Source organism: Brevibacillus jepli (assembly GCF_047229145.1).
GTDB lineage: Bacteria > Bacillota > Bacilli > Brevibacillales > Brevibacillaceae > Brevibacillus.
This window is the reverse complement of record NZ_JBFEFW010000017.1, coordinates 1-56,439: the sequence shown is the minus strand read 5'-3', so window position 1 is coordinate 56,439 and position 56,439 is coordinate 1. Positions and strand designations below refer to the sequence as shown.

General features: G+C 48.9%; 59 protein-coding genes, 1 other RNA gene and 3 riboswitches. Of the genes, 46 read left to right on the top strand and 14 right to left on the bottom strand.

The annotated features are described in order from the left end of the window. The first annotated feature begins 40 nt into the window (after positions 1-40). The 9 genes from AB1L17_RS18895 (at position 41) to pyrE (ending at position 11,809) form a co-directional block, all read left to right on the top strand. A complete protein-coding gene (locus AB1L17_RS18895; protein WP_412846633.1) occupies positions 41-1,402 on the top strand; it encodes a TolB family protein in 1,362 nt (453 codons plus the stop codon). 221 nt (positions 1,403-1,623) lie between these two features. Then, the gene (pyrR, locus tag AB1L17_RS18890; RefSeq protein ID WP_412846632.1) at positions 1,624-2,163 is read left to right on the top strand and encodes a bifunctional pyr operon transcriptional regulator/uracil phosphoribosyltransferase PyrR; all 540 of its coding nucleotides are present in this window, start codon (positions 1,624-1,626) and stop codon (positions 2,161-2,163) included. A gap of 146 nt (positions 2,164-2,309) precedes the next feature. Further along, entirely contained in the window at positions 2,310-3,668 is a 1,359-nt protein-coding gene (locus AB1L17_RS18885; protein ID WP_412846631.1) for a solute carrier family 23 protein, read from the top strand. Positions 3,669-3,834: 166 nt separating this feature from the next. Then, positions 3,835-4,776: an aspartate carbamoyltransferase catalytic subunit gene (locus AB1L17_RS18880; RefSeq protein WP_412846704.1), complete on the top strand. Its 942-nt coding sequence runs from the start codon at positions 3,835-3,837 to the stop codon at positions 4,774-4,776. Then, positions 4,743-6,023 (top strand): dihydroorotase, encoded by a 1,281-nt coding sequence (gene pyrC / locus AB1L17_RS18875; RefSeq protein WP_412846630.1) that lies wholly within the window; start codon positions 4,743-4,745, stop codon positions 6,021-6,023. The genes AB1L17_RS18880 and pyrC overlap by 34 nt, the downstream gene beginning before the upstream one ends. 55 nt (positions 6,024-6,078) lie before the next feature. After that, entirely contained in the window at positions 6,079-7,176 is a 1,098-nt protein-coding gene (locus tag AB1L17_RS18870; RefSeq protein ID WP_412846629.1) for a carbamoyl phosphate synthase small subunit, read from the top strand. Continuing rightward, the gene (carB, locus tag AB1L17_RS18865; protein ID WP_412846628.1) at positions 7,160-10,372 is read left to right on the top strand and encodes a carbamoyl-phosphate synthase large subunit; all 3,213 of its coding nucleotides are present in this window, start codon (positions 7,160-7,162) and stop codon (positions 10,370-10,372) included. The genes AB1L17_RS18870 and carB overlap by 17 nt, the downstream gene beginning before the upstream one ends. A 32-nt stretch (positions 10,373-10,404) precedes the next feature. Next, positions 10,405-11,142 (top strand): orotidine-5'-phosphate decarboxylase, encoded by a 738-nt coding sequence (gene pyrF, locus AB1L17_RS18860; protein ID WP_412846627.1) that lies wholly within the window; start codon positions 10,405-10,407, stop codon positions 11,140-11,142. Between the two features lie 28 nt (positions 11,143-11,170). Next, positions 11,171-11,809, top strand: a complete 639-nt coding sequence (gene pyrE / locus AB1L17_RS18855) for an orotate phosphoribosyltransferase (protein ID WP_412846626.1) — start codon at positions 11,171-11,173, stop codon at positions 11,807-11,809. Positions 11,810-11,851: 42 nt separating this feature from the next. On the opposite strand, the gene AB1L17_RS18850 is transcribed toward pyrE, so the two are convergent. Then, the gene (locus AB1L17_RS18850; protein WP_412846624.1) at positions 11,852-12,292 is read right to left on the bottom strand and encodes a saccharopine dehydrogenase family protein; all 441 of its coding nucleotides are present in this window, start codon (positions 12,290-12,292) and stop codon (positions 11,852-11,854) included. Positions 12,293-12,490: 198 nt separating this feature from the next. Between AB1L17_RS18850 and AB1L17_RS18845 the strand changes: the two genes are divergently transcribed. From AB1L17_RS18845 to AB1L17_RS18820, 6 genes are all read left to right on the top strand, one after another. Next, positions 12,491-13,543, top strand: a complete 1,053-nt coding sequence (locus AB1L17_RS18845) for a peptidoglycan-binding domain-containing protein (protein WP_412846623.1) — start codon at positions 12,491-12,493, stop codon at positions 13,541-13,543. 208 nt (positions 13,544-13,751) lie between these two features. Further along, positions 13,752-14,945: an ATP-binding protein gene (locus AB1L17_RS18840; RefSeq protein WP_412846621.1), complete on the top strand. Its 1,194-nt coding sequence runs from the start codon at positions 13,752-13,754 to the stop codon at positions 14,943-14,945. A gap of 146 nt (positions 14,946-15,091) precedes the next feature. After that, a complete protein-coding gene (gene kynB / locus AB1L17_RS18835) occupies positions 15,092-15,712 on the top strand; it encodes an arylformamidase (RefSeq protein WP_412846620.1) in 621 nt (206 codons plus the stop codon). Positions 15,713-15,810: 98 nt separating this feature from the next. Further along, positions 15,811-17,310: a glucose-6-phosphate dehydrogenase gene (zwf, locus tag AB1L17_RS18830; RefSeq protein WP_412846619.1), complete on the top strand. Its 1,500-nt coding sequence runs from the start codon at positions 15,811-15,813 to the stop codon at positions 17,308-17,310. 27 nt (positions 17,311-17,337) lie between these two features. Further along, the gene (locus AB1L17_RS18825) at positions 17,338-18,324 is read left to right on the top strand and encodes a Gfo/Idh/MocA family protein (protein WP_412846618.1); all 987 of its coding nucleotides are present in this window, start codon (positions 17,338-17,340) and stop codon (positions 18,322-18,324) included. Between the two features lie 20 nt (positions 18,325-18,344). Next, positions 18,345-18,965, top strand: a complete 621-nt coding sequence (locus AB1L17_RS18820; protein WP_412846616.1) for a cyclase family protein — start codon at positions 18,345-18,347, stop codon at positions 18,963-18,965. A gap of 20 nt (positions 18,966-18,985) precedes the next feature. Here AB1L17_RS18820 and AB1L17_RS18815 read toward each other — a convergent pair whose 3' ends face one another. Genes AB1L17_RS18815 through AB1L17_RS18800 form a run of 4 tightly spaced genes read right to left on the bottom strand, consistent with a single transcriptional unit; the run spans position 18,986 to position 23,062 of the window. Continuing rightward, complete coding sequence (locus AB1L17_RS18815; protein WP_412846615.1) at positions 18,986-20,083, bottom strand: GerAB/ArcD/ProY family transporter; 1,098 nt, start codon at positions 20,081-20,083, stop codon at positions 18,986-18,988. A gap of 11 nt (positions 20,084-20,094) precedes the next feature. Next, on the bottom strand, positions 20,095-20,310 hold the full coding sequence (locus AB1L17_RS18810; RefSeq protein WP_412846614.1) for a hypothetical protein: 216 nt from the start codon (positions 20,308-20,310) through the stop codon (positions 20,095-20,097). Further along, a complete protein-coding gene (locus AB1L17_RS18805; protein WP_412846703.1) occupies positions 20,307-21,497 on the bottom strand; it encodes a Ger(x)C family spore germination protein in 1,191 nt (396 codons plus the stop codon). The genes AB1L17_RS18810 and AB1L17_RS18805 overlap by 4 nt, the downstream gene beginning before the upstream one ends. 5 nt (positions 21,498-21,502) lie before the next feature. Continuing rightward, positions 21,503-23,062: a spore germination protein gene (locus tag AB1L17_RS18800; RefSeq protein WP_412846613.1), complete on the bottom strand. Its 1,560-nt coding sequence runs from the start codon at positions 23,060-23,062 to the stop codon at positions 21,503-21,505. Between the two features lie 158 nt (positions 23,063-23,220). On the opposite strand from AB1L17_RS18800, the gene AB1L17_RS18795 reads away from it, so the two are divergent. The 4 genes from AB1L17_RS18795 to AB1L17_RS18780 all read left to right on the top strand — a co-directional run bounded on the left by AB1L17_RS18795 (position 23,221) and on the right by AB1L17_RS18780 (position 26,529). Then, entirely contained in the window at positions 23,221-23,736 is a 516-nt protein-coding gene (locus tag AB1L17_RS18795; RefSeq protein WP_412846612.1) for a DinB family protein, read from the top strand. Between the two features lie 28 nt (positions 23,737-23,764). Continuing rightward, positions 23,765-24,262 carry a methylated-DNA--[protein]-cysteine S-methyltransferase gene (locus AB1L17_RS18790; protein ID WP_412846611.1) on the top strand — a complete coding sequence of 166 codons (498 nt, stop codon included), beginning with the start codon at positions 23,765-23,767 and terminating at the stop codon, positions 24,260-24,262. Positions 24,263-24,271: 9 nt separating this feature from the next. Beyond that, a riboswitch (cobalamin riboswitch) is annotated at positions 24,272-24,472 on the top strand. Between the two features lie 31 nt (positions 24,473-24,503). Further along, a complete protein-coding gene (locus tag AB1L17_RS18785) occupies positions 24,504-24,842 on the top strand; it encodes a hypothetical protein (protein WP_412846610.1) in 339 nt (112 codons plus the stop codon). Positions 24,843-24,859: 17 nt separating this feature from the next. Then, a riboswitch (SAM riboswitch) is annotated at positions 24,860-24,966 on the top strand. Positions 24,967-25,038: 72 nt separating this feature from the next. After that, positions 25,039-25,151: riboswitch (SAM riboswitch) on the top strand. Between the two features lie 109 nt (positions 25,152-25,260). Then, the gene (locus tag AB1L17_RS18780; RefSeq protein ID WP_412846609.1) at positions 25,261-26,529 is read left to right on the top strand and encodes a homoserine dehydrogenase family protein; all 1,269 of its coding nucleotides are present in this window, start codon (positions 25,261-25,263) and stop codon (positions 26,527-26,529) included. Positions 26,530-26,629: 100 nt separating this feature from the next. On the opposite strand, the gene AB1L17_RS18775 is transcribed toward AB1L17_RS18780, so the two are convergent. After that, positions 26,630-27,784, bottom strand: a complete 1,155-nt coding sequence (locus AB1L17_RS18775) for a CapA family protein (RefSeq protein ID WP_412846608.1) — start codon at positions 27,782-27,784, stop codon at positions 26,630-26,632. 77 nt (positions 27,785-27,861) lie between these two features. On the opposite strand from AB1L17_RS18775, the gene AB1L17_RS18770 reads away from it, so the two are divergent. Genes AB1L17_RS18770 through AB1L17_RS18760 form a run of 3 tightly spaced genes read left to right on the top strand, consistent with a single transcriptional unit; the run spans position 27,862 to position 29,764 of the window. Continuing rightward, complete coding sequence (locus AB1L17_RS18770) at positions 27,862-28,677, top strand: VOC family protein (protein ID WP_412846607.1); 816 nt, start codon at positions 27,862-27,864, stop codon at positions 28,675-28,677. 27 nt (positions 28,678-28,704) lie between these two features. Further along, positions 28,705-29,112 (top strand): NUDIX hydrolase, encoded by a 408-nt coding sequence (locus tag AB1L17_RS18765; protein ID WP_412846606.1) that lies wholly within the window; start codon positions 28,705-28,707, stop codon positions 29,110-29,112. Positions 29,113-29,137: 25 nt separating this feature from the next. Beyond that, entirely contained in the window at positions 29,138-29,764 is a 627-nt protein-coding gene (locus AB1L17_RS18760; RefSeq protein ID WP_412846605.1) for a hypothetical protein, read from the top strand. 61 nt (positions 29,765-29,825) lie between these two features. Here the strand turns inward: AB1L17_RS18760 and AB1L17_RS18755 are convergent, their stop codons facing one another. Together AB1L17_RS18755 and AB1L17_RS18750 are read right to left on the bottom strand one after the other, a co-directional pair. Further along, on the bottom strand, positions 29,826-30,308 hold the full coding sequence (locus AB1L17_RS18755) for a CcdC family protein (RefSeq protein WP_412846604.1): 483 nt from the start codon (positions 30,306-30,308) through the stop codon (positions 29,826-29,828). 97 nt (positions 30,309-30,405) lie between these two features. Further along, positions 30,406-31,605, bottom strand: a complete 1,200-nt coding sequence (locus AB1L17_RS18750) for an MFS transporter (RefSeq protein WP_412846603.1) — start codon at positions 31,603-31,605, stop codon at positions 30,406-30,408. Between the two features lie 192 nt (positions 31,606-31,797). On the opposite strand from AB1L17_RS18750, the gene AB1L17_RS18745 reads away from it, so the two are divergent. After that, a complete protein-coding gene (locus AB1L17_RS18745; protein ID WP_412846602.1) occupies positions 31,798-32,478 on the top strand; it encodes a CPBP family glutamic-type intramembrane protease in 681 nt (226 codons plus the stop codon). A gap of 22 nt (positions 32,479-32,500) precedes the next feature. Then, entirely contained in the window at positions 32,501-33,052 is a 552-nt protein-coding gene (locus AB1L17_RS18740) for an RNA 2'-phosphotransferase (protein WP_412846601.1), read from the top strand. Here the strand turns inward: AB1L17_RS18740 and AB1L17_RS18735 are convergent. Then, positions 33,049-33,585 carry a DUF309 domain-containing protein gene (locus tag AB1L17_RS18735; RefSeq protein WP_412846600.1) on the bottom strand — a complete coding sequence of 179 codons (537 nt, stop codon included), beginning with the start codon at positions 33,583-33,585 and terminating at the stop codon, positions 33,049-33,051. The two genes, AB1L17_RS18740 and AB1L17_RS18735, sit on opposite strands and share 4 nt — an antisense overlap. Positions 33,586-33,675: 90 nt before the next feature. On the opposite strand from AB1L17_RS18735, the gene AB1L17_RS18730 reads away from it, so the two are divergent. Next, positions 33,676-33,936, top strand: a complete 261-nt coding sequence (locus tag AB1L17_RS18730; protein WP_412846599.1) for a hypothetical protein — start codon at positions 33,676-33,678, stop codon at positions 33,934-33,936. 47 nt (positions 33,937-33,983) lie between these two features. On the opposite strand, the gene AB1L17_RS18725 is transcribed toward AB1L17_RS18730, so the two are convergent. Further along, on the bottom strand, positions 33,984-34,154 hold the full coding sequence (locus AB1L17_RS18725) for a YjzC family protein (protein ID WP_017249478.1): 171 nt from the start codon (positions 34,152-34,154) through the stop codon (positions 33,984-33,986). A gap of 136 nt (positions 34,155-34,290) precedes the next feature. Here AB1L17_RS18725 and AB1L17_RS18720 point away from each other — a divergent pair, with 136 nt between their 5' ends. From AB1L17_RS18720 to AB1L17_RS18695, 6 genes are all read left to right on the top strand, one after another. After that, positions 34,291-35,235: a GntR family transcriptional regulator gene (locus AB1L17_RS18720; protein ID WP_412846598.1), complete on the top strand. Its 945-nt coding sequence runs from the start codon at positions 34,291-34,293 to the stop codon at positions 35,233-35,235. Positions 35,236-35,350: 115 nt separating this feature from the next. Continuing rightward, positions 35,351-35,701, top strand: coding sequence for an EamA family transporter (locus tag AB1L17_RS18715; protein WP_412846597.1), 351 nt, complete (start codon positions 35,351-35,353; stop codon positions 35,699-35,701). A gap of 107 nt (positions 35,702-35,808) precedes the next feature. After that, the gene (locus AB1L17_RS18710) at positions 35,809-36,021 is read left to right on the top strand and encodes a hypothetical protein (RefSeq protein ID WP_412846596.1); all 213 of its coding nucleotides are present in this window, start codon (positions 35,809-35,811) and stop codon (positions 36,019-36,021) included. Positions 36,022-36,118: 97 nt separating this feature from the next. Further along, complete coding sequence (locus tag AB1L17_RS18705; RefSeq protein ID WP_412846595.1) at positions 36,119-36,469, top strand: DUF4870 domain-containing protein; 351 nt, start codon at positions 36,119-36,121, stop codon at positions 36,467-36,469. A gap of 129 nt (positions 36,470-36,598) precedes the next feature. Beyond that, positions 36,599-37,774, top strand: coding sequence for a CaiB/BaiF CoA transferase family protein (locus AB1L17_RS18700; protein WP_412846594.1), 1,176 nt, complete (start codon positions 36,599-36,601; stop codon positions 37,772-37,774). Positions 37,775-37,789: 15 nt separating this feature from the next. After that, a complete protein-coding gene (locus tag AB1L17_RS18695; protein WP_412846593.1) occupies positions 37,790-38,563 on the top strand; it encodes an enoyl-CoA hydratase/isomerase family protein in 774 nt (257 codons plus the stop codon). Between the two features lie 5 nt (positions 38,564-38,568). Here AB1L17_RS18695 and AB1L17_RS18690 read toward each other — a convergent pair whose 3' ends face one another. Further along, positions 38,569-38,994: a Gmad2 immunoglobulin-like domain-containing protein gene (locus tag AB1L17_RS18690; RefSeq protein ID WP_412846592.1), complete on the bottom strand. Its 426-nt coding sequence runs from the start codon at positions 38,992-38,994 to the stop codon at positions 38,569-38,571. A 131-nt stretch (positions 38,995-39,125) separates the two neighbouring features. Between AB1L17_RS18690 and ssrS the strand changes: the two genes are divergently transcribed. Continuing rightward, positions 39,126-39,315: non-coding RNA, 6S RNA (gene ssrS / locus AB1L17_RS18685), on the top strand. A gap of 85 nt (positions 39,316-39,400) precedes the next feature. On the opposite strand, the gene AB1L17_RS18680 is transcribed toward ssrS, so the two are convergent. The 3 genes from AB1L17_RS18680 to AB1L17_RS18670 are packed head-to-tail and all read right to left on the bottom strand — an operon-like array spanning position 39,401 to position 41,979. Beyond that, a complete protein-coding gene (locus AB1L17_RS18680) occupies positions 39,401-39,829 on the bottom strand; it encodes a hypothetical protein (protein WP_412846591.1) in 429 nt (142 codons plus the stop codon). 32 nt (positions 39,830-39,861) lie between these two features. Then, positions 39,862-40,203 (bottom strand): DUF2512 family protein, encoded by a 342-nt coding sequence (locus AB1L17_RS18675; RefSeq protein ID WP_412846590.1) that lies wholly within the window; start codon positions 40,201-40,203, stop codon positions 39,862-39,864. A gap of 36 nt (positions 40,204-40,239) precedes the next feature. Next, positions 40,240-41,979: an Rqc2 family fibronectin-binding protein gene (locus tag AB1L17_RS18670; RefSeq protein ID WP_412846588.1), complete on the bottom strand. Its 1,740-nt coding sequence runs from the start codon at positions 41,977-41,979 to the stop codon at positions 40,240-40,242. 190 nt (positions 41,980-42,169) lie between these two features. On the opposite strand from AB1L17_RS18670, the gene AB1L17_RS18665 reads away from it, so the two are divergent. From AB1L17_RS18665 to rpe, 14 genes are all read left to right on the top strand, one after another. Continuing rightward, a complete protein-coding gene (locus AB1L17_RS18665; RefSeq protein ID WP_412846587.1) occupies positions 42,170-43,054 on the top strand; it encodes a YicC/YloC family endoribonuclease in 885 nt (294 codons plus the stop codon). Positions 43,055-43,078: 24 nt separating this feature from the next. Further along, positions 43,079-43,339: an extracellular matrix/biofilm regulator RemA gene (remA, locus tag AB1L17_RS18660; RefSeq protein WP_015891999.1), complete on the top strand. Its 261-nt coding sequence runs from the start codon at positions 43,079-43,081 to the stop codon at positions 43,337-43,339. Between the two features lie 16 nt (positions 43,340-43,355). Then, on the top strand, positions 43,356-43,976 hold the full coding sequence (gmk, locus tag AB1L17_RS18655; protein ID WP_173604713.1) for a guanylate kinase: 621 nt from the start codon (positions 43,356-43,358) through the stop codon (positions 43,974-43,976). 4 nt (positions 43,977-43,980) lie between these two features. Next, complete coding sequence (rpoZ, locus tag AB1L17_RS18650; protein ID WP_016742004.1) at positions 43,981-44,187, top strand: DNA-directed RNA polymerase subunit omega; 207 nt, start codon at positions 43,981-43,983, stop codon at positions 44,185-44,187. Positions 44,188-44,262: 75 nt separating this feature from the next. Beyond that, entirely contained in the window at positions 44,263-45,510 is a 1,248-nt protein-coding gene (coaBC, locus tag AB1L17_RS18645; protein WP_412846586.1) for a bifunctional phosphopantothenoylcysteine decarboxylase/phosphopantothenate--cysteine ligase CoaBC, read from the top strand. Beyond that, positions 45,507-47,942 (top strand): primosomal protein N', encoded by a 2,436-nt coding sequence (priA, locus tag AB1L17_RS18640; protein WP_412846585.1) that lies wholly within the window; start codon positions 45,507-45,509, stop codon positions 47,940-47,942. The genes coaBC and priA overlap by 4 nt, the downstream gene beginning before the upstream one ends. 16 nt (positions 47,943-47,958) lie before the next feature. Then, positions 47,959-48,435, top strand: a complete 477-nt coding sequence (gene def / locus AB1L17_RS18635) for a peptide deformylase (protein WP_412846584.1) — start codon at positions 47,959-47,961, stop codon at positions 48,433-48,435. A gap of 4 nt (positions 48,436-48,439) precedes the next feature. Beyond that, complete coding sequence (gene fmt, locus AB1L17_RS18630) at positions 48,440-49,390, top strand: methionyl-tRNA formyltransferase (RefSeq protein ID WP_412846583.1); 951 nt, start codon at positions 48,440-48,442, stop codon at positions 49,388-49,390. 3 nt (positions 49,391-49,393) lie between these two features. Next, positions 49,394-50,740, top strand: coding sequence for a 16S rRNA (cytosine(967)-C(5))-methyltransferase RsmB (rsmB, locus tag AB1L17_RS18625; protein ID WP_412846582.1), 1,347 nt, complete (start codon positions 49,394-49,396; stop codon positions 50,738-50,740). Between the two features lie 211 nt (positions 50,741-50,951). Further along, positions 50,952-52,022: a dual-specificity RNA methyltransferase RlmN gene (gene rlmN, locus AB1L17_RS18620; protein ID WP_412846581.1), complete on the top strand. Its 1,071-nt coding sequence runs from the start codon at positions 50,952-50,954 to the stop codon at positions 52,020-52,022. Positions 52,023-52,026: 4 nt separating this feature from the next. Further along, positions 52,027-52,782: a Stp1/IreP family PP2C-type Ser/Thr phosphatase gene (locus AB1L17_RS18615; protein ID WP_412846580.1), complete on the top strand. Its 756-nt coding sequence runs from the start codon at positions 52,027-52,029 to the stop codon at positions 52,780-52,782. 5 nt (positions 52,783-52,787) lie between these two features. Then, the gene (gene pknB / locus AB1L17_RS18610; protein ID WP_412846578.1) at positions 52,788-54,773 is read left to right on the top strand and encodes a Stk1 family PASTA domain-containing Ser/Thr kinase; all 1,986 of its coding nucleotides are present in this window, start codon (positions 52,788-52,790) and stop codon (positions 54,771-54,773) included. A gap of 18 nt (positions 54,774-54,791) precedes the next feature. Beyond that, positions 54,792-55,682: a ribosome small subunit-dependent GTPase A gene (gene rsgA / locus AB1L17_RS18605; RefSeq protein WP_412846577.1), complete on the top strand. Its 891-nt coding sequence runs from the start codon at positions 54,792-54,794 to the stop codon at positions 55,680-55,682. After that, positions 55,676-56,326, top strand: coding sequence for a ribulose-phosphate 3-epimerase (gene rpe, locus AB1L17_RS18600; protein ID WP_412846576.1), 651 nt, complete (start codon positions 55,676-55,678; stop codon positions 56,324-56,326). The genes rsgA and rpe overlap by 7 nt, the downstream gene beginning before the upstream one ends. Positions 56,327-56,439: the final 113 nt, after the last annotated feature.

Sequence of the window (56,439 nt, the reverse complement as noted above, 5' to 3'; positions counted from 1 at the left end):
TGGCGTTTTTTTATAACTCGACAAGAAGGGTAAGGAGTGTATGCCTGTGAACGGAAGATGGAGGAAGCTGATCAGTTGTTTCGTACTTTTGGTTGTACTCGTCACAGCAAACGGACAAACAGGAGCGGCAGCCCAAAGCCAAGCGCCAGAGCGTGTGAACAAGGAAATAAGCGTGCCAGCGAAAATTGCCTTTACGAGTAACCAGCATTTGTTTGTGGTAGATGGACAGGATACATCCGGAAAGGTAAAGCAAATCACCAATGATGGCTTGGCGGAGATCGTTGGCTGGTCACCAGATGGCAAATGGCTGCTTTTTATCAAATATAAAGGCAACAACAATTACTCGACGCCGGGTTATTTGTGGTTGATGCGTGCGGATGGCGGCAAAGTCATGCAGGTCGACCAGAGACCTGTTTATGAAAAGCCAAAATGGTCGCCGAAAGCAAACAAGTTCGTGTACACCGTGAATATCGGCAGCAATGAAGAGCCGAGATTGCGCATGATTGTCAAAGACATCCATGATGATGGGACACTAGCTTTGCAAAGCACAACCAAAGCAGATTTCGCAGATTTTGCCTGGATGCCAAATGGTGAGAATATGCTAGTCTCGCTTCCTGCTGAAAAAAATAAGCCGATGACCTTGGCCTTGCGCACACTTGCTGGAAAGCCGCTCGCTGCCTACCCGATTGCAGAACCGCCAAAGGTCGAAGAAGGCATCTACCCGTGGGCAGCGACAGGCTTGAAGGTATCCCCGGATGGTAAATCTGTCGCCTATTTCGTACGGTATAACTCCGCTTCCTTGTCCGCAGACGGTGTACCGATTCAACTGTTTGATTTGACGCAGCCTGATCAAAAGCCAAAAGATCTCGGTACGGGCCTGGCGTACCCTGACTGGCTAGCTTGGACGCCAGATAGTGAACAGCTAGCTTTTATCGACGGCACTGACCGGATAGCAACGACGAACAAGCAGTTGAAGCTGGCAGATCGAGAAGGAAAGGTCCAGACGATAAGTCCAGGTCCTGTCGTGGTAGATACCAATCCGGTCTGGATTCCAAAAGCCCCGTACACGCTGCTTTTCACCAGGGGAGAGGCTAAGCCATATTCATACGACCCCAAAAAGGTCATGGTGCCGGGGCAGGGCATTTGGCAGCGCTTTGCAGATGGAGCTGAGCAGCAGGTGACAAAAGGAGAGGAGAATACGGCAGACTACTATCCTGCGCCATCACCGGATGGGAAACAGCTCCTTTTCTTGCGTTTGGACCGAGCAGAGCATGGCTCCCTGAACATCCAAGGGATTGGACAGAATGCGGACACACAAATAGAGCTGATTACAGGCATCACGGGAGACATCGGTTACTACGCCAATTATTTGCCACCGTGGGTTAGCGTCTATTGGGAATAGTTAGACTTTTTCAGCCTGCATTGACACCCGTCCTGAATCGTGACATAATTCTACATGACGAATGGAACCTTTAAATCCAGTCCAGTGAGGCTGGCAAGGGCACGGAATGATAAACAGGCGGGACTCTTGGTCCGGTCAGTTTATCCGAGGGCTTCTTGTCTCCTGACAAGGAGCCTTTTTTCGTAAGGTCCACTGTTCCCGTCGAGAAGGGGGATATTGAGATGATCAACAAAAGCGTTATTATGGATGAAGCGGCGATCCGCCGCGCGCTCACTCGAATCGCACATGAAATTATCGAGCGAAACAAAGGCGTCGAGGATCTCATTATCGTGGGCATCAAGACCAGAGGGATTTACCTCGCGCAACGACTCGTGGAAAGAATTGAAATGATTGAGAATGTGAAAGTCCCAGTCGGTGAGCTGGACATTACGTTCTATCGTGACGATCTTCAGCACAAGTCAGAAGATGCGATTCTGCAAGGCTCTCAGCTTCCAGATCAAATCACTGGCAAGACGGTGATTCTGGTGGACGATGTGCTCTACACAGGAAGAACAGTGCGCGCAGCTCTGGATGCACTGATCGATAACGGACGCCCACGCATGATCCAGCTGGCTGTCCTGGTAGACCGCGGTCATCGCGAGCTGCCAATTCGCCCTGATTTTGTCGGAAAGAACCTCCCAACTGCCCGAACGGAAATTGTCGATGTACAATTGGCAGAAGTGGACGTGATGGACATCGTGTCTATCCGACAGTTACTGTAAATCAAATACTCCTCTTTAAAAACGATCCCGTGAGGTCGGCAAGAGGCAACAGACTTCCCATGCCTATGGAGAAGCCAGCCTCTTTGTGTCCACACAAAGAGGCTTTTTGTTTGGAAGTAAGGCAAAAAACAGGGGGAAATAAGGGCATGAGCCAAAAAAATTATATCGACGTACACGAAACACCACATATTTCAAAACTGCTGCCACTGAGTATTCAACACTTGTTCGCGATGTTTGGCTCGACAGTGCTGGTACCGATTCTGACTGGGTTGGACGTTGCAACAGCTCTCTTGGCGAGCGGGATCGGAACGCTCTTGTTCCTGTGGATCACGAAAGGCAAGCTACCGAACTACCTCGGCTCTTCCTTCGCCTTCATCGGTCCGATTATCGTCGTGAGTCAGTCGCACGGTGTAGGCACGGCGCTCTTGGGTTGCTTCCTCTCGGGGATCGTGTACATTATCGTCGCCGGGATCGTGAAGAAAGCAGGGGTTAGATGGCTGGATCGGGTACTGCCGCCAGTGGTCATCGCATCCGTTATCGTCGTGATTGGACTTAGCCTCGCGGGTGTTGCGGTAGACATGGCAACTAAAGTAACGGTGGATGGTCAATCGCAAATGTCACTGACCTCCATTGAAATCTCACTCGTCACCATGGTTGTAACAGTTATTGCAGCAGTCATGCTGCGCGGATTCTTTGGTCTTATCCCGATCTTGATTGGTATGATTTCCGGTTATGTATACACGCTGCTGCGTCACCCTGATCTGATTCATTTTGAAACGGTAACAAAAGCACCTTGGATCGTAAGCTTCCAAGAAATGTTCACTACTCACTTCAAGTTCGCAGAAGTAACGAGCGCCATGGCTGATCCGAGCGCGTGGATTGCAGCACTTGTTATCGCACCAGTTGCATTCGTCACACTGGCAGAGCATCTTGGTCACTTATTGGTAACGAGCAAGGTCATGGATCGTGATCTGATGAAAGACCCAGGTCTGCATCGTAGCTTGTTTGGAGACGGGGTTGCGACCTCATTGGCTGCCATCATGGGTGGTCCGCCAGCAACAACTTACGGGGAAAACATCGGGGTCCTTGCAATTACAAAGGTGTACAGCCGAGTCGTAATCGGATTGGCAGCAGTTCTCGCGATCGTCTTCTCCTTCGCGGGCAAGATCAGCGCTTTCTTGATGACAATCCCTACTCCAGTGCTTGGCGGCGTGTCCATCATCCTGTTCGGTATCATTGCAGCACAAGGCTTGCGGATGTACGTGGAGCACAAAGTAAATTTCGCAGACAAACGCAACATGATTCTCGCTGCTGTGATCCTTGTTACGGGAATCGGCGGTTACAAAATCAGCTTTGCTGGTACAGGCATCCCCTTCCTGAGCGATATAACAATCGACAACATCGCACTCTCTACCTTCCTGGGAATCATTCTTCACTTGATCCTGCCAGGCAAAGCATCTGCGATGGGGGAAGCGCATCTCGAAGAACAAAAACAAATAGCCTAAACGTTCCCAATCCTTTAAATCCAGTCCCGAGAGGCTGGCAAGGCATAGAACGCTGTTTTGGCTGCCCGAAAAGGCAACATCTCAGCTTCTTGTCTCGCTTGCTTCCTTCCATGCAAAGCGATGCCAAGAAGCTTTTTTAATGAAAAAAGAACCGGAGGGATTCATGATGAACAACCTAGCGCACCTGATTGGCCTAAAAGATTTATCGAAAGAACAGATCATTCGGCTCCTCGAGCGTGCAGAGTACTGGGCAGCAAGACCAACTGAGCAAGCCGATATCCTGCGCGGTCGGTTTGTCGCGAATCTGTTCTTCGAGGCCAGCACCAGAACCCGCTTCTCATTCGAAGTAGCACAGAAGAGATTAGGTGCACATGTCTTGAACTTCATTCCGGAAACCTCCTCCACAGTAAAAGGCGAGACCGTCTATGACACGATCCGCACCTTGGAAGCCATGGGCGTGGAAGCAGCGGTCATTCGCACCAAAAAAGAAGGGCTGCTGCAGGAGCTGGCAGAGAGTGTAGACCTGAAGCTGATCAATGCGGGAGACGGAACGAATGAACATCCGACCCAGTGCCTGCTCGATCTACTTACTATGAAAAAACAGTTTGGCAAGCTCTCCGGTCTCACGGTAGCGATCATCGGAGACTTGCGCCACAGTCGCGTGCTTGGTTCTCACCTTCATGCACTGCCAAAGCTCGGCGTGAATCTCCTGCTCGCAGGCCCGGCAACGATGATGCCAACGGATATCCCGCAAGGTGTCAAAATCGTGGGGATGGAAGAAGCCGTTCAAACAGCAGATGTGGTGATGATGCTTCGGGTTCAACTGGAGCGTCACGCGGAATCCCTCTATTTATCGAAGGAAGAGTTCCACAAAGCTTACGGACTCACGCTGGACCGAGCCAAAATGATGAAGGCAGGCGCAGTCATCATGCATCCGGCTCCCGTCAATCGTGGAGTAGAGATTCATACGGATCTGGTAGAATGCGAAACATCCTTAATTCAAACCCAGGTGACCAACGGAGTCGCAGCAAGAATGGCAGTTCTAGAAACTCTTTTGAAAGGGAGCGAAATGACATGGGAATCATCCTTGGCAACGGCAACGTACTAAATCAGGTGGGGGAACTCACCCCGATGGAAATATTGGTGGAAAAGGGAAGAATCACAGCGATGGGGGAAACACTCGATCGCGAGGGACATGATTGGATCGATTGCCACGGCGGCATGATTAGCGCGGGTCTCATCGATGTCCACGTACATCTGCGCGAGCCAGGCTTTGAACATAAAGAAACGATTGAAACAGGAGCAAAAGCAGCCGTACAAGGCGGATTTACAACAGTAGCATGCATGCCAAACACACGCCCATCCATCGACAGTGTCGAGACAGTGACCTACATTTTAGACAAAGCGAGCGAGGCTGGAATGGCGCGCGTGATTCCGTATGGAGCGATTACGGTTCGCCAATTAGGAAAAGAGCTGACGGATTTCGCTGGGTTAAAAGAAGCGGGGATCTTTGCTCTGACAGATGACGGTGTGGGTGTACAATCAACAGCGATGATGAAGAAGGCTATGCAAAAAGCAGCAGAGCTCGGCATCTCCATCGTAGCTCATTGCGAGGACGAGGACCTGTTGATCCCGGGAGCGGCGTTACATGACGGGGTTGTAGCAGCAAGGCACGGACTCCCAGGAATTCCTTCTGAATCAGAGTCCATCCACGTAGGCCGCGACATTTTGCTGGCTGAACAGACGGGTGTACACTATCACGTATGCCATATTAGCGCGAAAGAGTCGGTACGTCTGGTACGTGACGGTAAAAGAGCGGGCGTAAACGTAACATGCGAAGTCAGCCCGCATCACCTGCTCTTGTGTGACGAGGATATCCCGGACAATCTGGATACGAACTGGAAAATGAACCCACCGCTTCGCTCCCGCGAGGATCGCGCAGCACTGATTGCGGGTTTGAAAGACGGCACGATTGATATGATCGCGACAGACCATGCACCTCACACGCAAGAGGAAAAAGCAAACGGGATTAACCGTGCACCATTCGGAATCGTCGGACTGGAAACAGCATTCCCGCTACTCTATACAAACCTCGTGCAAACCGGAGAACTGACTTTGAAAAAACTGGTTGAGCTGTTGACCGTGAAGCCGGCAGAAGCATTCAAGCTGCCATACGGACGTCTGGAAGTAGGCGCACCTGCAGACCTGACTGTGATTGATCTGGAAACGGAAAAAACAATTGATCCGAGCACATTCGCAAGTAAAGGAATCAACACACCGTTTACTGGTTGGGCGTGCAAAGGCTGGCCGACCCTGACGTTAGTAGATGGCAAGATCGTATATCAAAACGTGTAAAAACACCCTACAGATAAGAGATAAGCTTTTACACGACCATGGAGGAGGAGCATAAATGCGTGCAAGATTGATCTTGGAAGACGGAACAGAATTTATCGGGACGGCATTTGGAGCGACAAAGGAGTCTTATGGGGAAGTGGTTTTCAACACAGGACTGACTGGCTATCAGGAGGTTCTGTCCGACCCATCCTACTGCGGACAGATCGTCACCATGACATACCCGCTGATCGGAAATTACGGGATCAATCGAGACGACTTTGAAGCGGTTCGTCCATACATTCACGGCTTCGTTGTTCGTGAGCATTGTGAGGCACCGAGCAACTGGCGCAACACGAATACACTTGATGAATTGCTGAAAACATACGACATCCCGGGTATTGCGGGAATCGACACGCGGATGCTGACGAGAAAAATCCGCTATCATGGCACCCTGAAGGGCATGATTACGACCAGTGAAGCCCCGTTGGCTGAATTGGTTGCAGCTCTGAACGGCACGACTTTGATGACAGATCAAGTATCCCGCGTCTCTACGAAAAGCGTATTCAGCTGCCCTGGTACAGGTCATCGGGTAGTTCTGGTAGACTTTGGCGCCAAGCATGGAATTTTGCGCGAGCTTACTAAACGTAATTGCGACGTAGTCGTGGTACCTTACAACGTGACGGCAGAAGAAATTCGCCGCATTCAACCGGACGGCATTCTCTTGTCCAACGGCCCTGGGGACCCGAAGGATGTACCGCAAGCCGTAGAGATGATTCGCGAAATCTTGGGTGAATATCCGCTGTTCGGAATTTGCCTCGGTCACCAGCTGTTCGCACTCGCATCTGGCGCTGACACGACGAAAATGAAATTCGGACACCGCGGCGGCAACCATCCGGTAAAAGAGCTGCCAACCGGCCGCACATATATCACATCCCAGAACCACAGCTATGCAGTCAAGGAAGACTCACTGGCAGGAACGGAACTGGAAATTACACATATTGCACTCAATGACGGCACAGTCGAAGGCGTACGTCATACAGCGAAGAACGCATTCTCAGTACAGTACCATCCAGAAGCAGCTCCAGGTCCGTATGATTCCGGCTACCTGTTCGACCAATTTCTTGCGATGATGGAAACCGCTAAGGAGGAAAAAACTCATGCCAAAACACGCTAATCTGAAAAAAATCCTCGTAATAGGCTCTGGACCAATCGTCATCGGGCAGGCTGCAGAATTTGACTATGCGGGCACGCAAGCATGCGAAGCGTTAAAAGAAGAGGGCATGGAGGTAGTGCTGATCAACTCCAACCCGGCAACCATCATGACTGATACAAACATGGCTGATAAAGTGTATATCGAGCCAATCACACCTGAATTCGTAGCGCGTGTTATTCGCCAAGAGAAGCCGGATGGCCTTCTGCCTACACTCGGAGGTCAAACAGGCTTGAACATGGCTGTTGCCCTCGCAGAAGCGGGCGTTCTGGAACAAGAAAATGTGAAGCTGCTCGGCACCAAGCTGGAATCGATCAAGCAAGCAGAAGACCGCGACCTGTTCCGCTCTCTCATGAACGAGCTGGGCGAGCCGGTTCCAGAATCCGTCATCGTGAGCACGGTAGAAGAAGCAGTTGATTTTGCAAATGAAATCGGCTACCCAATCATCGTTCGTCCTGCCTACACCTTGGGTGGTACAGGCGGCGGAATTTGTGATGATGAAGAAACCCTCCGCGAGATCGTCGCAAGCGGATTGAAATACTCCCCCATTACCCAATGCTTGATCGAGAAAAGCATTGCCGGAATGAAAGAAATTGAGTACGAAGTCATGCGCGATGCCAACGACAACTGCATCGTGGTCTGCAACATGGAAAACATCGACCCAGTCGGCGTGCATACGGGTGACTCCATCGTAGTGGCACCTAGCCAAACATTGGCTGATCGCGAATATCAAATGCTGCGCACGTCCGCACTAAACATCATCCGTGCGCTCGGTATCGAGGGTGGCTGCAACGTACAATACGCACTCGACCCGCATAGCTTCCAATACTACGTGATTGAAGTGAACCCGCGTGTGAGCCGTTCTTCCGCACTGGCTTCCAAGGCGACAGGCTATCCAATCGCAAAAATGGCAGCCAAAATCGCAATTGGCTACACACTCGATGAGCTGAAAAACCCGGTGACAGGCCAAACGTACGCATGCTTTGAGCCTACACTCGATTACATCGTCAGCAAAATCCCACGCTGGCCGTTCGACAAGTTCCAATCCGCCAACCGCAAGCTCGGTACGCAAATGAAAGCGACAGGCGAAGTCATGGCGATCGGGCGGACTTTTGAAGAATCGATCATGAAAGCGATCCGTTCCCTCGAAATCGGCAGCTACCATATCGAGATCAAAGATGCAGATCAAATTAACGACGAAGAGCTGCGTACACGTTTGGTACATGCAGATGACGAACGCCTCTTCCTTTTGGCAGAAGCACTGCGTCGCGGTTGGACGATTGCGCAACTGCACGACCTGACCAAGATCGATCTGTTCTTCCTGCACAAGTTCCATAAAATGATTGCCTTTGAAGCGGAACTGGCAAAAGGCTTGACGAGCGAAAAGCTGTACGAAGCAAAACGCATGGGCTTCACGGACCGCAAAATTGCCGAGCTGTGCGGTGAGACAGAAGAAGCGGTACACGCAATGCGCAAGGAAAAAGGCTTTGTACCTGTATATAAAATGGTAGATACTTGCGCGGCAGAATTCGAAGCGCAAACACCGTACTACTACTCCGCGTATGAAGTGGAAGACGAGCGCATCGAGACGGGCAAAAAACGTGTGGTTGTGCTGGGCTCCGGACCAATCCGTATCGGTCAAGGTATCGAGTTTGACTATGCGACTGTCCATGCAGTATGGGCACTGAGAGAAGCTGGATATGAGGCTGTCATTATCAACAACAACCCGGAGACCGTTTCTACAGACTTCAATACTTCTGATCGCCTGTACTTCGAACCGCTGTACATCGAAGACGTCATGAACATTCTCGATGTGGAAAAACCAGAAGGTGTCATCGTACAATTCGGTGGGCAAACCGCGATCAACCTGGCTGACAAGCTGGCTGCACGTGGAATCAAAATCTTGGGTACGAGTCTGGAAAATATCGATGCAGCGGAAAACCGCGAGAAGTTCGAAGCATTGCTGCGCGAGCTGGACATCGCTCAACCACCAGGCAAAACAGTTACTTCTGTCGAGCAGGCAGTTGTAGCAGCAGAGGGGCTTGGCTTCCCTGTCCTGGTTCGCCCATCCTACGTACTTGGCGGACGTGCGATGGAAATCGTCTACAATCAATCCGAACTGTTGGAGTACATGGAAAAAGCGGTGAAGGTAAACCCTGATCACCCTGTACTGGTAGACCGTTACATGGTCGGGGTAGAAGCAGAAGTGGATGCAATCTGCGATGGCGAAAACGTCCTGATCCCGGGAATCATGGAGCACATCGAACGCGCAGGGGTTCACTCCGGTGACTCTATCGCGGTATATCCGCCGCAATCCTTGTCCCAAGCGATCAAGGACGAGCTGATCGACATGACCACGAAGCTCGCGCGTGCTCTGCAAATCAAAGGCTTGCTCAACATCCAGTTCGTCATCTACAAAGATCGCCCATACGTCATCGAGGTCAATCCGCGTTCGTCCCGTACGGTGCCGTTTCTCTCCAAAGTAACGGGTATTCCAATGGCGAACATCGCAACGAAAGCGATTCTGGGTCACTCGATCATCGAACAAGGCTTTACACCAGGCTACCATCCAGAAGAGTCGATGGTTTCCGTCAAAGTACCAGTCTTCTCCTTTGCGAAGCTGCGTCGCGTGGATATTACACTCGGCCCTGAAATGAAATCGACCGGAGAAGTCATGGGACGCGAGAGCACGCTGGCAAAAGCGTTGTACAAAGGCTTGGTCGCTGCGGGCATGAATATCCCGACACAAGGCACCTTGCTCGTAACTGTGGCTGATAAAGACAAGGAAGAAGCGCTGGACATCGTAAAACGCTTCCGCCACCTCGGCTTCAAGCTGATGGCGACCGCAGGCACAGCCGATTATCTGGAACAAGCGGGACTGCAAGTGACTCGGGTAAGCAAGCTGTCCGAGGGCACACCAAATCTGTTGGATGTCATCCATACAGGAGAAGCGAACATCGTACTCAATACACTGACAAAAGGCAAAACGCCACAACGCGACGGCTTCCGCATCCGTCGGGAAGCAGTAGAAAACGGAGCAGTCTGCCTGACATCTCTGGATACAGCTTCGGCTCTCCTGCACGTACTGGAGACGATCACATTCTCTACGGAAGCGATGCCAGCCCAGCGTGCTGGTGCAAAAGTGGCAGTAACCGTATAAATAAACCTGAGTAAAGAATAGGGGAGAGCAGTGTGCAACAACAACTAACCGATATTCGCGAACGCATGATTGTTGCGCTCGACTTTTCCACACTGGATGAAGTCAAGAAGTGCATCGAGCCCCTGCAAGGACATATTCGCTACGTAAAAGTAGGGATGGAGCTAGCTTACGCAGAAGGGCCAGCAATCGTTTCCTTCTTGAAGGAAAAGGGACTCAAGGTGTTTCTGGATTTGAAGGTGCACGATATTCCCAATACGGCCAAAGGCGCAATGAAAAGCCTGGCACGTCTCGGAGCTGACATGGTAAACGTCCATGCAGCTGGTGGCGTAGCGATGATGGCAGCAGCGAGAGAAGGCTTGGAGCAAGGGACAGCGGCAGGTGCTGCTCGTCCCCTCCTGATTGGCGTTACGATGCTGACATCTACTGGTTTGCAAACGATGAATCAAGAATTGGCGATTCCAGGTGCGGTAGAAGATGTTGTCGTACATTATGCAATGATGACCAAGCAAGCTGGCTTGGACGGGGTAGTTGCTTCTCCACTAGAAGTACCGATGATCAAAAAGGCCGCTGGAGATGCATTCGTAACGGTGACTCCGGGGATTCGACCACTGGGAGCGGATCAAGGCGATCAGACGCGTATCACCACACCGGAACAGGCTTTCCGCTTGGGCAGTGACTACCTCGTGATTGGACGTGCGATCACAGGAGCCAAAGATCCGGTAGGTATCTGGCAAAGCATCGTCGCAGCAGTGGAAGCAGATCGTTCATAAAGAATCCAGCTGGAGGGAATGAAGAGAAATGACGACAGAGACAACGGCTAAAAATATAGCAGCAAATCTTCTCGAAATCGGAGCAGTCCATCTGCGACCGGAGCAACCTTTTACATGGACGTCCGGGATCAAATCACCGATCTACTGCGACAACCGGATCACGATGTCCTATCCGCATGTGCGTCGTGCCATTGCAAGAGCATTTGCTGATTTGATCAAGAAGCAGTACCCAGATGCTCAAGTCGTGGCTGGAACAGCGACTGCTGGTATTCCCCACGCTGCCTGGGTAGCAGAGCTGCTTGATCTGCCTATGATTTACGTACGGGATAAGGCAAAAGGCCACGGTCGCCAAAATCAGATCGAAGGCGCACTAGCTGCTGGTCAAAAGGTAGTCGTGATTGAAGACCTGATTTCCACAGGAGGCAGCTCCTTGAAAGCAGCGCAAGCGGTGCTGGCTGAGGGTGGAGAGGTGCTCGGGGTAGCAGCTATTTTCAGCTATCAATTCCCGGATGCCCAAGCCCTGTTCGAGGAGGCTGGCATTCCTTGCTCCACGATTTCGAATTACACGGCACTTTTGGAAGCGGCAGCTGAGCAAGGTGTGATCACCGCAGATCAGGAAAAAGTACTGGGCGAATGGCGGAAGTCACCGCGTACATTTTTTGAATAATAAGCGATAAAGGTAGGAGAGTAGGGCGGCGTTTGTGCCATCCTACTCTTTTTTCGTTTCTTCGCGAATCACAATCTTGACCCCTTCGGATTGATAGAACTGAAATATTTCTTCGGCGCTCATTTTGAATGGAACCAAATCCTCTGGAAAATGAATACCCGGCGTTATTGTTGCATCTTCGTTTTGAGCAATGATTTTTTGTGCCTGAATAGCAGCACCTAGTGCCGTCAAGTGTGTCTGTCCGTTTGGATCGGTTATCTCAATTTGACGATTTACGATTGTCCCTTGTTGATCACGGCCTTGGATTTGAATGACAACATGGTGAGGAGATCCTGTGCCAGGATTGTACAATATTTTTTGCCGTGTACCCTTGCCCAGCAGGTTCCATATCCGGCTTTTTACCAATGAAACGAGTGCAAAAGTAGACAGCTTACTATCGAATGCGATGCGAAAATCAGCGGCTATGACATTTGGCGCTTTCACAACGTCATTACACACTCCGTTAATAAACTTAATCATTTAAACCGAAGTATTTTTGTTTTTCCTTATTTATGCAAGTCATAAAAATGTTGATCTATTAGGGTGCAAAAGAGAGAAAAAGCGAATGGACAGATGCAATGGAAAAGAAAAGTAGGGAATAGTAAGTGGGGTTACAAAAAAATCAAAGGAAGGTGCGTATACATGATCCAGGGAAATGGGAGCTTGAGCTCCCTCTTGAAAACAGGGAAAGTAAAGAAATTCATAGGTGCTGCATTTTTATCTGTCACACTCATGTTTGCTATTCCAAATGCGGGACTGGCAGTGGGCAAAGGTGCACACGGGCCAGACATTTATGTAATTCAGGGGATGCTGAAATCATTAGGCAGTTATTCGGGTCAAATCAACGGATACTACGATGATGTAACCGTGCGCGGTGTAAAGCATTATCAGAAAAAACACGGCTTGCCAGTTACAGGCTCTGTAGATAATCGCACATTCCAAAGCATTGTGTATTCTTATGATAGCATCAAAACAGGGAAAGGCGGCCACAGAGGCGGAAAAGGTCACGGAGGCGGAGCGGGTCAAGGTGGCGGAGCGGGTCAAGGTGGCGGCAAAGGCTTCGGTGGCGGCCAAGGAGGCGGAGCAGGCCAAGGCGGAGGCAAAGGCTTCGGTGGCGGCCAAGGAGGCGGAGCAGGCCAGGGTGGTGGCTTCGGCGGCGGAGCAGGTCAAGGCGGTGGAAAAGGCTTCGGCGGTGGAACTGGTGAAGGCCAAGGCGGAGGCAAAGGCTTCGATGGCAGAGCTGGTGAAGGCGAAGGCAGAGGCAAAGGCTTCGACGGCAGGGCTGGTGAAGGCGAAGGCAGAGGCAAAGGCTTCGATGGCAGAGCTGGTGAAGGCGAAGGCAGAGGCAAAGGCTTCGACGGCAGAGCTGGTGAAGGCGAAGGCAGAGGCAAAGGCTTCGACGGCAGAGCTGGTGAAGGTGAAGGCAGAGGCAAAGGCTTCGACGGCAGAGCTGGTGAAGGCAAAGGCAAAGGCTTCGATGGCAGAAATGGTGAAGGCGAAGGCAGAGGTAACGGAGGCGATAAAGGCAACGGTGGAGGAAATGGTAACGGAGCTGGAATTGGAAACGGCAACGGAAACGGCGGCAATGGCAACGGCAACGGCAATGGCAACGGCAATGGCAATGGCAACGGCAACGGAGGCGGAACGGGTAATGGTAAGAACATAGGTGACAACGAAGGCACTGGAAAAGATTAATGCTACACGAAAAAGAGCAAAGGCTTCGTCTCTTCAGGGGACGAAGCTTTTTTGTAGCATGGGCGTCTTTTTCACAATGATGATCATAGCCATTCTTCCATCTTTTCCTACTTTTCGTATTCTTCTTGCGAGACGTATGCATTATAATGGATTTGTCCGTGATACTAATCGATCGCTTGATGCAGGACGATCGCAGAGGATGAAGCAGATGACGAAGATTGAGATATTGAAAAGTATGTTGACCAGCGATCAGCGCAATGCGCCAGTGTGGCTACTATTAGGGTTAGAGCATGCTGAGCAGGGGGAACGTACGGAGGCACTACAGGCATTTACGCAAGCCCTTGCCTATGGAAATGAAGATATGAAGGAAAAAATAGTGACTGAGCTCAATAAGCTACAAAAGGAACCCCCATTTTCACGGACAATGAAAGGAATCAACCAACCGGATTCCTCAGCATATAGTACGATGTTTCCATCTAAGATACGTGTCATTGAAGGGGGAAAAGGAAAGACCACCACGAAGCCAGTTCAAGTCGTCGAAAGGGCCATGGGGTTTCGTATGGTTGGCGGGCTTGGGCGAGTAAAAGAGGCAATTTTACATAGACTCATTCAGCCCATTTCACAACGACTTTATCAGAAAAAGTTTCAGGCGGGAAAGGAGGGTACCGTTTTACTATACGGCCCATCTGGGTGCGGAAAATCTTTGCTCGCAAAAGCAACAGCAGAAGAATGCCAAGCGCATTTTTTATCGTATTCTTTCACAGGCGGACGAGATATTTATTCATCAAATAGCCAGCCGAACATCCATGATTTACTGGCAGCAGCTCCGGCCAACAAACCATTTTTATTTTTGCTGGATGAACTTGAAGCTTCCAGCCATTACGAAGAGCAGGCTACCTCTCCCAACAGACAGGGCTATCAGGCCCGTTGGCTTCAACAAGTAACGGAGGCAGGCGCGTACGACGAACGCTTTGTCTTAATGGGCGCAACCAATGTTCCATGGGAACTGGAGCCTGCGTTGCTCCGAGCTGCCGGTTTTGATCATTGGATTTTTGTGGGACCGCCAGATCGGCAAGCGAGGGAAGATATTTTTCGCTTGAAGCTGGAGGGACGTCCTTGCGATGTGCTTGATTTTGATCAATTGGCAGGATGGACAGAGTTTTATTCTGGAGCGGACATCGAATACGTGGTAGAGCTGGCAACTGAGCAGGTATGGCACGATATTATTACAAAAGGGGTCGAGCGTCCGATTCAGATGAGCGATCTGCGGGAAGCCATTGCAGCTACCTATCCAACGACCATTGAGTGGTTGAGGACATTGAAGGAACATTTGAAGCATACGAGTCATCATGGCATTTACGATGAAGTGTGGGACTACTTGTCTCTCCATAGTAGAATCTGAAAGCGTTCCAAAACCGAAAGACTGTCTGCTCGCCAGGGCTGCAGTCTTCTTTTTTTGGCATAAATGTTCGAATATTGACTCAATATAGTCTTTTTTGTACGCTTGAGTATAGGCACGGAACAGTTGCGAGAAGGTGAGGATACGCAATGAAAATCTATGATATATCACGTCCGTTATCAGCAGGCATGCCGACCTGGCCAGGGGACACGCCCTTTCACTATGTGGTAAACTGGCCGAAGTCAGAGAGTGGCTCTGTCAATGTTGGGAAAGTAACGATGAGTGTACACACAGGTACACACGTGGATGCTCCGTTTCATTTCGATGATGATGGCCGAAAAATGGCAGCATTGCCATTGGACCTGTATGTGGGAGCGGCAAGAGTGGTAGAGCTGTCCGGGCGTACCAGCATTGGCCCGGAAGATATTGAACAGATTGAACTGGAGGGTGTAGAACGCTTGCTGTTAAAGACGTTATCCTGGAACGAGCCCGAACATTTTCCGTCAACGATTTGCTATCTGCGACCCGAATTGCCAGCGTTTCTCGCAGAAAAGGGAGTTCGTTTGATCGGTGTAGATGTTCCTTCAGTCGATCCATTGGATAGCAAGGAACTGGCTGCCCATCATGCGCTTCACCAGCACGATATTCATATTTTGGAGGGGCTTTTGCTCGATGAAGTGGAACCAGGTGATTACGAACTGATTGCATTGCCGCTGCCGCTAGTGGAAGCAGATGGCAGTCCGGTGCGAGCTGTATTGCGTCGTTCGTGAAGCTGCATGTTGATAATGTGACGATTTTCTCGAATAATAACGGTGTAAACCCAAAAAAACATCATCACGGCTTGCGTATGAAGGGAATGAAAAAGTAGATGGAAGCGATGACCTTTGTCCTTTTTGGCGCGACAGGAGATTTAGCAAAACGCAAAATTTTTCCTGCGCTGTTTACCTTATATGTAGATCAAAAGCTACCTGCCGCATTTTCGATTATTGGTGTCGGGAGAAGGGCGTGGTCTGATCACGAATTTCAGGGATCTATTCACCAGTCTATCCAAGCGTTTTCCCGTCGAGTCGAGATTGATTCACAGAAGCTCGATGCTTTCTTGGCGGCTTGTCGCTATGCGGCAGTAGATGTAATGGAACCGGAGGATTATTTGCCGCTACATGATCTGGTACTCCAAAGAGAACAGGAGCTACAGATCCCGCAAAACCGGATGTTTTACTTGTCAGTGGCCCCTCAATATTTCGAGGGAATTGCTGCCAACATCAAGGCAAGCGGACTCGGTTCAACTACAGGCTGGAAGCGATTGATCATCGAAAAACCGTTTGGACATGATTTGCAATCCGCACAAGAATTGAACGACAAGCTGGGGAGGGCATTTACCGAAGAAGAGATTTATCGGATTGACCATTACTTGGGAAAGCCGATGGTCCAAAACCTCGAGGCACTCGAATTCGCCAACCCGATCTTCCAGGCGCTCTGGAACAATCAGTACATCGCCAACGTGCAAATTACGGCTAACGAAGCGGTCGGCGTCGAGGATCGGGCTGGATACTACGAGCATGCTGGGGCACTGCGCGACATGCTGCAAAATCACATGCTGCAAATGCTCATGATGATCGCCATGCAACTCCCGAAGCGGATCACGTCCACACATATTCGCGAAGAAAAGCGCAAGGCGATGGCAGCCGTTCGTCCGATGAAGAAAGAAGAGGTCAGCAATCATGTAGTTCGCGGACAGTATCATGCAGGACATATTCACGGTACACCCGTTGTTGGATACAGGGACGAGCCTGGTGTCGATCCGGTTTCCATGACGGAAACGTATGTTGCTACGCGTGTCTGGATCGATGACCCGTTTTGGCAGGGGGTACCCTTTTATATTCGCACAGGAAAAAGACTGCAAGAAAAATCAACCAAAATCGTCATTGAGTTCAAAAATCCGCACGAGAAGCTGTACCAGGAGCAAAATGAAACGACATCTCCTAATCTGTTGATCATCAGCGTAAACCCGTACGAAGGTATCGCCTTGCAAGTGAATAGAAAGAATCCGACAAATAGCGGTAAAATTGAGCCGGTGACAGTAGATTTTAGTGTGGGGACAAAAGACGTGCCAGAAGCGTACGAGCTGCTTTTGTCTGATGCTTTGCGGGGAGACCCCACCTACTTTGCGCATTGGGACGAGGTTCGGCTTTCTTGGGAGTGGGTTACACCGATCTTGGAAGCATTTGCTGAAAATCTCGTACCGCTCTTTACGTACGAAGCTGGTTCATATGGACCGAAGGCCGCAGAGCGATTGCTGGAAGCAGACGGATTCCAATGGTGGCTGGATAAAGTGGAGGAACGAGTGCCAGTATCTGCAACGAGATAGACCAAAAAATAAGAGGGAGCGAATCAGATGCGATTTGGCGTAATCGGAACGAACTGGATTACAGAAGAGTTTATCCAGGCAGGTCAAGAGGTTGAAGGTTTTTCTCTTCAGGCTGTTTATTCACGTACCATCGAACGCGCCAAGGAATTCGCGGATAAGTACAATGCTCCATACTTCTACCACAGCATAGAAGAAATGGCGTCCAGTCAGCTAATCGATGCCGTCTATATAGCCAGCCCCAACTCATGCCACGCTGAGCAAGCGATCCAGTGCATGAATGCGGGGCTGCACGTATTGTGTGAAAAGCCACTGGCTTCCAATACAAATGAGGTAGAAGCCATGATCGAAGCTTCGAGGAAAAATGACGTACTGCTCATGGAGGCTGTCAAATCTACACTGATACCGAACTTTTTTGCGATTCAAGATAACCTGCACAAACTGGGGAAAATACGTCGCTTCATTGCTAGCAATTGTCAATATTCTTCGCGTTATGATGCTTACCGGGAAGGGGAGGTCCTTCGTGCTTTTGATCCTGCCTTTTCAAACGGAGCCTTGATGGACATTGGTATCTATTGCTTGTACCCGTTACTCATCCTTTTTGGGAAGCCAAACGAAATCAAGGCAGAAGGAATCGTGCTTGATTCGGGAGTAGACGGCGAAGGCAGCATTCTTTTGAAATATACGGAGATGGATGCGATCATCAGCTTCTCAAAAATTACGACCTCCTATCAGCCTGCAGAAATCCAAGGGGAGGACGCTACGATGGTGATCGATCGCATCAACCATCTGAAGGAAGTGGACATTCGTTACAGGGACGGACGTATCGAGCAAGTGACAAGGCCTCAGACTCCTAAGACGATGCACTATGAAATCAGAGAATTTCTTCAGCTAGCAAGTTCAGGGGCCAGACAATCGTCAACTAACTCGCATGAAATTTCGAAATGGACCATGCAAGTCATGGACGAAGTGAGAAGACAGATGGGCGTTATTTTTCCAGCTGATCGTAAACAGTAGACATAGGGGAGGCGTTTGGGATGAAAATGTATGACGTAACTGCCACAGTGTACGAAGGAATGACTGTCTATAAGAACAAGCCGGAAAAACAACCGAAAATACAGACGGTTACCAATGGATATGTAACGGAATCGCGAATCGATATGGACCTGCATACAGGTACACATGTCGATGCTCCGCTTCACATGGTGAATGCTGGCAATACGTTTGAAAGCATTTCATTAGAGAAGCTGGTAGGCAGCTGCAAGGTTCTCGATCTGACTGCGGTAGAGGACAGGATTACGCGTGCTGACTTGGAGAGCTTCGACCTTGCACAAGGAGATTTCGTGCTGTTTAAAACGAAGAACTCTTTCGAAGAGGCGTTTTCCTTTGAATTCATCTTTCTGTCTGAGGAAGGAGCAGAGTATTTGAGTGAGCTTGGGGTGCGAGGAATTGGTACCGATGCACTCGGTATCGAACGCAGTCAGGAAGGACACCCAACGCACAAGAAGCTGTTTGCAGCGGGAGTGATTGTGGTGGAGGGATTGCGGCTTGCAGAGGTCCCGGCAGGCGAGTATTTTATGGTTGCAGCCCCACTCAAGCTGACCGGCACCGATGCAGCCCCGGCAAGGGTCCTTTTGTTTGAAGGCTTACATAGCTGATCAAGAGAGCAAGGACAGCATCAAGTCTTGGAGAAAGCGGAACGTATCCAATCCACTAGCAAATAAATGACCGGGATCAATTCCGCAATCATGATAAAGTTAACGAGTCCAGAGTACCGCATTTTAGCGAAGCTTGTGCCGGATTTGTCCATGAACAGTGCCAAGCCAACGATTATAGCCGTCATGGACAAGGAAAACGGTTTGTGATCCTTCAAGGAAAAGGTTTGGGTAAGAACGATAACGGCCAAGTACAAGAGCAAGCTAATTTTTATAAAGAGACTGGATAGCCATACGGCAATGAGAACGGGGTCCAGGTTTTCTAAGAAACTACCAGCCCGAATAAAACGGATGAGCTCTAGCTCGGGGTAAATTAACGAACCTGCCAGTTGAGGGCCAAAAATAAGAATTGCCGGGATCATGTTCGCCAAGACGATGATAATGGACGTGAGGGTTGCATAGGCTAGTGATCTCATGGTTCGCTCAGGATGTGAAAAGTACGGAAACAGATACAGAACGAATGCCATTTCTCCATAGAGAGCGGTAACCAAATAACTGGCTTTCCAAATCTTTCTGGTCTCAAAGTGATTGAATAGGGCGACGGACATCTCGACATTCATGTCTCTTACTACGAACAAAGGGATGACAATGCTGCCAATTATACTGAGAAAAAAGATTCCTTGGGCGCATTTGAAAATGGTCTGAACGCCCGAACGAACAGCGTATGCGACACATATCGCGAACAAAGAAGTCACTGCCCACTCCGGAGTATCTGGCAAATAAACTTCAATAATGAAATCCTGCAAATTTCGCAGGCCGAAGGCTGCGGAAAACAAGAAGGAGAATATCATAAAAAAAATCAAAGGATAATGAAGCCAGCTCCCAACGATGCTTTTACCATAATTCCCAAAGAATTGTGTCGGTCTTTTCATTGCCAATCGACAGGATAAATAAGTGATGACATAGCCGCCGAAGGAGCCTATCAATAAAGGAAGCCATGCAGAAAACTGGGCTTCTTCGATCAATAAGCTCAAACGGAATCCGAGTATCGTTGTAAAAAGAAATTGAGTAAACAGCATGTAAATCTGGGATGGGGAGATTTGTCCGAGAGGGCTCGTCAATTTATTCACCTCTATTCAGGCAGCTTGTCAAAGGGATAGAAAAAACTTTCTATGAACGCCGACATGGAAAAGGTATCTCTGAAGAAAAACAAGGCTTCAAAACAAAGAAAAAGAAAGGCATTTGTGCTCATCACGATAAAAATGGTGCGGGCATTGCGGTTTTTTTGTTTCAAGTACCGCCATTCCACATAAAAAATGGAGAAAAACAGGAGCGCGATGATGATCATTCGACTGCCTCCCATTTGCCTGGCGAATAAACGCGGGTAGGCTTCTTCACTGTACCCAGTCTTTTAATTGTAATATCGACCTTAGGGTTGAAATTAACCTGATCGCGGTAGTACTCCCTCCAATTAGAAGCAATAGCCTTCCACTGCTTTGGGTAATACCAATCGAGATAAGCAGCAAATTGAAATGGATCTGCACCTACCTTCCTTGTTTTCGCAATCGCCCTGCTCATTCGTTCCTCAACTACTGCCTCCAGTTTTTGCTCCAGCTTCAACCGCTCCTTTTGGTCTTGCAGATTCACATTTGATTCAGATGAGATCAGCGATGCTTCTGCGCTGGTCTGAATCTCTATGGTTATTTGTGAACCAGAGATGACCGGTTTTATTCGGGTTTGGATTCGATTGACGATGTAATTGAGATACTTGTGATCTGTTGGGGAGGGCACCGAAATCTGCGCGGTTTTCATTTGATTAAGAATCCACATGACTCCTCGCATGTCGTCCATGCTGAGTACCGTCACCAATTTCCCTTGTTTGAAAATAGCTGCACCGTCATTTCCCATCCACTTTTGTTCTTGCTTTTTTTCACTGGGAATTCTTTTTTCTTCAAATTTCAGCATGGGCAGGACTATGTCGCCTCCATAGTAGGTGGACATGAGGACATCATTAATCGTTGTACTGATTGCTACGTTATCTCTTTCATAGGCTAGTAAAATGTCCGCAGGAAATCGTTCGATGATGATGGGGATGGAAGCGACTTCTTTGGCTTTTCCAGGTGTAACAAACAGGATTGTATTAATATGGAATCGAGGTTCGCGGGCAGCAAAATCCAGAATCGGGGTTATGCCTTCCTCCGCAAGCTCTTTACCAATAATAATGACGCCGGTTTGGCCAAACGTAATTCTGCGTGGCATATCTGCCTGGATAGAGCGGTAGGCTTCTTCGATATCCCGTCCTGATTTGGTAACGTAAGTGTAGGGAGCACCGGTTAACTCTCCTGAACCACCTGATAACCCAGGAATCAAACGATTGGGCAACGGAAGACTGAGGGTAAGCTCAATACCAGATTCAGCTTTGTCCAGAAACATCATGCGAGCAAAGCTTCTATCATTAATTTCAACAGCAGACCAGCAACCTGTCAGAAAAAATAAAGGGAGAAAAACGAGAATCGCAACTATCCTTTTGTACATCAGGTTCAATCCTCGTCCTCCTCTATCGTGTAACGGGCCTTTCGTGAATGCCTGCTTTGGCGGATACGATCTACCCCTAAGCTGAATGGCCTTGTTCGCATCATCCACCAGGGGGCACGGATGATCGTGTCCTTCAGATCGCTAAAAACAAAGGGAGTCATGGGGGTCAGATAAGAATATCCAAAAGGACGTAGGTTCGTTAGGTGGATATAAATGATGAGTAACCCGCATGTCATGCCAAACAAGCCAAATAAACCAGCCAGAATCATGATAGGGAATCGCAGAAAGCGAAAGGCCAGACCAAGATCGTATTGAGGGATGATAAATGAGGCAATCCCTGTGAACGAAACAATAATGACCATAGATGCCGAGACGATCCCTGCTTGTACGGCGGCAGTGCCGATAATGAGTGCCCCGATAATGGATACTGCTTGCCCGATTGATTTCGGAATGCGTATAGCTGCTTCTCGTAACGCCTCAAACGATACCTCCATGATGAGAGCCTCAATCAATGCTGGAAAAGGAACCACTTCCCGAGATGCCGTGATCGTTACCAACAATTTGGGAGGGATCATTTCCGGGTGAAACGTAGTAATTGCAATATAAGAAGATGGCAATAACAGCGAAATAATAACAAAAAGGTAACGTAGCCAGCGAATCCACGTGCTGGCAAAAAAACGTTGATAATAGTCTTCGGCTGATTGGAGAAGCATGAACAGAGTGACAGGTGCAAGAACAACCGTGGGTGTGCCATCCACGATGATACCGACCCGTCCTTCCAACAGCGAAGCAACGACAACGTCAGGCCGTTCCGTAAATTGTACTTGGGGAAATGGAGAAAAGGGGGAGTAATCCATTGCTTCCTCCAGAAAACTGCTGCCAAATACACTGTCTACTTTTATTTGTGTCAACCGATTCCGAACTTCGTCAACTAATTCATTCTTGCATATTCCCTGCACATACATGATGATTACAGTCGTGTTCGTATGCTTGCCAATCTGCAGTGTTTCCGACTTGAGATCGGGAGACTTCAATCGCTTCCTGATGAGGGTGAAGTTATCAACTGCACTTTCAATAAAACTTTCACGTGGACCTCGTACGGTAGCTTCATTAGGTGGCTCATCGATGTCTCGTTTTTTATGCGAAGCAAGAGGCAAGGCGATCATTCTCTTTTCTCCCTCTACAAGCAAAAGCACGTGGCTATTGAGGATAGAAGAGACGCCATCTTTTTTTGTGATGAGATGATAGTCTGTGATAGGTAGCTGCTTCTTCTCAAAAAGGTGGTTACGAAGTTCTGCCTCATCCATAGCCACAGACGATAGGAGGGGGTGCAATACCTCTTCCTGAATCGATTGGATATCGATCATGTTCTGCAAATAAATGAGTGCACAGACTACGTGCTGTCCGACTGAGAAAGTGTGATATACCACATCGGAACGATCGGCTAGTTGTTGACGAAACCACTTGAGTTGATCCTCAAGCGGTTCAATTGAATCCTGTGTCTCCTTCTCTTTCGGATTCGCTGATTTCTTTCTCCATTTCTTAACAGAGGCGATTTTTTTCATCGTACGCACCCTTGCTCATCTTTCATTTATGTGGATAGCCTTACACAAACTACCAGGATTTATTCTTAGTATCAACACGGGGTAAACAACTGTTCAACATGTATGTCTGGCTTGTGTAGAGTAATGGTATAATTTGTTTACAAAGGGAGGGTGAAGATATGCTTAGACGACCGGAAAGAGATGAGTACGCTCATTATTTTGACTATTATGTTGGACTAGTTCCAGAGGGCGAGCTGCAAACGATCCTCACACAACAAGGAGAGAGTGTAGTCGCCTTATTTTCTTCTCTTGCGCAAGAGCAGATTGAATATCGGTATGCCCCTGGAAAATGGACGGTAAAAGAAGTGTTGGGCCATCTCGTGGACTCAGAAAGAATCATGAGTTATCGCTTGCTCCGAATCGCCCGAGGAGACAAGACACCCCTGATTGGGTTTGATGAAAATGCTTTTGTAGAAGGCGCTTTATATCAGCAGCGAGAGCTCTCTGATTTGATAGAGGAGTACAAAGCAGTGCGTAGCTCTACTGTAGCGCAGGTGCGCGGAATCTCGCCAGAAGCGTGGTTGCGTACGGGACTTGCCAACGGTAACCAGCTATCTGCCAGGACATTGGCGTATGTGATTGCAGGACATGAAGCACACCACTGCAAGATTTTGAAAGAAAGATATTTAGGATAGATCGACCCACGATCCACGGAGGTCTTGCATGCGAACGATCCAGACAATCGATTATGTCTCGCCAATCGGCATTATCGAAATCAGTGGAACCGAAGAAGGGGTGTGCTCTATCCTATTCACAGATCGGGAGGAATCCATCCCGCACGAACAAGAAGAAAAATGCCCGCAGCCCCTCCGCGTTTGCAGGCAACAGCTAGAAGAATATTTTGCCGGCACAAGACAAGATTTTACGGTTCCCATGTGGATGGACGGGACAGGTTTCCAAAAAACAGTATGGAACACATTGACCACGATTCCTTATGCACAAAAGATAACGTACACACAGCTAGCCGCGTTAATTGGCAAGGAAAATGCGGTTAGGGCTGTTGGTAATGCCAATGGCAAAAATCGTTTGAACATCATCGTGCCTTGCCACAGACTCATTGGGGCAAACGGGAGCTTAACCGGATATTCGGGTGGATTGTGGAGAAAGGAATGGCTACAGAACCACGAGCGATCACATCAATGGTCACCGAAGCAGAAATGAATGAGCCAATTACATAGGTTGGAAACAGGTTCCTTAAGGTATAGAGATGCCACAAGGATAATAGGGAAGCTCGGTGCAATTCCGACACGGTCCCGCCACTGTAAGAGGGGAGTCAGCGTCAACAAGCCACTGGTCTATGAAATAGACGGGGAAGGCGACGCAAGACGATGATCCCAAAGTCAGGAGACCTGCCTGTTTCGACAACACTGATAGACCTACGGGAGATAGGGAGGTGTTAGAAATGGCTTGCGAAAATCAACGAGTGGACAAGTATGTCCCTCCTTTTCTGGCATTTTCTAACGATCGTACCGGTCGCGAGGAAAATGCTTTTTTATTTTGGGCAAGATACCAGAATAGGAGGGTGTGTGATGATCCAACTTTTCATTTGCCAATGGTGTGGATATATGGAGGAAAAAGAGCTGCCAGAGGAAAGCGAGGAGAGTTTATTTCGTTGCGCGTGCTGCAGCATGGAAGAGGTAGAAAGCCTGTTCGTGATTCACTGAAAGTCTTGCCTAATCAGCTTACAATCAGAAAAGAAAGAATTTTGTTGACGCTCGCCTTGGAATTTCTTAGAATATAGCTCAACAGCATAAATGGTTCTTATCCAGAGAGGTGGAGGGTCTGGCCCGATGAAGCCCGGCAACCGTTGCGTATTGCGACAAGGTGCCAATTCCTGCGGGACGTTTCGTCTCGAAAGATAAGAAGCGGGTTATTCCATCAGTAGATGAACCTTCTTCTTAGCGAAGAAGGTTTTTTTATTTGCCAATTTCATATTTTCTTTATCCAGAGAGGTGGAGGGACTGGCCCGATGAAGCCCGGCAACCGTCATGCATATTTTTGTGACAAGGTGCCAATTCCTGCAGGACATATACGTCCTGGGAGATAAGGAGAGGGAGCACTAGCTGCTAACAAGCCTTCTTCTTATCGAAGATGGCTTTTCTTTTTTCTGTGATACCAAAGCAAACTCTTAAAAAATTTCGGGGTATGAGGTGGTCAGGATGAGTGCAGAAGTAGTACGTGTGGGATTGTTGGGATTGGGAACAGTGGGGGGGGGCGTAATCAAAACGATCCGTTCACAACAGGAGAAGCTGGCTTCTCGTCTGGGAAAACGAATCGAGATCGTCAAAGCATTGGTGCGTGACTCGGAAAAAGAGCGGGCGATTTATGTCGATCCCTCTTTACTGACAACGGATTTCGAGGATGTATTGAAAAGCGATGTGGATATCGTGGTGGAAGTCATGGGTGGTGTAGAACCTACTTATGATTACGTCCGCGCTTTGATAGAAAAGGGTTGCCACGTGGTAACAGCAAACAAAGAGCTCCTCGCGAAAAGAGGAACGGAGCTAGTCGATCTGGCGAATCAGCATCAGGTGCATCTCGCCTATGAAGCGAGTGTCGCTGGGGGCATCCCGATCCTTAGTGTGTTACGGCAGTTCCTCCGTACGAATGATATTTACGGCGTTCGCGGTATTCTCAATGGTACAACGAACTTCATTTTGACGAAAATGGAGGCAGAGCAGCTCTCTTACCAGGAGGTGCTAAAGCAAGCGCAGGAGCTGGGTTATGCGGAAGCGGACCCTCGCTCGGACGTAGAAGGCTTTGACGCCATGTACAAACTGTATATCTTGGCACAGCTTGTCTACGGAGAATCGCTGCCATTAGCTGATGTCGTTCGCAAAGGGATTTCGGATTTATCAGCGGGGCATATCCGGATTGCGAGCGAGCTCGGCTACCGAATCAAGCTGATTGCGCAGGCTTATCAAGCGGATAATGGCATACGCTTGTCTGTTCAGCCAACCATGCTTCCTCAAAGCCATCCTTTGGCGCAAATCCACGATGCGTTTAATGCCGTCCAGCTATCCGGCAATATCGTGGGAGACTTGTTGTTTACAGGAAGAGGAGCGGGGGAGCTCCCTACAGCGAGTGCTGTTGTTGAGGATTTGGCCTATTTGTTGACCCAGCCATTTACGCCGCACCCGACATGGAAGGAAAAAACCGCTGACACAGCCGGGGAAACAGCGGAATCTACAGAACGCTTCCTATGTTATCTCGAAGGTTCATGTCAATCCGCTACACCAGATCGCGTCTTGCATTTCCTTCGGCAGGCAGGAGTAAGCGTGCACAAGCTAAAAGTCCAATTTGACCTAGGTGGAGTATTGCGTGCAGGCTTGATCGTGACAGGTATCAGTGATGAGCACGAGTCCTTGCTGAAAAGTGATTTCGGCTTATCGGTTCGCTGCTTCCCGTTATTGGAGTCGGCTGAATAAAAGCAAACAGGCAGCATCGGCGTTTTCTCACGTGAGAAATACCGCCCCTTGCTGCCTGTCTGCTGATTGATTGTCTTGATGTTGATGTAGAAGCGAGGAGTCAAGAAGAGACTTGTACTCGCCCATCGCTTTGGATCTCGACGCCCTCTGAAATGGACTCGATGCGTTTTAGCAGGGCGGCTCCATTGCTTTCATTCATAGGTACGGCTTGTCCCAATTCTGCATGGAACGGAAGCATCGTTAGCTCACAATCGCCGCTTTTCGTACAGCTCGCCTGAAGGACCATCGACTCCCACGTCTTGGGTTCGCTTGATCGAGTGAAAATGAAATTGCCGAGACTGTACGCAATCCATTTGTCGTTGTAGCGTTCAAAGCCTTGAAGCACGTGGGGATGACCGCCGACGATCAAATCTGCACCAGCATCGATGTACGCGCGAGACAATTCTTTCTGATGATCGACAGGATAATCAGATCGTTCCTTTCCCCAGTGTGCAATGACGACAACGAGGTCTGCGTGGCTGTTCGCCTGCTGAATGGCTTTCACGGCAAGAGCTGGGTCATAGGAGGCGGCCAGACCTGGCTGGGTATTCCCTGCAAACCAGCTCGTTTCGGGAATGACCCTGCTGAAGCCGAGAATCGCGATCTTGATCCCATTCTTTTCGATGAATACAGGTGCATAGGCTCTGCTGGCATCCTTACCTGCCCCTACATATTCAATCTGGTTATCGTCCAATGCGACAAAGGTATCGAGCAAGCCCGGCACCCCTTGGTCCATCGAGTGGTTGTTGGCGAGATTCACCACATCAATCCCAGCTTTTTTCATGGCTGGAACAGCAAGTGGAGACGATTTGTAGACATATGTCTTGTTCTGGGCAGGAACGCCTGTAGCGGTGACAGGAGTCTCCAGATTGGCGATCGTAATATCATCCTGCAAAAATAGCGAGCTTACATGCTTGTACGGATAGTCATAGCTGTTTGCGAGCAAGGTTTTTTCTACATTTCCTGACATCATGATGTCACCGACGAAGGTGAGCTGCACAGAGGATTTTTGATGAACGGTGTTGTCAGGAACTGGTTGTATGTTAGGGTTGGCATTTTTCCCATCATGGTTCATAACGGTATCGACCACATAGTAGGTTCCGACGACGAAGATTGCCAACATACTAAAAAGGAGTGTGTTTTTTCCTGCTCGTACCCATTTTCTACGTGCTTGCTTGCGTCGGGCTTGTACCCGACTCTTTCTGGACTCGTTCATTTTTCCCCCTAACATTCCTATCAATAGATAAATGAATTTTGATATCCTATAAGTAATACGAAAAGAGGCGAAAAAAGGTGCGATTAACTTTTGATCACTTGGTACATTTTGTACAACGAACACCTCAGGAAGCATCCGAATTATTTTGCGAAGCGGGCTTTCATGCAGTAGCGGGTGGGCGCCATGCGTCGTGGGGGACATGGAATAGCCTTAGTTATTTCGGGCTTTCGTATGTTGAATTTTTGGCGGTAGAGCATAAAGAGCTGGCTCGACAATCAGACAACCCGCTGATACGGCAATGCATCGAGGATGAGGCAACCGGAGAAGGCTTCGGACAGATTGCGCTCCGTACGAATGAGATGGATAAGTGGGCAGAGCGACTTCGGAGTCAAGGTATGCATGTTACTGGGCCTGTTGAGGGGAGGCGTACTCGTGACGACGGAACGACGCTTCGTTGGCGGATGTTGTTCCTTGAAGATGCTGACAGTGCTCTTCTACCGCCATTTCTCATTGAATGGCAGCAAACGGACGAAGAGCGCATAGAAGATTTGGCGAAGCGTGGCATTGTAGCTGCACATCCGAATGGGGCTTCCCATCTCCAATCGATAGGCTATGCCGTGGCTGATCTTGATGTAGCAACTGCTCGCTGGCACAGCTGGTTCGGATGGGAAAAAGGTGAAAAATTCCACAATAAGGAAGTGGGGGCCATCTGCCAAGCATTTGAGCTTCCGGGTGGAAACATTGTGCTCTGTCAACCGACAGAGGAGGGCTTGGCGCATTCTGCATGGAGCACTCGTGGGCAAAGACCGTTTTTTGCGAGGCTGGCAGGAACAGGCAAGGAAAGCGAGTATAAGATTTGTGGAGGTTCTTACTTTCTAACAGCGCTGGAATAGTCGTTTAGAGGAGATGGAGGCGTACATATGGGGTCACCTCGGCATATTGTTTCTGCAGCAGCGATTATCATCAATGAGCGTCAGGAGATTTTATTGATCAAGGGTCCGCGAAGAGGATGGGAAATGCCTGGTGGAAAAGTAGAAGAGGGAGAATCAATTATGCAGGCAGCCATTAGAGAGACGAAGGAAGAATGCGGTTTAGAGATCGAAGTGACGAAGTTTTGCGGCATTTTTCAAAATGTTAGAAAAAGCCGTTGTCATACATTATTTTTAGCCAAGCCAATCGGGGGAGAGTTGATAACAACCCCAGAATGCTTGGAGGCAGGCTTTTTCCCGGTGAAGGAAGCTTTGGAGATGATCACCTGGAAAAACTTCCGACAACGCATTGAGCTGTGTTTGCGGGAAGATGAACAGCCTTTTTACGTAGAATTTTAATTTTGGGCAGGAAGAGGAGTATAAAATGATAGAAGCTATAGATAAGTTTACCTATCAAGAGAGGTACCAATGCTGGGATGGGTCTATCATTGTAACTAGCACGAATGCGTTGTTCGGGGAACATGAAATCGAATTACCCGCCTATATGGAAAGCACGAGCACAACCATGACCGAAGAAGAATATCAAACGGTTTGCTACATAAAAAATAATTTTACTTCTATTTACTATGCGATCTTGCAGACTTTGTTTGCGTGGCAAGAAAAAGGCTTTTGTTTCGAGCGATATGATAGGGAGACGCATGCGTTTCATCCGATTGAGTTTACTTGTGCGGAAGACATCCATTCTTATATAGGGATGCCTACCGTGGAAATCATCAGTGGCTATGTGAAAGAGGGGTACGCATTCTTTGCCGTGTATTTTTCAGATTGCTTGCTGTCAATCGAGCATGGACTAACAGCTCTCTTTCAAAAGAATAAATGTATCGATATCGATGCGTCAGATACCCGCTCCTTGATCGAGACACTTGAGCACTTCGAGGAGGATTGCGCCAAGTGGAAGCGCGACTTCTGGAAAGTGAAAGACGAGCTGGGCACCAGGTTTTTTGACGAGAGGGATTTGGTTCGAGAAAAATGGTTAGGGAGTGGTCGCTGAGCAAGAAAAAAACCATCTCGCAGTCGGAGATGGTTTTCGTGTCTTATCGTGCTTTCCTGGATCAGTGAGTACCAAACGTTTTCTTCTGCAATTGACGGTACATGAATAGCATGGCGATTCGCCAAGGTAAGAGCATTCCGAATGCGAGCAAGAAGAATAGTCCACCCGTTTGAATCGGTGTAAAGCTATCATTCATCACCAGTTTAATAATCAGCCGGATGACCAACAGACCGGACAAAATGAAGAAAAACGCACGAGACCGTTTTAAATACACGTCTTGACCGATGATTTCGAAGCGTGAAGTCATAATCAACGGAATCGAAAAGAATAATCCAACCACGAAGGCAGCAATATCAAACTTGGGTGGTAATTGCGCCTCTGGGAACAAGAACATCGCAAACCCTGTCGCCATAAAGAAGGGTGGCAAAATAATGCTTTTTGCAGAAGCCGGCTTTTTCTGCCGACGCATTCTCACAAAAATCACTGCAATAGCCATCACGAGAGGCAGCAGGATTCCCAGAACGGGAGATGAAAGTATCTGCATGGAAAACGCCTCCATAAAAGTTCAACGTACATTCATAAGTGTACACCAAACACTGGTTTTGGGGAAAGCGTTTGTCAGGTTTTCCTACAAACCGAGACTAAGCGGCAGCTTCATCGTTAGCACGTACATCCAGCTTATGTTTTTTACTGAATAAAAAAGTCAGGACGCCAAAGATCAAAGTCACTGTCCCGATGAAGATCAGGTAGCCGCTTATGCCGAGAATGTCCAGCCCGACCCCTGTAATCGCAAGCGCCAACAAGAAGAAGCCTCGATCCAGCATGCTTTTAAAGGAAAAGAATCTCCCCTGCTGGTGAGGAGGCAGGCGCTTCTGAAAAATCGTTGCGATGACTGGGAAGAAGAACGCGACGACAAAGCCGAATACGGAGAAGGAAGCAAGCACCATGAATTTGTTATCGGCGACAGACATACCGAACTGGGAAATGGCGAAGAAAAAGAGCATGACGGTGGACGCTGCCACGAGGTTTCTACTGCCAATCCAGCGTTTGGCCAAGAGTCCCCCTATCAAAATGCTGATACCTTCCGTTGCGTAAATCCATCCCATCAGCTGAGGCTCCTGTTGCAGCTCGCTAAAGTTCAAGATCATCAGGTTCACACCGCCAAGGAACAAGGTGATCAAGCCGTTATTGATTAATCCAACAAACAAGGCCGGGTCTTGCTTAGAGATCGTCAGTACTTCACGAAACTCCACTTTTTCCTGAATTTTCCGAGAAGTGACTGGAGGAATTCGGAGAAAGAGAGTAACGACAGCGAGTACAGCATACGCGATGATCGAGCACACATACAGCATGGACAGCTCCATGGACACCACCAGTATACCACCAATAGCTGTTCCTCCGATGCGCGACAGGGTTGAAATATTCAAGTAAGCACTGTTCGCCTTGAGCAACTCGTCCTGTGACAGGATGGCGGGCAAGGAAGCCTGCACGGTTGGAAAATAAAATGCAGCGGAGCATTGCATCACGATCAAAGATGCGATCATCCACAGAAGAGAATCGTTTGCAAGAGCAGGGAACATAAAGACAGGGCTTAGCGTTCGGATCAAGCTGGCATACAGCATGATCTTGCCTTTGTCGTACATGTCAATCACCACACCTGCCTTAGGGGCGAGGAGAATGCTGACCACCAATCCACACATCAGAATCAAGCCCTTCACCGTATCAGAAGGAACGAGTTTCTGCATGAACGAAAGATTGGCAATAATCGAAATCCACATGCCCGCTCCTGCGACGATCTCTCCACTCATTAAAAGCAGAAAGGTTCGGTTACGCCACAACATGAGAGCCACTCCAAACATTGGTTAGTTAGGTAAAAATTTGAACCGATCAATTTCTTTTGAAAAACGATTTCTCTAGTATAGCATTCGCTCAAACGATTGTATATTTATTGTCATTGTGGGTATGCTTCGTATTCATAGCGGACAAACTAACGCGAGACTGCGGCCATTTCGCCCAAAAGGAGCTATTCGTAAATGGCGCGAAAACGAACGTTACTGCTATTGATCGTATATGGATTTGCTGCGACCCTCACTATCTTTTATGGACTAGTGGAAAAGCATAGCGTCATTGTCACGTTTGTTTCTTTCCATGTGCTGGTTTGTATTTGCATACCCATCGTTCATGGATGGTGGGAAGGAGAGCTGCGGAATCATTGGCGTTCGGCATGGGGAAGCTTTGAGTGGCACGGTGTGTTTTACGGGCTGGCATTTGGCGTTCTCATGCTGACAGGGGTGCTGGCCGGGCTTTGGCTGCTCCTGCAAGAAGCGGGAAGACCAGAAGCTGTGCGAAAAGGAATGGAAGCATGGGGAATCGAGAGCCGCTGGATTTGGGGTTTTTCCTTTTACCTTGTGTTTATTAATTCCCTTTTGGAGGAGCTGTTCTGGAGAGGCTTCGTATTACAGCGCCTGCTCTCATCCTTATCTCTATGGAAATCGATATTTCTTTCCAGCTTTTTTTACACCCTGTATCACCTCATTATTGCTACCATCCTGTTCGGATTCGTAAACGGATTGATGATTACGTTTATGGTTTTTAGTGCAGGGATCCTATGGGGGTGGATGAAAGGTTTGTTTCCTTCCATTTATCCAATCTGGTTTAGTCACTTGCTCGCAGATCTGGGTCTCGCATTGGCAGTCGTTCTCTGGATTTATTAATCTGAGATGAGGGGGAAATCTTTTGCTCGCGATTTATGAAGAAACGAGACTACGCAAGCGATTGCTCAGTATACTTCGGCAAAACAGTGAGGCGTTTCAGCTCTATTATGATACGTACGGTTATACCCCGATTGAGCCGCTAATCGAATATCTTCATACGTTGAAAGGATGCGCATTCGTAAACCGCCATGATCTTCGGCAAGTCGTCGAATATGATCCCGAGCGGAGTATCGAATGGGATGGAGGGGAACTCATTCGCGCTACCTATGGATTTCTGCCCACGGTCGCGAAAAGCAGGCGAACGAAGATGGTACCCCCTGATGTTCTTTATTATGGAACTCATCGAAGGCTGTTGAAGCAAGTACTCACCGGCGGGTTGCTGCCGATTGCCAGTGAGTATGTGCAGCTTGCGGCTAGACCAGAGCATATCGGCAAGCCAATCGGCACACTGCACCTTGTAACCGTGAATGCGAGTGCAGCCTATGAAGCGGGTATTTGCTTTTACCAAGTGGGTGATCATTATTATTTGAGTGACGCTATTCCAGCAAGCTATTTACAGGTGTACACGGATTAGTTTGAATCATTGTTTCGACGAGCTTCACGCATTTGCAGCTGTTGCAGGCGCAGAGACAGGACGTCGCTTCGGTCCCGCAGCGTATGCTTATTCAATAAATACGAGTCTTGCATATCGCTTTCCCGATTTTCCGGGTGATTCAGCCGCGAACAAGCCTCTTGGTAAGCCTGTTTTAATGTTGCTTCACTCATGGGCAAGGACAGACTTCGATAGGGCTTGCCATTGTGCATTTCCATCAGTCGCTCTTCAAGCATGCTTGCAAGTTGGGCACTATCTAGCCCAAGCTTTTGGATGTCTCGATGGTGTTTTTTGATGATGGATGTGGCACTTGTGAGCATTTTGATTGCTCCAGGTTGGTTGCCGCGTCTCTGATGGTACAAGGCAACAGCGATTTGAATGAGTCCAACCCAGACAGGCTGTCTTTCTTGTGGGGGAGCGCTTTTCCAATACTCCTCCAAAATCTCATGACACTCGAAATAATCACGTTCTACATGAAACTGGATCAAATAATCCAGATACGGTTGCGGATACATGGTGCCCTTCACCTCACTGCTTGGTTTTCAATGGTTCGTTTATGTACTATTATAAAGCATAGAGAGTAGAAAAAGAGGTGAAAACCATTTATGACAAGAGATGAACTCGTAGCCGTACTGGAAAAAAAGCGAATGACCGAAATCATAGAGCTGATCGAGGATGCTGAACAAGGAGACCTGGAAGAACTTGAGCTTGTTGAAAGCCTGGGATTGCTTATGGATCAAGACTTGAACAGAGAAGTTATTTCGTTATTGGAGAGCTTGGGTGTCACGATGATTTATTTGAGTGGCGATGAAGAGGACGACGACGAGGACGACGAAGACGAAGACGAAGACGAAGACGATAATTAAAAAGAGAACCAACCTTGCTCATGCTGCCAGGTTGGTTTTTTCATTCCTCATTTTTGCGTCCAGACTCGATTTTTATTTCGGGTTGCTGGGAACTTTTCCCCTCTGGAAAGCTCGATGATCATCGGGTTCTGCACACTTGCACCGGACTCACCAATTTCCATATAGACGGCGTTTTTCGGAGACTTTTCTCCTTCACGAAAACGGCTGTGTTCTCCCACGAAGGCACCTTCTTCCTAAGGAATTGTCATCTGAATTAGTATGACCCGGTCCTGATGGTTCATGCTTCCCCTTCTATTGACGATAGATTCTGAATTCATATACGATAATTTCAATTCCTTTAGGAGAGGTGGATTCATGCTACGTCTGACCTTGAAAAAAGAATCAAATATATCCATTCACGAGCAATTATACCAACAAATATCCTCCTCGATTCGAAACGGTGAGCTTCCCTCCCAAGGGATGTTGCCAACGGTTAGACTGCTAGCGGCCCAATTAAAAGTCAATTACAATACCGTGCGCAGCGTGTATTTACGCTTGCAGCAAGAAGGGCTGGTCGAATGTCGGCAAGGGAGGGGGACGATTGTAAGCAGCACCGTAGGTGAGACTCACTTGGCACGCAATCCGATCCATCTAGCCCTGCTTGCCAAGGAAACAATCCATAAAGTAAAAGCAATGGGCTACACCATGGACGAATTCACACGCGTCCTTTCCTGTGTGTTGCAAGAGATCAATCAGTTTCCGGTTCTCTTTTTGCGGTTCACAGAGTTGGAGGTTACTGAATATTTGCGTTTGGTGCAGTATCATCTGCCGAGTGTGATGGTCGAAGGGAGAACCTTCGATGATTTTTCCCAACAGATTGAATTAGATCCGAGTTTTTTGCAGCATTACAAAGCAATCGTTACCGCACCTTCCATTAACCTGAAAATGAAATATCGGCTTCCAGAGGATGCCCCACCCGTCGTTAGCCTTGATTTTATCCCAGACCCGACAACAGTCATCCCGGCTATGGAGGCATACCCTCGACAGACGAAAGTCGGATTGATCTGTGCAACTATGCGGGGGGCTGCGGGGATGATCAATGATCTCTACAACGCCGGCATTACACATTTGGATATTCGGACGACAGAAGCGAATCATGCAGAAGTGTTTGATTTGATTACAGCCTGTGACGTCGTCTATATTTCCAAGCCCGGTTACATGGTCAAACCTCATTTGCTGACGCTGCCCAAAGTAAAGGAGTTTCAAGAAATCCCTGACCATCACGGCATTAATGAGCTGCGCAAGCTCGTTACCCACTGAGATTGATATCCTCCATACCTTGGAAACGAATGACGATTCTCTCATTTACCGGAGTTGCCGGCTATTTTTTATGAATACATACGGAATATCTTTAACGAGCGGAGTGAACACTAGCATGATTTCGGCAGCGATGCTACTGTTGCCGCTTCTGCTTGCAGCTTTTTACTTTACCGTTCAATCCCAGTCTGATCAGGAGCAGTCGTTGTGGGGAGACCTTTTGGTATTGGGCTCACAGCTCATCTGGTCCGTGTATGTCGTACAGATGAAGCGTCCATACGATACCAGCGACCAAGTAGGCATTTACATGAATGTCATTCCGCTTTTTAACGTCTTGACTGCCATCATTTTTCTGCAAGAGCCGTTAAGCTGGTTTACGATTCTCGGTGGAGGATTCATTATTTTGGGGGTGTGGTGGTTGGAAAAATCGCGATCCAATCAACGATCAGCGAGCATAACTAGTGAGTAGCCTACGAGATATCTGCTGATTTTAACTAGTGTATAGACTTATGTCCATGCCGATAAATCTTCACCTACATATCTTGTAGATGTAACGAACAGGAGGGGGTGAGGTTAATGAGTTGCGGATGCAGAAAATCTCGTCGCAAATGCTATAAATGCTGCGAAAAGAAAATGTACAAAAAGCATTGCTACTACAAGCCACACTACAAAACGTATTGTAAACCATACGGTCGTAGTTATGGTCACGGATACTGCGGCGGTTGGGGCGGCGGTTATGATGGTTACGGTTCCTCTGGGTACGGCGGAAGTCACGAGAGCAAATATTAATAGAGAAAGGCGCCGTGATTGGCGCTTTTTTCGTTTTTTCGCAAGTTTTGCGCAATTTGTCGTACAATAGAGGAAAAGGATTAATGGAGGTATGAATATGCAATTCCTGAATGGGAAAGAGGAACGAATGTGGGCGATGATCGTACATTTGTCGGCCTTCCTCGGTTTTATCGTACCGTTCGGCAATGTACTAGGGCCTTTAATTGTATGGTTGATCAAGCGGGAAGAGGGTGCCTTTTTTTATGAGCATGGAAAAGAGGCATTGAATTTTAGCATCTCTGTTACTATTTATGCGGCTATTTCAAGCCTATTGATCATTATTTTTATCGGTGCACTTTTGTTGGGAGCGCTTTTTATATTTTGGGCAATCTTCGTGATTATTGCTGCGGTGAAGGCAAATGAAGGAAAAGAATTCCGTTACCCGCTAACGTTCCGTTTGATAAAATAGCCGTCTCTTGGAAAAGTCGTTCCTCGTGGGACGGCTTTTTGTTTATTTGAATTTTCTGTTAAAAAGAGGATGAACAGTCGTTCATCTCGAATTACAAGAGAGTGTAGTCGGTGAAGGGGGAGTCAAATCATGTTGTCGGGTGTTACGGTTGTTGATTTTTCTCGCCATCTTCCAGGTCCGATTTGTACGATGCGCCTGGCTGATTTGGGAGCAGAGGTCATCGAGGTGGAATCGTTTCACGACAAAGATCACTCACAGGCAATGAATCCCTCGCACCGAGAACCTAGAGAGACGGGAGCGTTTTACCTGCGTTCACACCGCAATCATAAAAGCATTTCCTTGAATTTGCGTACGAATGAGGGAAAGGCGCTCGCGTTTGCTCTGGCTAGACAGGCTGATGTCGTGGTAGAAAGCTATCGTCCGGGTGTGATGCGGCATTTGGGTCTTGATTACGATTGCCTGTGGGAGAGGCATCCTGCTGTGATTTATTGCTCGGTGACGGGCTACGGACAAAGCGGGGAGCTGTATCAATTAGGGGGGCATGACTTGAATGTCCAGGCAGTGAGCGGATTTTTGTCACTGGTTCGAGACCCGGAAGGTAAGCCTGTCATTGCTGATATTCCTCTTTCCGATTATGCGCTTGGGTTATATGCCAGTGAACAAATTTGCGCGGCGCTCGTCCAACGTGCGAGGACAGGGCGAGGAGCTTATTTGGATGTCTCGTCTGCCGATTTGTTTAGTTCCTGGACAGGGCTGCATGCACTGTTTACGCGGTATGGCACTTCGATCGGGAGGGAGACCGGACGAGGAGGGCTGCTGGCGTATCAGGTGTTTGAGACAGCAGATGGTCAGTATGTCGCGCTCGCTGCGTTGGAAGAGAAGTTTTGGCTGAATTTTTGTCGCGCGGTAGGCAGAGAGGACTGGGAGCTATGTCACCGGGCTACAGTTGCCGAGCATCCGGAAGTGCTCGAAGAGATGAAAGCACTTTTCCTGTCCAGAACCCAAGCAGAATGGAGCGAGTTGGGCAGTGAGGTGGATTGCTGTCTGACTGCTGTTGAGGATTGGGAAAACTGGGCAGACAATCCGTACGTTGCGAACAGGGAAATTGCCTATACGATTCCTTATTTGGAAAAGAAGTCCCCTGATCAAGAGGCGAGCTTCGCACATCGTTATTTAGCGGAGAGGAAGTCTCCACCGTGGTACACCGACTACACGAATGAGTTACTCAAACGCAAATTAAACCTCACAGAGGAAGATTTGCGCCGGTTACAAAAGCAGGGAGTTATTCCTGCTGCTTCTTCATAGGAAAGGGTGAGAAAAATGATCGAACAGGACCAAAAAACACAATTGATCGTCACAAAAGCAGATGGTATTTACACGATTACACTTAACAGGCCACAGGTTTTGAATGCGATGACGGTCGAAATGTTTTCCCTTTTGCAGGAGGCTATTTCAACAGGTGCGGCAGATGAAGAGGTTGATGTGGTCATACTGCGCGGAGCAGGCGGGAATTTTTGCTCCGGTGCTGATTTAGGTGTGTTGACTGCACTGACTGACAAGAGTGATGCTGATCAGTCACTGACGATCATTAATGACTTCATTACGAACCTACATCAAATGCCAAAGCCTGTGATCGCCGTTATCGAAGGGGTAGCCGTCGGAGCGGGACTTAATCTTGCGTTGCACGCTGATTTTGTCATTGCGACGGAAGATGCATTGTTGCAGGAGCCTTTTGTCCAGATTGGACTGACCACTGATTTTGGTGGGACATATTTATTGCCGAGACTCGTTGGTACGGCGTGGACGAAACGGCTCGCCCTGCTGGGAGAAAAAATCTCAGGAAAAAAAGCCGAGGAGATCGGCTTGATTTATCGTGCGGTGGAAGCCAGTCAAGTCGAAAGCGAGGTCGACAAACTGGTTGCTGCGGTACGCCGCCTGCCGAAACAAGCGTATGCCGTTACGAAAGAAGGATTGGGACGCTGCTATACAAACGGCCTGGAATATGCGCTGGCCTGGGAAAAGCAACAGCAGCCGTCCCTAATTGCTCGACCTGAATTCCAGGCGCTTGTCCAAGCGAAAATGAAGCGGACGTAAGCGACTTATTTTGGCAAGGGGATGCGTAGTTCATGAATACGCTGTCCTGTTGCTGCACTCTCCTCGAACAAAGCGAGCACGGGTGATTTTGCGTTCGGATCTAGCTTGAGATCGATGGAAAAGCTGCCCCATTCTGGTGCGCCCATACTTGCCGTCACAAAGCTATTTGCAAGTGTCTTGTCTTTGTCCGTAACGACGAATCGAACGTTGGCTTCGTTAACGCGGGCTTCCCCCTTGATCGTATATTGCCCTTCGCCAGTTTTGGTGATCGTGATATTTCGGAACGATTCATTCTCATATCGTCCCTTGTCTTCGCCAACAGGATGAGAATGTACATGAGCCGCTGCAGGCGGGATGATCGTGGGGAATGACACAGTAGTCAAGCTTATGGCGAGCATGCAAGTAGTCAGCATTTTGGATCGGAGTCGCATTCTTTCCCTTCCCTTCATTCAATTTCCTCTCTAGGTTGGCGAATTTGTCTGTGAACTATTCTTGGCAGCTTGTACAATAGGGAACTTTATCCGTTGAGTAGAGGGCCAATCTGTGATAGAGTAGGGATATCAAGATCCTGCGATGTACGATAGGCCGTAAATGTTTCTAACCTTATACGTGTTTTTCGGGAGACGGAAACTGTGATGGATGTCAGGCCCACCTCCGTGTGGATGCATGGGAAGGCTGAAGTGCAGTAGGGTCACCCACCTGTGTGAGCGCAGGTTATAGAAACATGAGGTCAACGGCAGAGCGGGGACTTGGCCGTTTATGAATGCAATGAATTGCCGATAGCACGAAAAACCACTTGGAATTTCCTTCCAGGTGGTTTTTGTTTTTCGTAAAGAATTAGTGAGTGGTTTTGTTTTGCTTGCCAGAGCCGTGCCCTTGACCTTGTTTCTGGTTTCCCTGATCTTGGTCCCCGTGATCTACAATCGTCAAGTCTTTTTCAAGCGATTGGGAGTCTTGGGCGTCTTGAAGAATTTGATACATTTGCAGGAAGTTTGCTTTTTGTCCCTCAGGAATTCCTTTGATCCGAACGGTCAGCTCCTGTGGGCCGTTTTGCTGCTGTCCGCCTTGACTGTTTCCTTGTCCACTGCTTTCATTCGAACTCGGCTGTTCGTCAAGAAAGCTGAGAAACATTGAGTCACTGTCTTGGTCTTGTTGATTGTTTTGTCCGCTGTTTTGTGATTGCTGTCCTTGTCCTTGTCCGTTCTGCTGCTCAAACAGCACATTGAATTCGTTAAGATCGGTCTGGATGATGCCAATGACGTTCATCCTGATCCTCCTTCCAAAATAGAAATGATGCTTCAGCCAGGATGCTTGGAATGATGAACACCGTGCCGTTGCAGGTAACTATGGAAAAAGTATTCCACCACTGTTATGGCAAATGCCGTCAACAACAAACCAGATAAGGATATGGTCTGGCCAAACAAGTAACAGCCAAGCCACAAGGAGGCATACACAAACAAGAAATCAGCTGAGCTCGCAAACGTATTGTTCGTACGCGGGAGGATCGTCAAATCAAGTACATAACCCAGTAAACTGACAATCACGCTTGCGAGCACTGCAAACATAAGGGACGTCCCCGACCACCAAAGCCCTGGAATGGCAATGATTCCGTTAAACAAGAGCTTGAGAACGATGTTCAAAGAACGAACACCACCTTTCATGCCCTTAGTATGAACTTAGGTAGTCGCGCTATTCGTAGAAGAGGTGTTTGATTTTAAGCGGCGGATGAGCGCTTCATCCGGTGTAACATACAGCGTGCGTTGCTGTTCGTAAATGACATAGCCAGGCTTGGCACCGCTCGGTTTTTTCACATGCTTGATGAGCGTGTAGTCCACGGGAATTTGACTTCCCTCTTTGGCCCGGCTGAAATAAGCGGCCAGATTCGCTGCTTCAAGCAACGTTTCATCTGAAAATTCACGAGCGCGGATGACCACATGTGAGCCGGGAATATCCTTGGTGTGCAGCCATGTTTCTTGCGAAGAGGCGAGCTTGTTGGTCAAAAACTCGTTTTGCTTATTGTTTTTGCCGACCAAGATTTCGATTCCATCTGAAGAGAAGTAAGTATCCAGCTCTGGTCTGGTTTCCTTTTTCTTGCGCGGGCCGCGTTTTTTACGGTCTCGCATGTAGCCTTGCTCGACGAGTTCCTCGCGAATTTCTTCGGCATCTTTTAAGGTAGCATGCTCCAGTTGAACAAGTACGCCGTCCAAGTACATGATTTCAGCATGAGCCTGTTCGATCTGCTCACCTACGATGGAGAGGCTGTTTTTTGCTTTGTTATAGCGTTTGTAATACGACTGCAAATTTTCCGACGGCGTCTTCAGTGGATCGAGCGGGATCGTGATGGTACCTCCAGTCTCGTCATACCAGTTGACAGTGACCAGTTCATGATCACCACGCTTCAACTGATGCATATTGGCGGTGATCAATTCACCGAACAGCCGGAACTGATCTGCCTCGTGAGCATCCTGCAGCGTTTGCTCGAGCTTCTCAATTTTCTTTTCATTCTTGTTGCGCTCTGCGGTGACGAAACGGATCAGATCGTGTGCGCGCTGTTTGACTGTATCACGGAGCGCCTTCCCTTCGTAAAATGCCTGCAAGCAAGCCTGAACGGAAGGATAGGGAGTCGTGACACCGTTCGTGAGATGAGTAAGCTCAACCACGTGAAAATATGCTTTGCCGTTTGTCTCAACAATCGATGGCAAATACTCGTGCGCATTGATTGCGTCCATCACCTGTGAAAAGGCATTCCACAGTGTTTCACGATTTGCGAGACCAGCTCTGTGCAAGATTTCTTTTGCGAGGAGCGGGCTGATTCCTGTGTAGCCGTCCACAATTTGCTTGTCCAGACGGCCGCCGTTCCAGTCGAGGGAAGAAATAAACACTTGCTCGGTGACTGTGAGGGGGTCGCGCTTATCCTGACTCGGAGGAGAGACATAAGGTCGGCCAGGTATGACCTGTCTGTATTGACTGATGGCCAGCGTCACGTGCATGGCGCTATCCAAAATGATTCCGGTTGCGGGATCGATGAGTATGATATTGCTGTGTTTCCCCATGATCTCTACAATAATCCGGCGCACAGCCGTGTCACCCAGCTCATCCCGGGTGCGTACGTCCATATGAATGATCCGTTCCATCCCGACTTGCTGGACGGACTCGATTACGCCACCCTCACAATGCTTACGCAATAGCATACAAAACATCGGAGCTTCCAACGGATTCGTGAATTCTTCTGTCGTCAAGTGAATTCTGGGATAGGTCGGGTTTGCAGACAGGAGGAGCTTTACCGTTTCTCCTTGGGTCCGTACCTGCATAACGATATCACTATGGTGGGGTTGGTGGATTTTCGAGATGCGTCCACCTACTAGTTTATGTAACTCCCGCGTGACAGAGCGGGTTACAACGCCATCAAATGCCACAAATGGTCACCTCAAATCAAAAAAATGGCTAGAATAATAAAGGGCAGAACGTATAGGGCTTGCCAGTCACAGTGTAGCATAAGTCAGAGCTGGGAGGAATCTCATCGTGATGGGGCTGCTTCGGTTGACACTGCCAAGAGTTGTCTCCTATAATAAATTAACGATTTTGCGTCTATGGAAGTGAAAACTTGTGATTCGAAGCATGACGGGTTACGGTAGAAAAGAAGACAGCAGAGGTTCCATTCGAGTGACGGTCGAGATTCGTTCCGTGAATCATCGTTTTTCTGAAATTGTTGTGCGCCTACCGAAAGCATGGAATATGCTTGAGGATTCTGTTCGCAAGCTGGTCGCTCAAAATGTCAGAAGAGGACGTGTCGATGTAACGATCTCGGTAGAAGGAAAGAATCCTTCTTCTTCGGTCATGGACATTGATTGGGATGTCGCTGAACAGCTAGTCTCCATCTCCCGCGAGATGACACAACGTTTTTCGCTAGAGACGCCTTTAAGCGTCAAGGACCTGCTGCATTTCCCTGGCGTGATACATACCAAGGAGTCAGAGGACAATGTGGAGGAGCTGGCAGAGTGGCTCCAAGACCTGGTAAAAGGTGCCGCAATGGATCACGTCTCGATGAAAGAAGCCGAGGGGATTTTGCTGCACGCTGATCTAGCCAGTCGTCTGACACAGATCAATACCTGGACACGGGAGATATCCCAGTTGGCCCCACTTTGTATGGAAGAGTATAAGGGCCGACTTCAGCAACGCGTAAGTGAGTGGGCGGATTTGACACCTTTTGAATTGGACCCTGCTCGTGTAGCGCAAGAGGTTGCCTTTTTCGCTGATAAAAGTGATATTAGTGAAGAGTTGACCCGTTTAGATAGTCATTGCCAACAGTTTGCTAATCAATTAGGCAAAGAAGAAGCAATCGGTCGAAAACTTGATTTTCTGCTCCAAGAAATGAATCGGGAGGCGAATACAATTGCTTCCAAGGCGAATCATTTGCGCATTCAGCATCTGGCTGTCGAGATAAAGACGGAGCTGGAGAAGATGCGGGAGCAAGTACAGAATGTCGAGTAGCATGAAAGGATGGGCTGGGCCGTCATGGCAATCAAGCTAATCAATATCGGTTTTGGCAACATCGTCAATGCCAACCGCATTATTTCAATTGTAAGTCCGGAATCCGCTCCTATCAAACGGATCATCCAGGAAGCGCGCGATCGCAACATGCTAGTGGACGCGACCTATGGGAGACGTACACGTGCGGTAATTATTACAGACAGCGATCACGTCATTTTGTCAGCGGTGCAGCCAGAAACAGTGGCACAGCGCTTGACAACGAAGGATGACGAATCGGACGAATAAAGTAGGAGTGTAAACAATGAGTATGGTTGATCGTGGTCTCCTTTTGGTTCTTTCTGGACCAGCTGGTGTGGGAAAAGGAACAGTATGCAAGGCACTTCGCGAAGTGATGCCTGATCTCGTGTATTCTGTTTCAGCTACCACCCGCCAGCCGCGTCCTGGAGAGGTAGAAGGAGTTAATTACTTTTTCAAAAGCCAGGAAGAGTTCAAGCGAATGATTGAAGAAGACGCTCTTCTGGAATGGGCAGAATACGTAGGCAATTACTACGGTACACCTCGCCAGTTCGTGGACGACATGCTGAATGAAGGGCGCGATGTCATTTTGGAGATTGAAGTCCAAGGTGCCCTTCAAGTGAAAGAAAGCTTCCCGCAAGGCACGTTCCTTTTTTTGGCTCCACCTGATTTGAACGAGCTGGAAAATCGAATCGTGGGACGCGGGACAGAATCGCAAGAAATCATTCGCAAGCGCATGGAAGTGGCGCGTGCGGAAATCGAGCTGATGGACCATTACGATTATGTAGTCGTCAATGACGTCATCGAATCGGCTTGCGATCGGATCCAAGCTATCATTACAGCGGAACATCTGAAAAAAGATCGTCAGGTTCACAAATATCGCAAATGGCTACAGGAGGTTGAATAGTATTATGTTGTATCCATCTATTGACGAATTGACCGAAAAAGCTGAGAGCAAGTACATTTTGGTAACAGTAGCATCCAAGCGTGCACGTCAGCTTCGTGAAAACAGCGAAATTCAAGTGGTGAGACCAAAATCCAAAAAATTTGTAGGTCTTGCACTGGAAGAGTTCATCTCCGACGAGCTCGTTCACGAGTTTTTGGACGGTCGCAAATAAGCATTCACCTTTAAAAACAACCTCACGAGGTTGTTTTTTTCGGATTTCGGATGGGGGAGAAAGGAGAGAGTGCAGATGCATTCGCTTGCAGGAAAACGAATTGTTCTTGGAGTATCTGGCGGCATCGCTGCTTACAAGGCTGCTGCACTGACCAGCAAACTGACACAGGCAGGAGCATTGGTGCATGTTATTTTGACAGAGAGCGCCCTGCAGTTTATTCAGCCTTTGACGTTTCAAGCCTTGTCTCACCTGCCTGTTTATACAGATACTTTCACGGAGCCAGACCCGCATGTGATTAGCCATATCGAGCTGGCTGATCGAGCTGATCTCGTTCTGATTGCGCCAGCCACGGCAAACGTGATTGGCAAAATGGCCAACGGCATCGCGGATGATATGCTGACGACGACCGTGCTGGCTACAAAATCGCCAGTCATGGTCGCGCCTGCCATGAACGTCAATATGTACAATCACCCTGCGGTTATCGCGAATATGGACAAGCTCACTTCATATGGGTACCGATTTGTTGAACCGGGTGTCGGGCTATTGGCATGTGGCTGGATTGGCAAAGGACGTTTGGCAGAGCCAGAGGAGATCGTCGAGGCTGTTCGTCAATGGTTTGCATCCGATGAAACAAGACAAACAATCCGTGAAAAAGATTTGCAGGACAAGCATGTACTGATCACAGCGGGACCAACTCGTGAAAAAATTGATCCAGTTCGCTACATAACCAATCACGCTTCAGGAAAAATGGGCTACGCCATCGCTGAAGCAGCACGAGACAGAGGGGCGAAGGTCACATTGATCAGTGGACCGACTGCTTTGGCACGTCCTGATGGTGTCGAATTTATCGCGGTAGAATCCGTTCAAGAAATGTTCGATGCAGTCATGGAGCAGTTGCCGCACTGTGACATCGTCGTCAAATCAGCAGCAGTATCCGATTATCGACCGAAGCATGTGGCTGAACATAAGATGAAAAAGGGTGATGGTCCACTCGAACTTGCGCTGGAGAAAGCGCCGGATATTCTAAAGACCATTGGTGAGCGGAAAACGAAGCAATTCGTCGTGGGCTTTGCAGCAGAGACACAAAATGTGTTACAGCATGCCCAGTCCAAGCTGGAGCGAAAAAATCTCGATATGATCGTTGCCAATAACGTATTGCTTGAGGGAGCAGGTATGGGAAGCGATACGAACATTGTCACCTTGTTGACCCGTGGCGGCGAGCAGCTGGCTTTGGATAAGTTGAGCAAGCGGGCTGTGGCAGACAAGCTGTTTGATGCTGTCCTCGCAGTGCAAGAGCATAAACCGCTTCGAGACCTGTCATGATTGCTCAAATTATCGTGGACGTTCCCGTCAATCGAACGAATCGGCCTTTTGATTACAGCGTTCCGCCTTGGCTGCGTCCGCTGATTCGTGTCGGCAGCCGAGTGGTGGTTCCATTTGGTCCCCGTCAACTGCAAGGCTACGTCATCGGAATCGTTGAGAATGACGAAGCAATTCCGGATCGTACGCGACTGAAGGATGTCGTGCAAGTACAAGACGACACCCCACCACTTACGCCAGAGCTGCTAAAGATGAGTGAATGGATGTCCAAGCAGTATTTGTGTCCGTGGGTAACCGCTGTGCAGGCCATGCTCCCGGCTGTGCTCAAAGGAAAGTCGGAAAAATGGCTGACAGCGACAGATGCACTAGACGAGGAAGCTTGCGGGAGGTCTGGACTTCTGTGGGAGATGCTGCGCAAACGGCAATTACCACTAACAGAAATAGAGAAACAATTTCCTGAAGAATATATGCTAGTCCCAGGATGGATACAGAGCGGTCTGCTCGCGACGGAGTATCAAGTGAAGGATCGCATTACGCGCAAGCAGCAATCGTTTGTCCGATGCTTACTGGATGAGGGAGAGCTGGAAAAAGCGATCGGTTCTTTGCCAGCACGAGCGGAGCAGATGCGTCGAGTCCTTCAGCTGCTGCTCATGCATAAGGAACAGTCCTTATCTGTGCAAATGCTGCGGGATGAGTACGGAATTACGCGTTCTCCGTTGAAAAGTTTAGAATCAAAAGGCTGGATTGCGATCGAGCAAGTGGAAGTGTACCGTGACCCGTACGCCAATCGACGCTTTCATGAAAAGCCAAAGCCGACCTTTACTCCTGTACAGCAAGCAGCGTTGACACCCATTTTGCAATCAATCGATTCAGGAACGTACGCTTCTTATTTGCTGCACGGCGTTACGGGAAGCGGCAAGACAGAAGTGTATTTGGAAGCGATCGAACGGACATTGGAAAAAGGCCGGGAAGCGATCTTTCTCGTACCGGAAATCTCTTTGACTCCACAAATGGTAGAGCGCTTCAAAGGCCGTTTTGGTGCGGACGTGGCTGTTTTGCACAGTGCGCTGTCACAAGGGGAGCGCTATGACGAGTGGCGCAAGATCATTCGCAATCAGGTCAAGGTGGTGGTAGGTGCACGTTCTGCCATCTTCGCGCCTTTTCGAAATGTCGGCCTGATTGTCATCGATGAAGAGCATGAGAGCTCGTACAAGCAAGAAGAGACCCCTCGCTATCATGCACGGGAGGTCGCCCTGTGGAGAGCGAAAGAAAACCAGGGTGTTCTCGTCATGGGAAGCGCGACTCCGGCCTTGGAGACGTATGCATTGGCTACACGAGGCCGATACGAGCTGTTGCGCATGCCGGAGCGTGTCGGGAATCGTCCGATGCCACAGGTTCATGTCGTGGACATGCGTGAGGAGCTCCAAGCCGAGAATCGTTCGATGTTCAGTCGGAAGCTGCATGAGATGATTGCAGACCGATTGGCAAAAGAAGAACAGATGGTCATTTTCCTTAATCGAAGAGGCTTTTCTACCTTTGTCATGTGCCGTTCCTGCGGCTATACGATGCGCTGCATTCATTGCGATATCTCGCTTACCTATCACAAAACGAATCACACGGCCCGCTGTCACTACTGTGGGTACACGATTGGACAGCCTTCGCATTGTCCCGAGTGTCAGAGCGAGCATATACGCTTTTTTGGTACGGGGACGCAGAAGGTGGAGGCAGAGCTGGCAAAGCTTTTCCCTGGTATCCGGGTCATTCGGATGGATGTGGATACGACTTCGCGAAAAGGCTCTCATGAGGAGCTGTTGAACAAATTCCGCGCTGGGCAAGGCGACGTCCTGCTCGGTACCCAGATGATTGCCAAGGGTCTTGATTTTCCGCGGGTGACGTTGGCGGGAATCATTGCAGCAGATACCTCCTTGCACCTGCCTGACTTCCGTGCTGCTGAAAAGACGTTCCAGCTGCTCACACAGGTAGGAGGGCGAGCGGGACGACATGAGTTAGATGGAGATGTAGTCATTCAGACGTATACACCTGAGCACTACAGCATCGTCCACGCAACCAAGCATGATTATCCTGCGTTCTATCAGGATGAAATGCTACAGCGCAGACGAACGGGATATCCGCCTTATTTCCGGCTCGTCTTGATTACCTTTAGCCACGAGGATGTACCTGTCGTCATCCGCGGTGCGCATACGATGGCCGACTATTTGCGGCAGCGTTTGGCACAGACAACGATCCTCTTGGGGCCAGTCGCTTCGCCCATTGCAAGGGTGAAGGATAGATTTCGATTTCAGATCATGCTAAAATATCGTGATGAACCGCAACTGTCAGAACTGCTCGCTCAGGCGACGGCTGCGTTTGAAGAATGGAACAAACAGCAGAAAGTATTGATGACGATTGACGTCGATCCATACGTACTGCTTTAGGGAGGATATGAATCACATGGCGATTCGCACGATTGTAAAACATCCAGATCCGATTTTGCGTGAAAAAGCAATGGTTGTAACCAAATTTAACTCCAACTTGCACAAGCTGCTTGATGATATGGCAGATACGATGTACGATGCAGAAGGTGTAGGCTTGGCTGCTCCACAAGTGGGCATTTCCAAGCGTGTCATCGTGATGGATTGTGGCGATGGACTGATTGAAATGATCAATCCGGAAATCGTTGAGCATGAAGGTGAGCAATTCGATTATCCAGAAGGTTGCCTGAGCATTCCAGGCTTGCAAGGGGACGTTCGTCGTCACAAGTGGATCAAGCTGCGCGGTCATGATCGTGACGGGAATGTGATTGAGCTCGAGGCAGACGACCTGTTGTCCCGTTGCGCTCAACACGAGATCGATCATTTGAACGGTGTCCTCTTTATCGATGTAGCTGACAAGGTGTACAAAGTAAACCCGAATCAGGAAGGGGAATAACCATTTGAAAGATGCTCGCATCCTGTTTATGGGTACGCCTGACTTTGCTGTATCGAGTCTTACGGCTGTACTCGAAGCAGGCTATAACGTGATTGGAGTCGTAACACAACCCGATCGTCCCGTTGGACGCAAGCAAGTATTGACGCCGCCCCCCGTGAAGGAGGCGGCTTTGCGTCATGGACTTTTGGTATTGCAGCCGGAAAAGATCAAGGCGGAAGAAGCACTGGAAGAAGTGTTGGCGCTTGATTTTGATTTGATCATTACCGCAGCGTATGGGCAGATTTTGCCTAAGAAATTGCTCGATGCACCGAAATACGGCTGCATCAATGTGCATGCTTCCCTTTTGCCGAAGTATCGTGGCGGTGCGCCGATCCACAAATCGATTGTGGAGGGAGAAGCGGAAACAGGCGTGACCATCATGTACATGGTCGAAGCGCTAGACGCAGGGGATATGCTATCCAAGGTAGTCGTGCCGATTGAGGAGCGCGATACAGTTGGAACATTGCATGACAAATTGGCTGTAGCAGGCTCAGAGCTATTGATTGCTACTGTTCCTCGCCTGTTGGCAGATGAAATCACAGCTGAGCCACAGGATCATTCAGCAGCGACTTTTGCCCCAAATATCAAGCGAACGGACGAAAAAATTGACTGGAACCGTTCTGCTGAACAGATTTACAACCAAGTCCGCGGCTTGAATCCGTGGCCTGTTGCATTTACTACGCACGAAGGCAAGATTTGGAAGCTGTGGTGGGTAGAAAAAATGCTGGAGGCGGGCGTTGGCAAAGAGCCGGGAACCATTATCGCCCGCGAGGAAGACGGAATTGTTGTCGCTTGCGGAAGCGGTGCAGTGAAAATAACCGAATTGCAGCCAGAAGGCAAAAAACGTATGAGTGCTCTCGACTTTTTGCGTGGAGCGGGCAGCAGCATTGAAATCGGCACAAAGGTAGGAGAATAGTCCGTGGCAAAAAAGGGAGCTCGCAATATCGCCCTCGATATTTTGAACAGGGTAGAAGAACATAAGTCCTACAGCAATCTGGAGCTGCGAAACGTCCTGGATCGTGAAAATCTCAGTGCGGCAGATGCAGGACTGGTGACAGAGCTTGTGTACGGTACCATTCAGCGCAAGATGACGCTGGATCATGTCCTGTCCCATTTTGTCGGGAATAAAAAAGTGCAGTCCTGGGTCCGCAATTTGCTGCGTCTCAGCTTGTACCAAATTCGCTTTTTGGACCGTATTCCTGAACGGGCAGCGGTGCATGAGGCAGTTGAGATCGCTAAGAAACGCGGTCACCAAGGGATTGCTTCAATGGTCAACGGTGTCTTGCGTAATGCTTTGCGCCAGCCAGATGTATGGGAGCGTCAGCCAAAAGGCGATCGTGCCTTGCAAATCGCTGTAGCCCACTCGCATCCGGAATGGCTTGTGCGTCAGTGGCTCGCCGTATACGGTGAAGAGACGACGATTGCCATCTGCGAAGCCAACAACAGAACGCCACATAGCTCTGTTCGGGTCAATGCATGCAAGACGACGAAAGCTCAAGTGCTGGACAAGCTGGCAGAAGAAGGGCTGGAAGGACATGCATCGTCTGTTAGTCCCGATGCCATTCTGATGGAAGGCGGACATGCAGCAGGCTCTCGCTTGTTCAAGGAAGGCTACTTCACGATCCAGGATGAGAGCTCCATGCTCGTAGCCCCAGCTCTTGCTGCCAAACCAGGCATGCGTGTGCTGGATGCTTGCGCTGCACCCGGAGGCAAAACAACGCACATAGCGGAATTGATGGAAAACCAAGGGAAAATCATCGCGAGTGACGTGCATCCGCACAAGCGCGACCTGATTGCCGGCGCAGCGAAAAGACTCGGAATCACCATCATCGAGCCGATCGTAAGCGATGCACTGGACTTGCCTGAAAAAGCGCTGGGGACTTTTGACCGTATTTTGCTGGATGCACCATGCACGGGATTTGGTGTGATTCGTCGCAAGCCTGATCTGAAATGGAACAAGTCGCCGGAAGATGTCCGTGCGATTGCCCAGCTTCAGTACGAGCTGTTGAAGACATTGGCACCAATGCTCGCTGCAGGCGGAGTCATGGTATACAGCACATGTACGATCGAGCCAAAAGAAAATCAGGAGATTGTTCGTCGCTTTGTTCTCGAGCATCCTGATTTTGTCCTAGATGATACATTGGCGGAGGACCTGCCTGAGGCTGTCAGAAAGCATGTAGATGAAACAGGCGCCTGCATTCAAATTTTGCCTCATCATTTCGAGAGTGATGGCTTCTTTATCGCTCGATTGAAACGAAAAGGATAAGGGAAAAGGTATAAATAAGGGGTGGCGCACCAATAGGTGGAAAATGCCGCTCCTTTGCCTTTGTTTGCGAGTGCGCGTATTGGTTTACACTAGGAAAAGCGATTCATTTATGAAACTGGATGCCAAAACCGTTTGAAGCGAGACGCGCCACGAGGTACAATGATAGAATGACGATTTATGTAAGCAATGATTTTGAGGATGTGGAAATAGTATGCCGTTAACGACATTTACTAGCGCAAAGCCGCTTATTTACAGTTTGACTCTGGAAGAAATGAAGGAATGGTTGGTCAGTGCTGGCGACAAAGCATTTCGTGCGCAGCAAATTTTTGACTGGCTGTATGTGAAGCGTGTCACATCCTTTGACGAAATGAGCAATTTGTCCAAGGACCTGCGCCAAAAGCTGGCAGATACGTTTCGTATGGATCCCCTCAAGGAAATCACGCATCAGGAATCTCAGGATGGAACGATTAAATTTTTGTTCCAGCTTGTAGATGGACATGCAATCGAGACGGTTATTATGCGTCATAACTACGGAAACAGCATCTGTGTAACGACACAGGTTGGCTGCCGTATCGGTTGTACGTTTTGTGCGTCCACGCTAGGTGGATTGAAGCGTAACCTGGATGCGGGAGAAATCGTATCTCAAGTATTGATGGCTCAGCGCAGATTGGATGCTGATGGTGAACGTGTCAGTCACGTGGTTGTGATGGGGATCGGGGAGCCTTTTGAGAACTTCGAGAGCTTGATGGCTTTCTTGTCCGTAATCAACGATAACCGTGGATTGAATATCGGTGCTCGTCACATTACGGTTTCCACCAGCGGAATTGTGCCGAAGATTTACGAGTTTGCTGAACGAGGCGGACAAGTGAACCTGGCGATTTCCCTGCATGCTCCAAACACGGAGCTGAGAAGCCAGCTGATGCCAATAAACCGCGGCTTCCCGCTTGATAAACTGATGGAAGCATGCCAGCATTACATTAACAAGACAGGCCGCCGCATCAGCTTTGAGTATGGACTTTTCGGCGGGAAAAATGATCAGCCTGAACATGCAGAAGAGCTGGCTGCGCTTATTGGCGATATGCTCTGCCACGTGAACCTGATCCCGGTGAACTACGTACCAGAGCGTGATTATGTGCGCACGCCGCGTAATGAGATTTTTCAGTTCAAACGTATTTTAGATGAAAAAGGAATCAATGTGACCATCAGACGCGAGCAAGGCAGTGACATTGCTGCTGCCTGCGGACAATTGAGGGCACAACACGCTAAAGAAACCGTGGGGTGATGCCATGGAAATCGCGATGAAATCCCATGTTGGCCGCGTTCGTCAGGTTAACGAGGACTATTATGCCTGTGTGACCGATTTAAACGGACGTGTGCTGGCCATTGTTGCTGATGGTATGGGTGGCCATCAGGCTGGTGATATCGCCAGCCGCCTTGCTGTTGAGCGAATAGTAAAAGAACTGCGTCATCTGGATGGGGACCTTGATGCAGAGGATGTGCGTGAGCAATTGATGAACGCCGTCCTGCTTGCAAATAAAGAAGTATACGAATATGCGGTAGAGCATCCGGAGTGCAATGGTATGGGCACAACCGTGGTTGCTGCTTTGCTCGACCATACCTCCGTGATTACAGCGCATATTGGTGACAGCCGTCTTTATTTTTACAACCAAGACGGCCTTGTCATGAAAACGGAAGACCATTCACTCGTTAATGAACTGGTGAAAAGTGGACAGATTACGGCCGAGGAGGCGTCTGTCCACCCTCACCGCAATGTCATTATGCGTTCGCTCGGGACAGAACCGGATGTGCTCATTGATCTTGGGCATTTTGAATGGTCAGAGGGTGATGTCGTATTGATTTGCTCCGATGGGCTGAGCAATAAAGTAAGTCATCCTTCTTTAGAAGAATCGTTACAGAAACAGATATCGTTACAAGCGAAGGTAGACGGTCTGGTGCAGGAAGCATTGGATGCCGGTGGGGAAGATAACATAACGCTGGTTGCCGTACAAAATACGCTTGATGCCGGTCAGGAAGAGGGGTGAGAGAGATGGAAGGTCAACGACTGGGAGGACGATACCAAATAGAATCCCGCGTCGGTGGGGGCGGTATGGCCATTGTATATAAGGCCAAAGATTTAATATTGAATCGTCCAGTGGCTGTCAAGGTGCTGCGTTCGCAGTTCGGTACAGACGAAGATTTCGTCAATCGTTTCCGACGGGAAGCGCAGGCGGTGGCGAGTTTATCTCACCCCAATGTGGTTGGGGTGTATGATGTCGGTCAGGAAGGCGATACCCATTACATGGTGATGGAGTACATAGAAGGATATACGTTGAAGGAGGTTATCATTCAACGTGGCGCATTGCCGGTAGAAGAGGCTGTGCGGATCGCCGAGCAAATTTGCGATGCACTCGATCATGCGCATCAAAACCAGATCATTCATCGAGATATTAAGCCGCACAATATTATGATTGGAAAAAACGGTCGGGTGAAGGTTACGGACTTCGGTATTGCAAGAGCCGTGACTTCTACTACGATTACGCATACGAATGCGATGCTGGGCTCTGTCCATTATTTTTCGCCAGAGCAGGCACGCGGAGGAATAACCGGAGAAAAATCCGATATTTACTCTCTCGGGATTGTCTTGTACGAAATGGTGACGGGTGAACTGCCGTTTTCCGGTGATTCGCCAATATCTGTGGCGCTTAAGCATTTGCAGGAGCCGCTTCCCGAGCCGCGCCAAGTCAATCCAGCCATACCGCAGAGTGTGGAAAATGTCATTTTGAAGGCGCTGGTGAAGGATCCGTTTCTCAGATACGCATCCGCGAGTGAAATGCTAGAAGATTTGGAGACCTGCCTGTTTCCAGAACGATTAAACGAAGAAAAGCTGACGTTCCCGGTGGATGAAGAGATGACGCGTGTGGTGCCGATCATCACACCTGACATGCTCGAAGGCCACACCAATGGAAAAACCGGCGGAGCAGGACGAAGTCGTTATGAGCAGCGTACGGATGACGAGGACGCTAAACCAGCCAAGAAACAATGGTGGATCAAAGCACTGATGTGGGTTGGCGGTATTGGACTGTTTTTCGTACTGGCATTCTTCGGATTTAACTTACTGTTGAATCTGTTCCCGTCCGTTCCAGAGGCACAGGTACCTCATGTGGAAGGAATAGAAGTGACGCTCGCTGAGAAGAAGATTCAGGATGCCAAACTCGTTGCCCGTATCGTCGAAGAAGCCAATGATACGATAGAAAAGGGAATGGTGATACGCCAGGACCCTGCACCTCCCATGCGGTTAAAGGAAAATTCCGTTGTGACCTTGTATGTAAGTAGGGGGCAACAAGAGATCAGTATGCCGAATCTGGTTACGCTGCCGAGGGCAACAGCAGAGGAAGCGTTGAAAAGTAATGGTTTCAAACTGGAAAATGTCACCTTCGTAGAAGAAGAGGATGACAAGGCCGAGGTAGGAACCGTTATCAAGCAGGCGCCAGCAGCAAATGAAAAGGTGTTCCCGACCAAAACGAACGTGACGGTCACGATCAGTAAAGGAAAAGCCTTCGTGAAAATGCCGGACGTGCGTAATATATCGGTAGAGGCTGCACAAGTAGAATTGTTCAAAAGAGGGCTGGATATCGGCGCAATCAAGGAAGTGCCTACTTATCAGACAGACAAAGCAGGTATTGTGCTAAGCACGCACCCGTACGATCCCGGGATGGACGTTCAAAAGGGCGTAAAAGTTCCGCTTGAGGTCAGCAATGGCCAGTTCCCGCAAGACGCCAAACCAGCAAATGTCCCTGTTTATGTAGAGGTTGTGCCTGGAGACACGCTGGAAGTGAGAATTGAAGTGACAGATGCACGTGGAGAAGCACAAGTTCTTCACACAGATACGATCACCGAAAATAAAGAGTACGATGTACCGATCGTCTTGGCACCACAGAAGGACGCGTTGGTCAGAGTGTTAGTGAAACGACCGAACGATCAAACCTTCGGGGAATACCAAGTGATACCGATTTCGTATAACAGCTTGCCATAGTGTAGTGGAGGGACATGAATGCCAGAAGGACGGATTGTGAAAGCACTCAGTGGTTTCTATTATGTAGCCGACGGAGGGCGAATCTACAGTTGCCGTGCACGAGGGCTCTTCAAGAAAAAAGATGCAAAAGTAAATCCACTTGTTGGGGATTGGGTCGTATACGATGCGATCAATGAAGAAGAAGGGTATGTCATGGAGGTGGGCGAACGGACGAATGAGTTAGTTCGTCCGCCCATTTCCAATGTGGATCAGGCGGTGCTCGTCTTTTCGATGTACAAGCCGATGTTCAGTCCGTTGCTGTTGGACAAGTTCCTGACGCATACCGAGCATGCAGGCATTGACTCCGTCATTGTCCTTTCCAAAGCCGATCAGGTGCCAGAAGAAGAGGTAACCGAAATCGTCCGAAAGTACGAAGCGATCGGATATCGCGTGATTCCGACTTCGACTGTGGATGCACGCGGCTCGGAGGAAGTACGTGAGATTTTGCGGGATCGGATCTCTGTTTTTGCAGGTCAATCCGGCGTAGGTAAATCCTCCCTGATCAATATGCTGTTTCCGGGCGTCAGCCTGCAGACAGGCGATGTCAGTCAAAAGCTTGGACGCGGGAAGCATACGACGCGCCACGTCGAACTGATTCCGCTGGATGGAGGCGGCTATGTGGCCGACACACCTGGATTCAGTTCACTGGAGTTCATCGATTTCTCTGAGCTTGATTTGGCAGAAGCCTTTCGTGACTTTGCTGACCGCAGTTCGGAATGCAAGTTCCGCGGCTGTCTGCACGTAAGCGAGCCTGCTTGTGCGGTTCAGTCTGCATTGGCAGCAGGTGAGATCAATGAACAGCGCTACGAACACTACAAACAATTCCGCGAAGAGCTAAAAGAATACCAACGGAGGAACAAACCATGGTAAAAATCGCACCTTCTATCCTATCTGCTGATTTTGCCCGTCTGGGTGAAGAAATTCTCGATGTCGAGAAGGGAGGAGCAGACTGGATTCATGTGGATGTCATGGATGGACACTTTGTTCCAAACATTACGATCGGCCCATTGATTGTCGATGCGATCCGACCTGTGACCAAGCTGCCTCTCGATGTACACTTGATGATTGAGGAACCAGATCGGTACATTCCGCAATTCGCGAAAAGCGGAGCAGATTGGATTACCGTTCACCAAGAAGCATGCCGTCATCTGCATCGCACGCTGCACTTGATCAAAGAGCATGGCGTGAAGGCAGGGGTGGTATTGAACCCGGCTACTCCGATTTCTACCATCGAGCCTGTGCTTGCTGATTTGGATATGGTTCTCCTCATGACAGTGAACCCTGGCTTTGGTGGACAAAAATTCATTCACAGCGTAGTGCCAAAGATTGCCCAGTTGCGTCAAATGTTGAACGAGCGAGGCCTGGGGCATGTTGAAATTGAAATCGATGGCGGTGTGAATGCAGAAACAGCACGTCTGTGTGAGGAAGCAGGAGCTACAGTCCTCGTTGCAGGCAGTGCAGTATTCAATCAGGTTGATCGCGGTCAAGCGATTACCGCGATTCGTGGAAAGTAAGAAAAATACCTGGTGTGTAAGCTGGCGTCGGTACTCTGATATTATCCCCTTTAGGTAGACAGTTAAGAGATTGACTCTTACTGTTAATTTGGAGGGGATTTTTTCATGAAAAG

What these genes read in the sequence shown, in the direction of transcription:
- AB1L17_RS18755 (WP_412846604.1), bottom strand. Translation starts at nt 30,308, where the DNA reads ATGCAGATACTTTCATCTCCCGTTCTGGGAATCCTGCTGCCTCTCGTG.
- AB1L17_RS18715 (WP_412846597.1), top strand. Translation starts at nt 35,351, where the DNA reads ATGATTTCGGCAGCGATGCTACTGTTGCCGCTTCTGCTTGCAGCTTTT.
- AB1L17_RS18775 (WP_412846608.1), bottom strand. Translation starts at nt 27,784, where the DNA reads ATGAACGAGTCCAGAAAGAGTCGGGTACAAGCCCGACGCAAGCAAGCA.
- AB1L17_RS18690 (WP_412846592.1), bottom strand. Translation starts at nt 38,994, where the DNA reads ATGCGACTCCGATCCAAAATGCTGACTACTTGCATGCTCGCCATAAGC.
- remA (WP_015891999.1), top strand. Translation starts at nt 43,079, where the DNA reads ATGGCAATCAAGCTAATCAATATCGGTTTTGGCAACATCGTCAATGCC.
- AB1L17_RS18710 (WP_412846596.1), top strand. Translation starts at nt 35,809, where the DNA reads ATGAGTTGCGGATGCAGAAAATCTCGTCGCAAATGCTATAAATGCTGC.
- AB1L17_RS18820 (WP_412846616.1), top strand. Translation starts at nt 18,345, where the DNA reads ATGAAAATGTATGACGTAACTGCCACAGTGTACGAAGGAATGACTGTC.
- AB1L17_RS18780 (WP_412846609.1), top strand. Translation starts at nt 25,261, where the DNA reads ATGAGTGCAGAAGTAGTACGTGTGGGATTGTTGGGATTGGGAACAGTG.
- AB1L17_RS18695 (WP_412846593.1), top strand. Translation starts at nt 37,790, where the DNA reads ATGATCGAACAGGACCAAAAAACACAATTGATCGTCACAAAAGCAGAT.
- AB1L17_RS18700 (WP_412846594.1), top strand. Translation starts at nt 36,599, where the DNA reads ATGTTGTCGGGTGTTACGGTTGTTGATTTTTCTCGCCATCTTCCAGGT.
- AB1L17_RS18680 (WP_412846591.1), bottom strand. Translation starts at nt 39,829, where the DNA reads ATGAACGTCATTGGCATCATCCAGACCGATCTTAACGAATTCAATGTG.
- rpoZ (WP_016742004.1), top strand. Translation starts at nt 43,981, where the DNA reads ATGTTGTATCCATCTATTGACGAATTGACCGAAAAAGCTGAGAGCAAG.
- rlmN (WP_412846581.1), top strand. Translation starts at nt 50,952, where the DNA reads ATGCCGTTAACGACATTTACTAGCGCAAAGCCGCTTATTTACAGTTTG.
- AB1L17_RS18810 (WP_412846614.1), bottom strand. Translation starts at nt 20,310, where the DNA reads ATGATCATCATCGCGCTCCTGTTTTTCTCCATTTTTTATGTGGAATGG.
- AB1L17_RS18745 (WP_412846602.1), top strand. Translation starts at nt 31,798, where the DNA reads ATGGCGCGAAAACGAACGTTACTGCTATTGATCGTATATGGATTTGCT.
- AB1L17_RS18615 (WP_412846580.1), top strand. Translation starts at nt 52,027, where the DNA reads ATGGAAATCGCGATGAAATCCCATGTTGGCCGCGTTCGTCAGGTTAAC.
- AB1L17_RS18800 (WP_412846613.1), bottom strand. Translation starts at nt 23,062, where the DNA reads ATGAAAAAAATCGCCTCTGTTAAGAAATGGAGAAAGAAATCAGCGAAT.
- rsgA (WP_412846577.1), top strand. Translation starts at nt 54,792, where the DNA reads ATGCCAGAAGGACGGATTGTGAAAGCACTCAGTGGTTTCTATTATGTA.
- pyrE (WP_412846626.1), top strand. Translation starts at nt 11,171, where the DNA reads ATGACGACAGAGACAACGGCTAAAAATATAGCAGCAAATCTTCTCGAA.
- AB1L17_RS18870 (WP_412846629.1), top strand. Translation starts at nt 6,079, where the DNA reads ATGCGTGCAAGATTGATCTTGGAAGACGGAACAGAATTTATCGGGACG.
- AB1L17_RS18705 (WP_412846595.1), top strand. Translation starts at nt 36,119, where the DNA reads ATGCAATTCCTGAATGGGAAAGAGGAACGAATGTGGGCGATGATCGTA.
- carB (WP_412846628.1), top strand. Translation starts at nt 7,160, where the DNA reads ATGCCAAAACACGCTAATCTGAAAAAAATCCTCGTAATAGGCTCTGGA.
- zwf (WP_412846619.1), top strand. Translation starts at nt 15,811, where the DNA reads ATGGAAGCGATGACCTTTGTCCTTTTTGGCGCGACAGGAGATTTAGCA.
- AB1L17_RS18885 (WP_412846631.1), top strand. Translation starts at nt 2,310, where the DNA reads ATGAGCCAAAAAAATTATATCGACGTACACGAAACACCACATATTTCA.
- priA (WP_412846585.1), top strand. Translation starts at nt 45,507, where the DNA reads ATGATTGCTCAAATTATCGTGGACGTTCCCGTCAATCGAACGAATCGG.
- AB1L17_RS18790 (WP_412846611.1), top strand. Translation starts at nt 23,765, where the DNA reads ATGCGAACGATCCAGACAATCGATTATGTCTCGCCAATCGGCATTATC.
- AB1L17_RS18765 (WP_412846606.1), top strand. Translation starts at nt 28,705, where the DNA reads ATGGGGTCACCTCGGCATATTGTTTCTGCAGCAGCGATTATCATCAAT.
- coaBC (WP_412846586.1), top strand. Translation starts at nt 44,263, where the DNA reads ATGCATTCGCTTGCAGGAAAACGAATTGTTCTTGGAGTATCTGGCGGC.
- gmk (WP_173604713.1), top strand. Translation starts at nt 43,356, where the DNA reads ATGAGTATGGTTGATCGTGGTCTCCTTTTGGTTCTTTCTGGACCAGCT.
- rpe (WP_412846576.1), top strand. Translation starts at nt 55,676, where the DNA reads ATGGTAAAAATCGCACCTTCTATCCTATCTGCTGATTTTGCCCGTCTG.
- AB1L17_RS18895 (WP_412846633.1), top strand. Translation starts at nt 41, where the DNA reads ATGCCTGTGAACGGAAGATGGAGGAAGCTGATCAGTTGTTTCGTACTT.
- AB1L17_RS18730 (WP_412846599.1), top strand. Translation starts at nt 33,676, where the DNA reads ATGACAAGAGATGAACTCGTAGCCGTACTGGAAAAAAAGCGAATGACC.
- AB1L17_RS18785 (WP_412846610.1), top strand. Translation starts at nt 24,504, where the DNA reads ATGGCTTGCGAAAATCAACGAGTGGACAAGTATGTCCCTCCTTTTCTG.
- AB1L17_RS18880 (WP_412846704.1), top strand. Translation starts at nt 3,835, where the DNA reads ATGAACAACCTAGCGCACCTGATTGGCCTAAAAGATTTATCGAAAGAA.
- AB1L17_RS18840 (WP_412846621.1), top strand. Translation starts at nt 13,752, where the DNA reads ATGACGAAGATTGAGATATTGAAAAGTATGTTGACCAGCGATCAGCGC.
- def (WP_412846584.1), top strand. Translation starts at nt 47,959, where the DNA reads ATGGCGATTCGCACGATTGTAAAACATCCAGATCCGATTTTGCGTGAA.
- AB1L17_RS18760 (WP_412846605.1), top strand. Translation starts at nt 29,138, where the DNA reads ATGATAGAAGCTATAGATAAGTTTACCTATCAAGAGAGGTACCAATGC.
- AB1L17_RS18720 (WP_412846598.1), top strand. Translation starts at nt 34,291, where the DNA reads ATGCTACGTCTGACCTTGAAAAAAGAATCAAATATATCCATTCACGAG.
- kynB (WP_412846620.1), top strand. Translation starts at nt 15,092, where the DNA reads ATGAAAATCTATGATATATCACGTCCGTTATCAGCAGGCATGCCGACC.
- AB1L17_RS18735 (WP_412846600.1), bottom strand. Translation starts at nt 33,585, where the DNA reads ATGTATCCGCAACCGTATCTGGATTATTTGATCCAGTTTCATGTAGAA.
- AB1L17_RS18845 (WP_412846623.1), top strand. Translation starts at nt 12,491, where the DNA reads ATGATCCAGGGAAATGGGAGCTTGAGCTCCCTCTTGAAAACAGGGAAA.
- pyrR (WP_412846632.1), top strand. Translation starts at nt 1,624, where the DNA reads ATGATCAACAAAAGCGTTATTATGGATGAAGCGGCGATCCGCCGCGCG.
- pknB (WP_412846578.1), top strand. Translation starts at nt 52,788, where the DNA reads ATGGAAGGTCAACGACTGGGAGGACGATACCAAATAGAATCCCGCGTC.
- AB1L17_RS18825 (WP_412846618.1), top strand. Translation starts at nt 17,338, where the DNA reads ATGCGATTTGGCGTAATCGGAACGAACTGGATTACAGAAGAGTTTATC.
- pyrC (WP_412846630.1), top strand. Translation starts at nt 4,743, where the DNA reads ATGGGAATCATCCTTGGCAACGGCAACGTACTAAATCAGGTGGGGGAA.
- AB1L17_RS18750 (WP_412846603.1), bottom strand. Translation starts at nt 31,605, where the DNA reads ATGTTGTGGCGTAACCGAACCTTTCTGCTTTTAATGAGTGGAGAGATC.
- AB1L17_RS18795 (WP_412846612.1), top strand. Translation starts at nt 23,221, where the DNA reads ATGCTTAGACGACCGGAAAGAGATGAGTACGCTCATTATTTTGACTAT.
- AB1L17_RS18805 (WP_412846703.1), bottom strand. Translation starts at nt 21,497, where the DNA reads ATGTACAAAAGGATAGTTGCGATTCTCGTTTTTCTCCCTTTATTTTTT.